A 56580-nucleotide genomic window follows, 5' to 3' on the forward strand; every position below is an offset into this window, starting at 1 on the left:
CCGCTGGTACTGCAGAGGGGACTTTGTGGGAGAGTAGGACGCCGCCGAACAATTTTTGAAGAAAGCCCCGCCGGGCAACCGGCGGGGCTTTCTTGCGTTCAGGGATCGGCGGAGTGCCGTTTACTCCACGACCGCCTCCACGATCGACAGCGTCGACGGGGTGGGATGGACACCCGTCACCTTCAGCCCGGCCGTGGCGACCAGTTCCCGGAAGTCGGCCTCGGTGCGTTCCCGTCCGTTGAGGGACGTCATCATCAGCACGTCCAGCAGCTTGCCGGTGTGCGGTGTGTTGCCCGGCGGAATGACGGCGTCGATGACCAGGAGCCGGCTGTTCTCCGTCATTCCGGAGCGGCAGTTCTTGAGGATGCGTACGGATTCCTCGTCGCTCCAGTCGTGCAGGATGCGCTTGACCAGATAGATGTCCGCGCCGGCCGGTACGGAGGCGAAGAAGTCGCCCGGCTGGAGTTCCCACCGCCCGGCCAGCTCCGGCCGGTCGAGAACGTGACCGGGGAGAACCCCCTCCTGGTCGTACAGGATTCCGGAGAGTCCCGGATTGCGGAGCAGCACCTGACACAGGAGCCCGCCGTGACCGCCGCCGACATCGACGACCGTCCCGGCGTCGGGAAACGCGTACGCACCGGCGATGGCGTCGTTCTCGGTGCGCGAATAGCTGGCCATACCGGTGTCGAAGGCTTCGCCGGCCTCCGGGTTACGCGCCAGGTAGTCGAAGAAGGGCATGCCGTGGATCTCGTCGAAGACGGTGGCTCCGGCACGAACGGTGTCCCCCATCCGCAAGGCGGGCGTCCAGAACAGGTCGCTCTGCAGCATGAGGACACCGTCCCGCAGGGAGTCGGGGGAGTCCGTGCGCAGGAGATCGGCGGCCGGCGTGAGGTGAAAAGCGCCCTCGTCGTCCTCGCGGAACACGCCGCGGGTGGCGAGCAGGCGCAGCACGCGGCCCAGGTGGTCGGCGCTGACCTTCAGCGTCGCGGCGAGCTGCTCGGGCGTGCGCGGTCCGTCGGCCAGGTGGTCGGCCACGTCGAGACGGGCGACCGTCGCCAGCGCGGCGGACTGGAGGAAACCCAGGGACAGTTCGGTGATGCGGACCGCGGGGTCGTCCGCGGCGGGGTTGCCCGGATCGTGTCCGGAGGACGGTGACGGGGTCGTGCCCATAGGGCGGCTCCTCGGGATCGGAGGTGTCAGAGGACTCGCAGGTATCGGAGGCAAGGTCACTTTCCTGCCGTCCACGATGGACGGTCGGGCGACAGGACACCAGAGGGGGTCAAGACAGCGGCCGGGCAGGAGGGTTGGAGCGTGTGCGGGGTGGCTGGAAACGAGTCGCGTGGTTCAACTGCCGCCGGGTTTCCGGCGTCTTCTCGTGACGGTCGGTACGACCGATGACCGAGGAGAGGGAGCATCACATGACGCAGGAGACTCGACGCACCGTCCTTCGGAGCGCCGCCGCGGCCGGCGCGCTGGTGGCAGGCGGTGTGATGGCCGCCCCGATGGCCCAGGCCGCCGCCCCGCGTCCTCGTAAGCGGCCCCCGACCTTCGTCTTCGTCCACGGCGCCAACGGCTCGTCCTACGGCTGGACGCCCCTCATGCGGGACCTGACGCTGCTCGGGCACCGGGCGCTCGCCGTGGACCTCCCCGGGCACGGGCCGGGAGCGTACTTCCCGGAGGCCTACCAGACCCCGCAGGACACGGAGGCGCTGCGCACCGAGCCGTCGCCCCTGAAGGACGTCACGCTCGACGACTACGTGGAGCACGTGACCGATGTCGTCCGGCAGGCCCACCGCAACGGCCCGGTGATCCTGCTCGGCGGCAGCATGGGCGGCGCCACGATCACCCGCGTCGGCAACGTGGTGCCGGACCTCATCGATCACCTCGTCTACCTGTCGGCCTTCTGCTGCACGAAGCTGCGCAGCCTGTGGGACTACATGCAGACCGACGAGGCCGAGGGCACGCTGATGGGGACCATCCAGGGCGTGCCCACCGCGCCCGAACTCGGCGTCATGCGCACCAACTGGCGCCAGGCGTCCCCCGACTTCCTGGCGAAGACCAAGGCGGCGGTGGCCGCGGAGTACTCCGACGCCGAGTGGCGGGCGCAGCTGAACCTCTTCGAGCCCGACGAGACGGCCGCCATCGGCGTTTCCGACGCCCGTGGCGACGCCAGGACCTGGGGCCGCATCCCCCGCACCTACGTGCGATACAGCGAGGACCGCATGATCCCCCCGGCCCTCCAGGACCTGATGATCCGCCACGCGGACGAACTCACCCCGCACAACCGCTTCACCGTCCACACGGTGAAGGCCCCGCACCTGGGACCCCGGGACGCGCGGGCGCTGGTGCGGGTGCTGGATGAGGTGGCGGGGGGCTGAGGCATGTGCCTGTCCCCGCGTCGGTGAACGGCCGCTGCGATCGTGCGAGGAGCGAAGCGCCGTCGGTACGGTCCGCGGTATGAGCCTCGAACGCGTCACGATCACGATTTCCCGCGAGACGTTGAAGGCCGCCGAAGAGGCGGCCGAACGTGAGGGGCTGAGTGCGTCAGCTTGGCTCTCGCGGGCTGCCGGGCGGGCGGCGAAGGTCGCGGCAGGTGTCGCCGGTGCCGAAGCGGTGCTCGCGGAGCTGGGACCGCCCACGATGGCGGAGCGAGAGTGGGTGGGTGCCTTTATGAACGCGGTGACGCGACCGCTGTAGGGCGGCGCGCCGGGACGGGGCGGTGGGGCGGGGCGCGCTGTGGCCCTGGCACCGCGCATCCTGCCGGTGGCTCGTCCCGATCAGTTGGGTACGAGCCACCGGCCCACGGCGCACGCCAGCAAGACGACCGGTGTGGCAAGCCACCACCTGCTCCGCAGCCACCTGGTGGCCAACACCACTGCCGTCAGAACGCCTGCCACCACGGCGAGCGCCCCGCCCACAGCGGCGAGCATCCGGACCCTGGCCGCTGCCTCGGCAACGTCCCAGGGGCCGTCTGGGGTGACGGCGAAAGCGAGGAAGACCATATAGATGGGGAACAGGTTGAGGACCGTGATCAAGAGAATGCTTAGCGCCGTGCCGATGAGTTCGCCTTTGCGGTAACGACCACGACCGGCTGAAACAGAGGTAGGGGGAGGAGTCATTGGAGGGCTTCCTTCGCCTTGCCGAGATGCTTCATGAAGCCTCGGCCGTAGGCCTGGGCCTGATCAGACTCCCAGTAAGGGCCACCGTTGTAGCGTGCGGCGAGCTCCCGGTACTGCGTCGGCGTCATCTCATCGGACGGTACATCGGCGAAGGAACTCTCTGCCTTGAGTTGCGCCAAGTAGGAAGAAGTAATGAACGCGTTTTGAGCCGGGTCTTTGACGGCGTTCTTGACTTGTTCCCTTTGCAGGTCCGTCATGTTGATCGGATCGTAGCCGAGCACCTCAGCAGCCCGCCGGATCTGAATGGACAAGGGGCCCATGGAAGTTTCGTCTGCTGTGCCACCAATTCCAAGTTGGCGTACGGTGTGAGCGATATCGTCCACAACCGCGGGGTCGCCTTCCACCTCCTTCCAGGCGATACCGGCGACCATGTCCGGCGGTAAGCCGTTCTCGGTGGCTGCGGCCTTGAGAATCTCGCGGTTGGCTGTGATCCACTCTTGGCGTTTCTCATCCGAATCGGAAGGAAGCCAGTAGTTGATGCCCTTCCCGTCTGGCAAACCAGTACAAAGTTCCTGAATGCGGAGCAAGGCTGGTGAGACGACTGTTTCGGGGCCGACTCCGGGGAAAAAGTCCGTCTTCCTGCCGCTGCCAGGGAGATGCGTACGAGGATCCCGGCCGGCTTGTACCAGTTCTTCCTGCAAAGCGCTTACGCGCGCCATGAGGCTGACCGCACCTTTGAAGCTTGTACGGAACTCCGGAATCAGAGATCGGGCCGATCGGAGGTTTGTGACGCAGTCGCGCCTCGCTGCTTGCTCGGTCTCCAAGGCGCTCCCGTAGGCATCAGAAGCCAGCATGTGCCACCTGTCGGCCTCTTCGCGGACTGCGTCTACGTCGAGTGTCAGTTCGGCGAGCCAGTCCAGGAAGCCGGTTGTGCTGCGCAGATCTTCCCACTGACGCATGGGTTCCGCGCTCCTGGCCTGAGACGTAATGGGAGTGGCGACGCCAGCGATAATGTCGGCGAGTGCGGATTCGCATTCCCGGCCGTTCTTGAGGTAACGCTTCGCATTCTCGGTGGCGTCTGCGTACGCGAGGAGTGCTTTCCATGCTTTTTGGTAGCCTGCCGCCAACCCAGTGGCGAGCCCATCGACATCGCGTAGACGGGCGTCATAATGGGTCCGTGACGCGCTGGTCCAGTCGAGGTCCTCGGCTCTGCGGACGGAGGGCATCACGGAATTTAGTAGGTCATGCATTCGTTTGTATTCGCCGGCGTTGCGCTCGATCAGTGCGGGGTCGCAGTCTTGAAGGAACTTGACATCAGCGTAGTAAGTCACGCCTCGACACCCTTCGGTGCTTCATACCGGGACGATTCAAGGAACGACTTAAATTCGGCACGTGTTTTTTCGTCGACCTTGGTGTAATTCTGGCCTGTGGTTTTCAATGCCGTCGAAAGTGCGGTAAGCAGCATTACCAAATCTTGCTGTTGGTCTGCGGCGAATCGAGCGAACCCTGCGACTTCAGCGGCCACCTCTGGATGAGAGCGGGGGGCGCGTGCCAGGGTGCCGAGGTCCTTGTCCAGGCGTCCTTCCTGGAGTAAGCCTGCGATCTCCACTAATAAATGTGCGCTTCCATCGATGGACGAGGGATCTGCACTGTAGCCGTCACTCAAACTTTCCCCCCATGTTTCGTGCCCGGTGATAGCTGCATGTTACTGCCTGGTCGTGTGGGGGCAGGGAACTGTTTCTGGCCTATTGGAAGGCTTTGCGGCGGGCTTCTGTGGGGCATGAGGAAGTGCCCTTGCGTTATCGGGGGGGGGCGACCCTGCTGGATCGTTTACCTGCACCTGGGTGACTCGCTTGGTCGGCCCCTCGGCCGGTCCGCCGACCCGTCGGCAGGTGGCGACGAGCTCCGCGTGGCCCGTGACCGCGATGAGAGCAAGTGGACGCGGGTGCTGCGGCATACGGGGGATTCCGCTGTCCCTGCGCGCGGGGCCAGGTTGAAGAAGGGCGACCTTTGACCCTCTTTGCGGTGTTATGTCTTGGTGCGGCGCACCACTGTCGGTGTGCCGTTGTTCCGGACCGATCGAGGGAGGCCCGTGCGTGCGAAGGCAGGGAGCCGCGCGGTGGGGCGTGATGGCCGTCCTCGTCGGACTCGCGGTGCTTGGTGCTGGGTGTGGGGGTGGGCCCGGTGGGGCGGGTGGTGACGGGGTGATCGGGGCTTCGTGGGGGGAGCCGCAGAATCCGTTGGAGCCGGCGAATACGAACGAGGTGCAGGGCGGGAAGGTCCTGGAGATGGTGTTCCGGGGGCTGAGGCATTACGACCCGAGGACCGGGGCCGCGAAGAACGCGGTGGCGGAGCGGATCACGTCGTCGGACGGGCGGAATTTCACCGTCAGGCTGAAGGACGGGTGGCGCTTTCACGACGGGGAGAAGGTGACGGCGGGCTCGTTCGTGGACGCGTGGAATTACGGAGCGCTGTTGGACAACCGGCAGAAGAACGCGCCGTTCTTCCAGTACATCGAGGGGTACGAGAAGGTCCACCCGGAGCGGGGGACGCCGACCGCCAGGACGTTGTCGGGGCTGAAGGTCGTCAACGAGCGGGAGTTCCGGGTGCGGCTGCGGCAGAAGTTCTCCAGTTGGCCGGACACTTTGGGGTACGCGGCCTTCGTGCCGTTGCCGCGGGCGTTTTACGAGGACCATGCCGGGTGGCTGAAGAAGCCGGTCGGGAACGGGCCGTACCGGGTGGAGAAGTACGCCCGGGGATGGCAGATGCGGCTGCGGAAATGGGCGGGGTATCCGGGGCCGGACAAGGCCCGGAACGAGGGGGTCGATCTGCGGGTCTACACGGACAACAACTCCGCCTACATGGACCTTCAGGCCGACAACCTCGATGTGGTGGACGACGTGCCGGCCGCGCAGTTGAAGAATGTGAAAGGGGATCTGGGCGGGCGGTATGTCAATCAACCGGCGGGCATCCTCCAGACGTTGACCTTTCCCCTGTATGACAAGGGGTGGGGCGCGGAAGGCCGGGAGAAAGTGCGGCGCGGGGTGTCGATGGCGATCGACCGGGAGCGCATCACCCGGCAGATCTTCCGGGGGACGCGGACGCCCGCCGGCGACTGGACCTCGCCCGTCCTGGGGAAGGGCGGGGGCTACCGGGGCGATCTGTGCGGTGACGCCTGTGCGTACGATCCCGCGCGGGCCAGGCGGCTGATCGCGGAGGGCGGTGGGCTGCCGGGCGGGCGGATCAAGCTTGCGTACAACGCGGACACGGGGTCGCACAAGGACTGGATCGATGCCGTGTGCAATAGCGTCAACAAGGCGCTGGGGAAAGACAATGCGTGTGTCGGGGATCCGGTGGGGACGTTCGCGGATTACCGGAACCGGATCACGGACCGGAAGATGACGGGGCCGTTCCGGGCGGGGTGGCAGATGGACTATCCGCTGATTCAGAACTTCCTCCAGCCGATGTACTACACGGGAGCGCCGTCCAACGACGGGGAGTTCAGCGATCGGAAGTTCGATCGGCTGGTGGACGCGGCGAACCGGGAGCCGGAGAAGAAGGCGTCCGTCCGGCTCTTCCAGGAGGCGGAGACGGTGTTGCGGGACCGGATGCCGGTGATTCCGCTGTGGTACCAGAACGGGAGCGGGGGATATTCCACGCGGGTGCGCCACGTGGCCCTGAATCCGTTCAGTGTTCCCGTGTACGGCGAGATCACGGTCGGATAGGGGACGCGGGCGGAATGGGAGGCTACGTGGTCCGGCGGGTGGTGCAGATGGTGCCCGTCTTCGTCGGCAGTACCTTCCTGATTTTCTTCCTGGTCTACGCGCTGGGGGACCCGGTGGCCGCGATGTTCGGGGACCGGGCTCCCGATCCGGCGACCGCCGAGCGCATTCGCCGGGAACTCCTCCTCGACGAGCCGCTGTGGCGCCAGTACGCGCATTACATGGCGCAGATCTTCAGCGGGCGATTCGGTACGGCGTTCACGGGGGAGCCGGTGCTCGACCTCATGGCGTCGGCGTTTCCCGTCACCCTGCGGCTGACCCTGGTGGCCGTGGTGATCGAACTGGTCGCGGGCGTCGTCCTGGGCGTGCTTGCCGGGCTGCGGCGCGGGCGCGGGGTGGACACGGTGGTGCTGGTCGGCACGCTCGTGGTGGTCGCCGTGCCGACCTTCGTCAGCGGGTCGGTGCTGCAGTACCTGTTCGGGGTGCGGTGGGGGTGGGTGAAGCCGACGGCCTCGGCGGCGGCGCCGCTGGACGAGCTCCTGCTGCCCGGGCTGGTCCTGGCGCTGACCTCGCTCGCGGTCGTGACGCGGCTGACCCGTACCTCGATCGCCGAGAACGCGCGCGCGGACTACGTGCGGACCGCCGTGGCGAAGGGCCTGCCCAGGCGGCGGATCATCGTCCGGCACCTGCTGCGCAATTCCCTGATCCCCGTGGTCACCTTCATCGGGACGGACATCGGCGCCCTGATGGGCGGCGCCATCGTCACCGAGCGGATCTTCAACGTGCACGGCGTCGGCTACCAGATCTACCAGGGCGTGCTGCGGCAGAACTCGCCGACGGTGGTGGGGTTCGTGACGGTGCTGGTGCTCGTCTTCCTGGTGGCGAACCTCGTGGTGGACCTGTTGTACGCGGTGCTGGACCCGAGGATTCGCCGTGCCTGAGCGGGCCGGGGGAGAGGGGCGGCCGGGGGACGACGGATCTCTGTCGCACGCTGCTGTCGGTCCTGGGGCGCCGTCAGGGGACCCGCCGCCCGTGGAGGCCGGGGTTTCCGGTCCGCCGCCGCGCAGTCTGTGGCGCGATGCGTGGTACGACCTGCGGCGCAATCCGCTCTTCGTCGGCTCCGCGTTGGTTATTTTCTTTCTGGTCCTGATCGCGGTCTGGCCGGGGTTGATCGCGCATGGCAATCCGTACGCGGCCAACCTGGTCGACACGCAGGAAGGTGCGCGGGCCGGGCACCCCTTCGGTTTCGACGTCCAGGGGCGGGACGTATACACGCGGGTGGTGTACGGGGCCCGCGCCTCCGTCACCGTCGGCGTCTGCGCGGCGGTCGGGACCGCCGTGCTGGGGAGCGTGCTGGGCGGGGTGGCCGGGTTCCTCGGCGGGTGGTGGGACGCGCTGCTCTCCCGGCTCGGGGACGTCTTCTTCGGCATCCCCGTACTGCTGGGCGGGCTGGTCTTCCTGTCCGTGGTGACCGGTTCGACGGTGTGGCCGGTGATCGGGTTCATCGTGCTGCTGGACTGGCCGCAGATCGCCCGAATCGCGCGGGGCGCGGTGGTGGGCGCCAAGGAGCAGGACTACATCCGGGCGGCGCGGGCGCTGGGCGCGGGCAACGTCCGGCTGCTGCTGCGGCACATCGCGCCGAACGCCGTGGCGCCGGTGATCGTCGTGGCGACCCTCGCGCTCGGCCGGTACATCGCCCTGGAGGCGACGCTGTCCTTCCTCGGGGTGGGGCTGAAGCCGCCGACGATCTCCTGGGGCATCGACATCTCCACGGCGTCCACCTACCTGCGCAACGCCCCGCACGTCCTGCTGTGGCCCGCTGGGGCGCTGAGCCTGACGGTGCTGGCGTTCATCGTGCTCGGGGACGCGGTGCGGGATGCTCTCGATCCGACATTGCGGTGAGGGGGCGGTGCATATTGCTCTGTTGCTGCCCTGCCCTTATTGCTCTCCCCCTGTTGCTCCCTTGATTGCTCTCAGCGCACGGGCTGATTGCTCCGATTGCTCGCCGATGCTTCGGCTGATTGCTCACCAATGAGTCGGCTGATTGCTCGTCAATGCGCCGGCTGATTGCTTGAGCGGATTGCTCGCGTTGATTGCTCGCCGCCCACGAACCCGACCGAGGAGAACCGAGGAAAGGAGCGCCATGACCGCCACGCCCCCGCCCGCCGCCGGGGAAGCGCCGCTGCTCGACGTCCGGGACCTGTCGGTGGAGTTTCGTACGCGCGACGGGGTGGCGCACGCGGTCAATGGCGTCGGCTACCGCGTGGCGGCGGGCGAGACGCTGGCCGTGCTGGGGGAGTCCGGCTCGGGGAAGTCGGTCGCGGCGCAGGCGGTGATGGGCATCCTGGACTGTCCGCCGGCCCGCGTCACCGGTGGGCGCGTCATCTTCAAGGGCCGCGACCTGCTCACCGCCACCCGAGAGGAGCGGCGCCGGGTGCGCGGCGCCCACCTCGCGATGATCTTCCAGGACGCGCTGTCCGCGCTGAACCCGGTGGTCAGCGTGGGCGCGCAGCTCGCCGAGATGTACCAGGTGCACGCGGGCCTGTCCCGCAAACGGGCGCGTGGGCGGGCGGCCGAGCTGATGGAGCGGGTGCGCATCCCGGCGGCCGGGGAGCGGCTGGGGGACTACCCGCACCAGTTCAGCGGCGGCATGCGGCAGCGCGTCATGATCGCGATGGCGCTCGCGCTGGAACCCGAGCTGATCATCGCGGACGAGCCCACCACCGCGCTCGACGTCACCGTGCAGGCCCAGGTGATGGACCTGCTCGCTGAGTTGCAGAGCGCGTACGGAATGGGACTGATCCTGATCACGCACGATCTCGGCGTGGTCGCGGACGTGGCCGACCGGATCGCGGTCATGTACGCGGGCCGGATCGTCGAGCACGCCCCCGTCCGCGAGCTGTACAAGAACCCGGCTCACCCCTACACGCGCGGCTTGCTGGACTCCGTCCCCCGCCTGGACCGCAAGGGCCGCGGCCTGTCCGCCATCAAGGGCACGCCGCCCGACCTCACGGCGATCCCGCCCGGCTGCGCCTTCCACCCGCGCTGCCCCCTGGCCCGCGCGGTCTGCCGTACGGACCGGCCGCCGCTGTACGACGTGGCGCCCGGCCGGACGAGCGCCTGCCACTTCTGGAGGGAGACGATGGATGGCGCACGCTGAACGGCCGGATCGCGGGGAGGGGGACCGGCCGGATCATCAAGCAGCCGGGTCCGCCCCGGAGCCGGCCCCCGAATCCGGTCGGGCGGCCTCCGGTCGGGTGGCCTCCGGTCGGGCTGCCTCCGATCCGGTGGCCTCCGGTCGGGCTGCCTCCGCGCCTCGCCGCCGATGGCTTCCCCGACGCGCCGACCACTGGGGCCGTAAGGAAGCCCGTGCCGAAGGCGGCGCGGCCGACCGCCTGTTGGCGAAGGCGCGGGCCGAGAACGCGTACGCCGAGACCGGGAACGGTGACGAACCCGTCCTCCAAGTACGGCACTTGATCAAGCACTACCCGGTGACGGAAGGCTTCCGCAGGGGCGCGGCGGTCAAGGCGGTAGACGGTGTCTCCTTCGATCTCGCCCGGGGAGGCACGCTCGGCGTCGTCGGCGAGTCGGGCTGCGGCAAGTCGACGCTGGCCCGGCTGCTCGTGGGGCTGGAGCGGCCGACCAGCGGTGCGATCCTCTACCGCGGCGAGGACGTCACCCGGCTGACGGGCCGCGCCCTGAAGGCCGTCCGCCGCAACATTCAGATGGTCTTCCAGGACCCGTACACCTCCCTCAACCCCCGGATGACGGTCGGCGACATCATCGGCGAGCCGTACGCGATCCACCCCGAGGTGGCGCCCAAGGGCGACCGGCGCCGACGGGTGCGGGAGCTGCTGGACGTGGTCGGGCTCGATCCGGCGTACGCGAACCGGTACCCGCACCAGTTCAGCGGCGGGCAGCGGCAGCGCGTCGGCATCGCCCGGAGCCTGGCGCTGCGGCCGGAGATCGTCATCGCGGACGAGCCGGTCTCGGCGCTCGACGTGTCCGTGCAGGCGCAGGTCGTCAACCTGCTGGAACGGCTGCGGGACGCGTTCGACCTCTCGTATCTCTTCATCGCGCACGACCTGTCGGTGGTCCGGCACGTTTCGGATCGGGTGGCGGTGATGTACCTCGGGCGCGTCGTGGAGATCGGCACGGACGAGGAGATCTACGAGCATCCGACGCACCCCTATACGCAGGCGCTGCTGTCCGCCGTTCCCGTCCCGGATCCGGAGGCGCCCGGCCGACGCGGGCGCCTCGTCCTGCACGGGGATGTGCCCTCGCCCGCGCACCCGCCGTCCGGGTGCCGCTTCCGTACGCGGTGCTGGAAGGCGCGCGAACGGTGCGCGGAGGAGACGCCGGCGCTCGCGGTGCCGGCCGCGTTCCGGGAGGTGGGCGGCCCGGCCGCCCATGCGTCGGCGTGTCATTACGCGGCGGAGTGGGGGGAGCGGGCGGGGCGGGGGGATCGGGCGGATGGCGGGTGATTTTTGGGTGCCGGTGAACGCCGGGGGCGTTGTCCTCAATCGCCGGACGGGCTTGATATTGCGGGGCCGCCGCCCACCAGCTGGGCCGGACGGGCTGGATTTTGCGGGGCCGCCGCCCACCAGTCGGCCCGGGCGGGCTGGGGTTTGGCGGGCCTTCGCTTGTCGGCCGGGCTGGGTGGGGTGGGTTTGCGAGCGGGCCGGTGAACGCCGGGGGCGTTGTCCTCAATCGCCGGACGGGCTTGATATTGCGGGGCCGCCGCCCACCAGCTGGGCCAGACGGGCTGGATTTTGCGGGGGCCGCCGCCCATCAGTCGGCCCGGACGGGCTTGGTATTGCGGGGCCATGCCCCGGATTTCGGTGTGCCGGACGCGCCCGAAAGCGGGCCTGGGCGCCGGGGGCCTATCGCACTCCCTCCACCGATCGCCGGTACGTCGTCCGCCGGTCCTCGATCGCGCCCCAGCGGTCGCCGTAGACGTTCTCCAGGATGGCGGGCTCGCGCAGGAAGTCGTGCGGGAAGCCCAGTGGGATCGCGCTCACCTCGTCCAGTCGCCGTACGGCGTCGGGGTCGAGGCGGACGTCGATGGCGGCGAGGTTGTCGGCGAGCTGGGATTCCTTGGTGGCGCCGACGATGGGGACGAGGTTGCCGGGGCGGGTGCGCAGCCAGGCCAGGGCGACCTGGGCCGGGGTCCAGCCGCCCTGCTCGGCGATCTCCAGCACCGCCGTGATGATCTCGTCCTCTCCGGGCGCGGCCCCGGCCTCCCCGGTGACGTCCAGCCGACCGGACTCGCCGCGCCGGTACTTGCCGGTGAGCTTGCCGGCCGCGAGCGGGGACCACACCATGACGGTCTGGTCGAAGGCGCGGGCCTGGGGGAGCAGTTCGCGTTCGGGGGTGCGCTCCAGGAGGTTGTACAAAAGTTGCGACCCGGCGAAGGAGGTCCAGCCGCGCAGCTCCGCGAGCGTGCCGGCCTGCGCGATCTCCCAGGCCGCCCAGTCGGAGACGCCGAGGTAGAGCACCTTGCCGCCGCGCACCAGGTCGTCCAGGGCGCGCATGACCTCCTCGACGGGGGTGAAGTGGTCGCGGGCGTGCACCCACAGGACGTCGAGGCGGTCGGTGCGCAGGCGGCGGAGGCTGTCCTCCACGGAGCGGACGAGGTTCTTGCGGTGGTTCCCGGCGGCGTTCACGTCGCCCTTGTGTGTGGCGCAGGTGTACTTGCTCGCCAGGACGAAGGCGTCCCGGCGCCCGGCCAGCAGCTCGCCGACGATCGACTCCGCGTTGCCGCCCGCGTAGTTGTTGGCGGTGTCGACGAAGTTGCCGCCGGCGTCCGCGTAGGCGTCCAGGATGCGCCCGCTCGTCTCCTTGTCCGAGCCCGAGCCGGAGGTGTCGCCCATGGTCATGGTGCCGAGGGCGAGCTCGCTCACCCGGAGGCCGGTTTTGCCGAACAGTGTGTACCGCACGGGGGTTCCTTTCGGTCGTCGTGCGGTGAACGGTACGAGTTGGAGTGGGCTTCAGGGGAAGGGTGGGGCGGAGTGGGGTGGGATTCCAGTCGGTTGGGCCCGTGTGGTGGGCGGGTGGTGGGTGATTTGTGGGTGCCGGTGAACGCCGGGGGCGTTGTCCTCAATCGCCGGACGGGCTTGATATTGCGGGGCCGCCGCCCATCAGCTGACCCGGGCGGGATGGGTTTTGCGGGGCCGCCGACCATCAGCTGACCCGGACGGGCTGGAGTTTGCCGGTCCGCCGACCATCAGCTGACCCGGACGGGCTTGATTGGGCGAGCCCGTCACTTTCCAGCCCGTCCGGCGTTTGAGGACACCCCGATGAGCGCGGGTACGGGCTCTTGGGCGGGCGGTGGGTGATTCTTTGGTGCCGGTGAACGCCGGGGGCGTTGTCCTCAATCGCCGGACGGGCTTGATATCGCGGGGCCGCCGCCCATCAGCTGACCCGGGCGGGCTTGATATTGCGGGGCCGCCCACCGGTCGACCCGGACGGGCTGGGTTTTGCCGGTCCGCCGCCCATCAGTCGCCGGACGGGCCGGATGTCGGTGGCCGCCGCCCATCAGTCGCCCGGCGGGCTGGTCTTTGCCGGCCCCGGCGCATCGGCCGTCGCCTCCTCGATCGCGGCCAGTGCGGGGTCCAGGACGATGTCCTCGTCCCGGGCCGTGATCGTCGGTTCTTCGGGGAAGTGGCAGGCCGTGAGGTGGCCGGACAGGTTTCCCTGGATTTGGACGAGGGGGGGTTCCTCGGTGGCGCACTTGTCCTGGGCCTTCCAGCAGCGGGTGCGGAAGCGGCAGCCGGAGGGTGGGTTGATGGGGGAGGGGACGTCGCCGGCGAGGCGGATGCGTTCGCGGGCGTCTTCCTCGTCGGTGGTGAGGTTGGCCTCGGGGACGGCGGAGAGCAGGGCGTGGGTGTAGGGGTGGCGGGGGCGGTTGTAGATGGAGTCGCGGTCGCCGACCTCGACGATCTTGCCGAGGTACATCACGGCGACCCGCTGGCTGAAGTGCCGGACCACCGCCAGGTCGTGGGCGATGAACAGGAACGCGATGCCCAGTTCGCGCTGGAGTTCCTGGAGGAGGTTGATGACCTGCGCCTGGATGGAGACGTCGAGGGCGGAGACCGGCTCGTCGGCGACGATCAGTTTCGGTTCCAGGGCGAGGGCGCGGGCCACGCCGATGCGCTGCCGCTGGCCGCCGGAGAACTCGTGCGGGAAGCGGTTGTAGTGCTCGGGGTTGAGGCCGACGGTCTCCAGCAGTTCGCGGACCCGCTTCTCGTGGCCGCCCTCGGGGTTGATCCCGTTGATCTCCATCGGGCCGCGGATGATGCTGCCCACCGTCTGGCGGGGGTTCAGCGAGGAGTACGGATCCTGGAAGATCATCTGGATGTCGGAGCGGACCGGCGCCAGTTCCTTGCGGGTGGCGCGGGTGATGTCCCGGCCCTGGAAGGAGATGGTGCCGGCGGTGGGCTCCAGCAGGCGGGTGAGCAGCCGGCCGGTGGTGGACTTGCCGCAGCCGGACTCGCCGACCAGGCCGAACGTCTCCGCCTCGTGGACGGTCAGGTCGATGCCGTCCACCGCCTGCACGGCCCCGATCGTCCGTTTGAACGGGAAGCCCGCTTTGATCGGGAAGTGCTTGGTCAGCTTCTCGGCGATCAGGAGCGGTTCGCCCGGGGTGCGGGCGGCGGGGCGCGGCGCGGGGACGATGACGTCTTCGGGTGCATTCATGGTGTGGCGTCGCTCCCTAGCCCAGGCGGGGCTTGATCTGCTCGGTGAAGAACGTGTGCTTCTGCTCGGGGGTCAGGTGGCAGGCGGCGCCGCGACCCGGCGGCAACTGGGGCCGCTCGTCGCGGCAGCGGGTCCCGCCGACCTCGTCGGTGAAGCCGCAGCGGGGGTGGAACGGGCAGCCGGACGGCGGGTCGAGCAGGCTCGGCGGGGTGCCGGGGATGGGCAGCAGCGGCTCGTCCACGCTGGCGGACAGCCGCGGCATCGAGCCCAGCAGGCCCCACGTGTAGGGGTGCTGGGGCTCGGTGAGGATCTCCTTGACGGTGCCGCGTTCGACGGCTCGTCCGGCGTACATCACCAGGAGTTCGTCGGCCATGTTCGCCACCACGCCCAGGTCGTGGGTGATCAGGATGATGGCGGAGCCGAATTCCTGCTGGAGGTCCTTGAGCAGGTCCAGGATCTGGGCCTGCACGGTGACGTCGAGGGCGGTGGTGGGCTCGTCCGCGATCAGCAGCGCGGGGTTGCAGACCAGCGACATGGCGATCATGGCCCGCTGCCGCATGCCGCCGGAGAACTGGTGCGGGTAGTCGTCCACCCGCAGCGCGGGCTGCGGGATGCCGACCTTGCCCAGCATCTCGATGGCCCGCTGCCGGCCTTCCCGCCGGCTCGCGCCGGTGTGCTTGACGAACGGTTCCGCGATCTGGCGGCCGACCGTGTAGTACGGGGACAGCGCGGTCAGCGGGTCCTGGAAGATCATCGCCATTTTGTTGCCGCGCAGCTTCTCCAGCGTCCTTTCCCTGGCGCCGGTCAGTTCCTGGCCGTCCAGGACGATTTCGCCGGAGATATCGGTGGAGGCGGGATTGTGCAGCCCCAGAATGGCGAGGTTGGTCACCGATTTCCCGGAGCCGGATTCGCCGACGATGCCGAGCGTCTTTCCGCGTTCGAGGTCGAAGGAGAGGTTGTCCACCGCTTTGACGATGCCGTCCTCGGTGGAGAACCGCACGTACAGGTCGCGTACGGACAGGAAGGGCTGCGTTTGGGCCGGGTCCGGGGCGCCGTCCGGCTTGGTGAGGGTGGTCACGGGAATGTCTCTCCTAGGACAGGCGCACACGCGGGTCGATGAACGCGTAGCAGGCGTCCACGATGATGTTGAAAAGGACGATGAACGTCGCCGCGAACAGCATCACGCCCATCACCATCGGAAGGTCGGTGTTGACCACCGAATTCACCGCGAGTGTCCCCAGGCCGGGCAGGGCGAAGGTCTTCTCGGTGATCATCGCGCCGCCGAAGAGGCTGCCCAGGTCGATGCCGAAGATCGTGATGATCGGAATGAGCGAACCGCGCCAGGCGTAACGGAAGAAGACCGTCCGGGAGGACATGCCTTTCGCGCGGGCGGTGCGGACGTGTTCCTCCTGGAGTTGCTCGATCATCGAGGACCGCGACATACGGGTGTACTGCGCGGTGAAAATGATCGACAGTACGCACCAGGGAATGATCAGCCCCAGGAACCAGCCCCCCGGATCCTCGGTGATCGGCACGTATTTCGGCTGGCCGAACCACCCCAGGTTGTAGACGAGCAGGGCCAGCACGATCGGGCCGACGAAGTAGATCTGCATCGAGCTGAGGACCAGCGACGCGGAGCTGAAGACCTTGTCGATGGCCTTGCCCTGCTTGCGGGCGGCGAGCATGCCGGTGCCGAGCCCGACGAACAGGAAGACCGCGGCGCCGCCGACGGCCAGGGAGATGGTGGTCGGGAAGCGGTCGACGATGGTGTCCCAGACGGGGTCGCCGGTGGCGAAGGAGTAGCCGAAGCAGGGCGCCGGGCACGGGCCCTGCGCGAAGTCGCGTCCGGTGACGATCCCGGACATGAACTCCCAGTACTGGACGGGGATCGGCTTGTCCAGGCCCAGGTTCTTGTGGATGATCGCCAGCGCGTCCGGCGTGCAGTTCTTTCCGCAGGACAGCAGCGCGGGGTCCCGGGGGGCGGCGAAGAAGAGGAAGAACGTGACCGCGCTGATGACCAGCAGGATCACGAGGGCGCCGAGGAACCGGCGGATGAGGAATCGAAGCATGGCGGATCGCGGCTCTCGTGGGGCGGCGGACGTGGTGGTCGGTCACCGGCGCCGATGTGCCCGCCCGGGTGGGGCGGGCACACCGGCGCCCGGCCGGGTGGCGCGCGGGAGGGCTACTTCTTGACGAACAGCTTCGTCGGGTCGACGCCGCTGATGATGTCGTTGTTGACCACGCCGCCGACCTTCGAGCCGTGCAGCTGGATCTGCTTGTAGTAGAAGGTCGGGATCTGCGGGAGGTCCTCCTTCAGGATCCGCTCACCGAGCGCGAACCACTCCTGGGAGGCCTTCTTCTGGTCCGTGATCAGGGCGATGCGGTCCATTTCCTTGTTGACCGCGGGGTTGTTGTAGTGCGAGTAGTTCGGCGAGCCGTCCTGGATCTGGCGGCCGTCGTAGACCGGCGGCAGCACCGTCGAGGCGCTGGGCCAGTCGGCACCCCACGCGGAGGGGTAGATGTCGAACTTGTTGTCCTTCTTGCCGATCACGTCGTAGTACGTGTCCGCCGGCAGGTCCTTGGGCTGGACGTTGAACCCGGCCTTGCGCAGGTTGTCGGTGACGGCGACGGAGTACTTCTGCGGCTCGGCGGCGGTGTTGAAGGCGAAGGTGAGCTTCATGCCGACCTTGCCGGCCTCCTTCAGGAGCTGCTTGGCCTTCTCCACGTCGCCCATCGGCTTCTTGAGCTTGCCGTAGGGGTCGATGTCCTTGTAGCCGGTCAGGGTGGGGCTGATGTAGCTGCCGGCCAGCTCGCCGCCGCCCGGGGTGCCGTACGTGTCGAGGATGGCCTGCGTCGGCAGGGCGTAGGCGATGGCCTCGCGGACCTTCTTGTCCTTGAGCCGGAACATGTTGAGGTTCATGACGCCGACGTACGGCTGGTAGCCGGAGGTGGAGCGCTTCTTGATCGCCGGGTCGTTGGACACCTGCGGCATGCTGGCCGCGTCGACCTGGTTGTTGAAGCTGATCGCGTTCTGGTTGTCGGTGTTGTCGGCCATCAGCCGCTGGGTGGAGTCGGCGTAGGAGACACCGAACTGGATGTCGAACCTGTCGACGTACTGGTGGCGCGCGACGTCCGTCTTGGGGTCCCAGTTGGTGTTCTTGACCAGCGACATGCTCTTGCCGGACTTGAACGACTCGATCTTGTACGGGCCGGAGGCCACCGGCGCCCTGTCGTACTTCTCCTTCGTGTCGCCCTTCTCCTGGACGATGCCGTACCCGGCCATCGCCAGCGCGTACGGGAGGTCCGGCACGGGCTTCTTGAAGTGGAAGACGATCGTCTTGTCGTCCGGCGTGTCCAGGATGTCGTCCGGGATGTGCTTGCCCTTGTACGGGCCGTCCGGCAGCAGCTTGCGGTAGTCGGTGCTGTTGGCCAGCCACTGCTGGACGTAGTACGGGCCGTCCGTGATGAACGTCGCGAACTGCCGCTCGAAGGTGTGCCGGACGTCCTTGGCAGTGATCGGCGAGCCGTCCTGCCACTTGATGCCGTCCTTGAGCTTGAACGTCCACGTCTTCTGGCCGTCCGAGGGCTCGCCGCTGTCGGTGGCCAGGTCGCCGACGACGGTGTACTTGCCCTTGTTGTCCAGGTGGTACGTGGTGAGGCGGCGGAAGAGGAGGGTGGAGACGGCACCCTCGTCACTCACGTAGATCTGCGCGGGGTCCAGGTGCGAGTAGGAGTCGCGCTGGTAGACCTTGATCGTGCCGCCGGGGGTGGCGCCGGGCACCGCCTCGGCCGGGCCGGTGGACGCCTTCTCGTCGCCGAAGGTGATCTGCGCGCGCTGCTGCTCGGCGTGCTTGCGGCCCTGGTCGTCCTTCGCCTCCGGGCTCGCCCCGCTGCTGCACGCGGTGAGGACCAGCGCCCCGGCGGACAGCGCCACGAGGGCGGCGCGTGCTCTGCGCATACGGACATTGCTCATGGTGGTGGATGCACCTGCCTGTCGTTGTTCCGTTGCCGCTGCCTGACTCGTGCGGTGCCGGGGTGGCAGCACCCCCCGCGGAACGAACGTCATCGAGCCCGTTTCGGGTCGAAGGCGTCCCGGACCGAGTCCCCGAGGAGGTTGAACGCGACGATGAAGATCACCATCGCGACGCCGGGGAAGAACAAGTACGTGATGTCGTTGCGGTAGTACTCCGCCGCGTTGGCGAACATCCGGCCCCAGTCGGGCGTGGGTTCCACCAGGCCGACACCGAGGAACGAGAGGCCCGCGATGCTGGTGACGAAGCCGGGCAGCATGTACGTCGTCTGCACCAGGATCGGCGTCATCACGTTCGGCAGCAGCTCGCGGCGGATGATGCGGGCCGGCGACGCCCCGCTGACCTTGGCGGCCTCGACGAACTCGCGCTCCCGCAGGGACAGCACCGCGCCGCGCAGCAGCCGCGCCAGCGCCATCCAGCCCAGCACCCACATGACGAGGATGATGATCAGCGCCCGCAACCAGGTGGGCATCGCGTCCTCCGGCGCGACGAAGATCGCGCTGACCACCGGCACGAACGCCACGAAGAAGAGCTGGTTGGGGAACGCCATCAGCAGGTCGATCAGACGGCCGATGAAGTAGTCCGTCCGGCCGCCGAAATACCCGGCCGCCACGCCCAGGATGATCGCGGTGAGCACGGAAACGACCGTGATCGCGAGCGCGAGGAACAGCGTATTCCGAATTCCGAAGATCAACTGCGTGAACACGTCGCGGCCCAGCGTCGGCTCGATACCGAACCAGAACTCACTGGAAATCCCGCCGTTCGGCTGCGCCGGATAGCCGTTGACCAACAGGCCGGGCGTGATTTGCCCGTAACGGGTGTAGGGGTCCTTGCCGTAGAGCTTGGAAATGACCGGGGCGAGCAGTCCGATGAGGAAGAAGGCGATCACGACGCAGGCACTGATCACGCCCGTGCGGTCGCGCCGGAATCGCATCCACATCAACTGGCCGGGAGACCGGCCCACGAGGGCGCCGCTCTTTCGGTCCTTTTCCTTGATCAAACCGTCCGGGCCGAGTTCCGGGGTTCCGGAGTTGGCCATGGCGGTCGGGGATGGGCTGGTCATCGCGAAATGCCCCCGCGCCGAGTTCTCTGCGAACAGGAAGCGGCACAGAGTCGCACCGCTGGTTGAGCGGACTTTCGCAAGTGATTTATGACGCAGTCAAGGGGCTGACAAGCGCGGACTCGCACTGTTCGAGCTTCTTGAGCGAAGATTGCGCAGATTGACGCCACCACGTGCTTGACAGTGGCCCGCCGTGCACGGCATGTGCGACATGTCATGCTCAACTGCCGTCGCGAGCGGGCCAGTTGACTCCTGTCACGCCGATATACGGACGCGTCGTGCTCGACAGCGTACGGCCGCGCGGGCGCCGCGGGCCGGCCGGGGCGCTCGGGTGGCGCCCCGGCCGGAAGGAGTTGCGCCGGACGGAGGAGGGGCGGCTGGACGGCGCGGGCGCCGGGGGCGCCGCCGGTGCGGGCGCCATGAGCAGCGCGAACGCCAACTGCCGCGCGGGGGCGGCGAGTTGAAACGGAACCGGGCGGGGCGTGCCGCCGCCCGGCCCGTCGTCAGGGCCGGGAAACGCCCAGCGACCGCTTCAGGAAGTCCACTTGGAGCAGGAGCAGGTTTTCGGCCACCTGCTCCTGTGGCGTCATGTGGGTCACTCCGGACAGCGGCAGCACCTCGTGCGGACGCCCGTCCGCCAGCAGCGCGGAGGACAGCCGCAGGCTGTGCGCCACCACCACGTTGTCGTCCGCCAGACCGTGCACGATCATCAGCGGCCGGTGCGGCATCGCCGCGTCCACCAGGCCGTCGTCCCAGACCAGCGAGTTGGCCCGGTAGACCTCGGGGTCCTCGTCCGGGTGGCCCTGGTAGCGCTCCGTGTAGTGGGTGTCGTACAGGCGATGGTCGGTGACCGGCGCGCCCACCACGCCCGCGCGGAAGACGTCGGGCCGCCGCAGCACCGCCAGCCCGGCCAGATAGCCGCCGAAGGACCAGCCGCGGATGCCGACCCGGGACAGGTCCAGGGGGAAGGTCTCGGCCAGCGCGTGCAGCGCGTCCACCTGGTCCTGGAGGACGACGGCCGCCACGTCGCGGTGGATGGCCTTCTCCCAGGCCGGGGAGCGGCCCGGCGTGCCGCGGCCGTCCGCGACGATCACCGCGAACCCCTGGTCGGCGAACCACTGCGAGGTCAGGTGCGCGTTGTGCGCCGCGACCACCCGCTGTCCGTGGGGCCCGCCGTACGGGTCCATCAGCACCGGGAGCGGCCCGTCGGCCTCCGTGTACCCGGTGGGCAGCAGCACCGCGCAGGGGATGCGCCGGTCGCCCGCGAGAACGAATTCCGGCCGCGTGGTGAGCACCGGCACCTCGGCGTGCGAACCGATCGCCGCCAGGTGCGTCTCCCCGCCGTCCGCGTCCAGCCGCACCACCTCCACCTGCGCCCCGGGCCGCTCCACCGACACGTGCGAGAGCACGGCCACCGCGCCCTCGCGCACCGCCGAGGACACCGACGGGTACGGGCGGGCGCCGACCCGCTCCCAGCCGCCCTGGTCACCGCTGCCGCGGTACCAGGCCCGGTAGACGCCGATGTCGTGGTTGTCCTCGCCGCTCGCCGAGAACAGGACGTCGTCCTCGCCCACGTCCAGCACCGCGCGGACGTGCAGCGGGGCCGCCGTCAGCGGCCGGTCGCCGACGAACAGCCGGCGCGCGCCGCCCTCGTCCGCGATCCGCACCAGCCGCCCGTCCGGCGTCCAGGCCGGCGCCCCGGGGAACAGTTCCAGCCACCGGTCGTCCCCCTCGGCGTGCACGGTGGCGGTGGCGCCGGTCGCGGTGTCCACCGTCAGATAGCGCTGCGCGCGCTGGTCCCGGGTCTGCACCAGGAGGAGCGGCGGCCCGGCGGCCGACCAGTGCACCCGCGCCAGGTACGGGTACCGCTCGCGGTCCCACGTCACGTCCGTGCGGGAGCCGTCCAGGCCGAGCAGGGCGAGGGAGACCACGGCGTTCGGGGTGCCGGCCGCCGGGTAGGCGACCTCGGCCGGGCGGCGGTCGGGCTGCGCGGGGTCGGCGATCCACCAGCGGCGCACGGGCGCCTCGTCCACCCGCGCCGCCAGCACGCGGTCGCTGTCGGGCGACCACCAGTAGCCCCGGAAACGGTCCATCTCCTCCGCCGCCACGAACTCGGCCAGCCCCCACGTCACGGCGGGGGCGTCCGGCTCGGCGAGGGCGCGGTCGCCCTGCGGCGCGGGATCGCCGTCCTTGGCGGCGGCGTCCGCCGGGACGACGCGGAGCGCGCCCTGCGACACGTACGCGACGTGCCGGCCGTCCGGGGACGGGCGGGGGTCCACCACCGGCCCCGGCACGGAGAGTTCGCGGGCGGTCCCGGCGCGCAGCTCGGAGACGAACAAGCGCCCGGAGAGGGTGAAGGCGGCCAACTCCGCCGCGGCGTCCACGGCGTAGCCGATCACCCCGGCGGAGCCCTCGCGGGTGCGCTCGCGGCGCGCCCGCTCCTCGGGGGACAACTCCTCCGCCGCGCCGGCGAGCAGCGTCTCGGGGTCGGCGGCGGCGAACTCCCGCCCTTCGTCGAGGTCCAGGACCCACAGCAGGTTCGCGCGGTCGGTCCCCGACCGGGAGCGCAGGAAGACGACCCGCCGGCCGTCCGGCGCGATGGTGAAACCGCGGGGCGCGCCCAGGGAGAAACGCTGGGTGCGGGCGTGTTGTCGGGGAAAGGAAGGCTGTCCGGTCATGCGCAGAGCCTAGGGGGTGCGGGGCGGATCGCGGGGGTGCCGCGGGCGTGCGGAGGGGCGGGGGTGCGGGAGCCGTGGTGGGGCCGTGCGCGGGGGTGCCGGGCGGGCGTTTCGGGTGGCGCTCGGTGGGGGCGGGGGCGTGTGTGCGGGGATGGCGGTGGTGTCCGCGCCGGACGTTCCGGGCCGGTGGGTGCGCCGCGTGGGGGCTTGCGCGCGGACCGGTGGCCCGCGTGCGCGCGGGGGCGTGCACCTCGGGTGGAAGTGGATCACACGCGCCCCCATCGAGCTTCCGTGCCCCTCCGTATGCGCGGATACGGAAAGTTATGATCCCTTGCGCACAGTGGGTACGGAGGGAAGGGGTCGCGGCATCGCCATGCCCGCGGCCTTCCGGCGCGGTCCGCCGCGCCCGCCCAACGCTGTCCCGACCGCGCGTACTTGGAGGTGAACCGCCGTGGCACTCTCGATTTCGGCGGTGGTGCTGCTGGCGATCGTCGTCTTCCTGCTGATCAGGAAGTCCGGGCTGAAAGCGGGGCACGCGGCCGTCTGCATGCTGCTGGGCTTCTACCTGGCGACCTCGTCCATCGGACCCACCATCAAGCAGCTGACGACGAACGTGGCCGGGATGCTCGGGGGGATCAAGTTCTGACCCGGCGGGGCGGGGCCGGACGCGGCGGCCGATCCGGAGGGCGCCGTTCGGGCGGCGGGCGTTGCGGAGGGCGGCCGTCGGGCGGGGGGCGTCGCGGAGGGCGGCCGTCCCGGTCGTGGGCCGCGCCGCCCGGCTCGTACGCTGTTGGACATGTCCGACCTTCCCGCCCGCCGTCTGCTCTTGGTGCACGCACACCCGGACGACGAGTCGATCAATAACGGCGCCACCATGGCCAAATACGCGCACGAAGGTGCCCTGGTCACGCTGGTGACCTGTACGCAGGGTGAGGAGGGCGAGGTCATCCCGCCCTCCCTCGCGCACCTCGCGCCCGACCGCGACGACACCCTGGGCCCCTACCGGGCCGGGGAACTGTCCGCCGCCATGCGCGAGCTGGGCGTGCGCGACCACCGCTTCCTCGGCGGGGCGGGCCGCTACCGCGACTCCGGGATGATGGGCGCGCCCCAGAACGACCGCCCCGGCGCCTTCTGGCGGGCCGACCTGGACGAGGCCGCCGGCCACCTGGTCGCGGTGATCCGCGAGACCCGGCCGCAGGTCCTGATCACGTACGACGAGAACGGGGGCTACGGCCACCCGGACCACATCCAGGCCCACCGCGTCGCCATGCGCGCCGCCGACCTCGCCGCCGACCCCGCCTTCCGCCCGGAACTGGGCGCGGCGCACGCCGTCACGAAGATCTACTGGAACTGCAACGCCCGCTCCGACGTCGAATCGGGGTTCACCCGCCTCCGCGAGGCGGGGCTGTCCTTCCCGGGCATCGCGTCGGTCGACGACGTGCCGGGGGTGGTGCCGGACGCCGCCGTCACCGCCTCGATCGTCGGCGGCGAGACGTACGGGAACGCCAAGAAGGCGGCGATGCGGGCGCACGCCACGCAGATCGCCGTGGACGGCCCCTTCTTCGCGCTCTCCAACGACCTGGGACAGCCGCTGTTCGCCACCGAGCACTACCGCCTCGTACGGGGTGTCGCGGGCGGTCCGGACGGCGGGCGCGAGGACGATCTCTTCGCGGGGATCGACGCGGGGGCCGACGAGAAGGGCGCGACGGCATGAGCGCGGAGAAGGGCAAGGGGCCGAAGAACGCGGGCTCCAAGGGGAAGGGCGCGGGAGGCGCCGGGGCCGGTGGTGGCTCGGGCGCCGGGCCGGGCGTCGGTGCGGGCAAGTCCGCTGCCGGTGGCTCGTCCGGTGGTGCCGGCAAGCGGGCGCGGGCCGGGAGCGGCGCGGGAGGTGCCGGGGCGGCTGCCCGGGGCCAGGCCGGGGCCAAGAGCGGCGGCGGCGCTTCGGCCGGGACCGGTGCTCCCGGAGCCGGTGCGGCGCGGGCCGGTGCGGCGCGGGCCGGTGCGTCCGCGGCGGCAGGACAGGCCGTCGGGACGCCGGGCGCGCGCTGGGCCGGGTACGTCCTGCTGCTCGTCCTGGGCGCGGTCGTCGCGGTGGCGGGGACGCTCGTCCAGGCCGCGTGGTTCCCGGGCGGGCTGCTGCTGGCGCTGGCCGGCGCGGGCGGCCTCTTCTACGGGGGCGGGGCGGCCACGGGGACGACGGCGGGGGTGCTGGCGCCGGGCGCCGGGTGGCTGGGGACCGTCGTGTTCCTCAGCAACACGCGTCCGGAGGGCGACTTCGTCTTCGGTTCCGGGCTCGGATCGTACGGCTATCTGCTGGGCGGGATCGTCATCGCTGTGATCTGTGCCACCAGGATGCAGATGCGGACGGCGCGCGGGCAGGCGGCTGGATTTGGTGGTTGACGTCCTGACCGGTGTGATCTTGTCCGAGGGCGCCCGGACGCCCGTACGTGGGGCCTTCCCCCGCTGTCCGGGTACCGGTGTGCGGCGGACAGTATGGTGGTGCGCGCCGCCGAGCCGCCCAAGCACCTTACTGACGAGCGGCGGAGCCAACCGGGAGAACCTGCTTTGAGTCGTGTATCTGACAGTTCGTCCTCCGGCGCCCAGGGCCGCGGCGGTGCCGCCTACCCCTCGGGAACGCCCCCGTACGGAAAGCCTCGGGAGGACGCCGACGAGGCGATAGCGGCCGGGGCCGCGGCGCAGCCGGAGGAGCCGAAGACCGAGACCACCGTGACGACGCGGATCAAGATCAACATTCCGGGATCGCGCCCCATTCCGCCGGTCGTCGTGCGCAAGTCGGTCGGTGAGGAGTCCGGGATGAGTGGATCGTCGGGAGCGGCCGGTTCCGCGGGCCCCGCCGGAGCCGCGGGCGGTGGCGAACGCGGCCCCGAGCGTCCGGGGCTGCCCACGCGTCCGGCCGGTGCGGCCCGCACGGGTGGCGGCGCGCGGCCCGCCGCGGCGGCCGAGTCGTCCCAGGGGCGGGCGGCCGAGAAGGAGAAGACGAGCGACTGGTTCGCGCCCCGGAAGCCCACGCCCACGCAGGCGCGGCCGTCCGCGCCCGCCGGAGCCCCGGGTGGCGCCCCGGCCTCCGCGGGGAACCCCGGCGGCGCGCCCGCCCCGGCCCCGGGCCGCCAGCAGCGCCCCGACCTGCCGTACTTCTCGGACAGCCCGGGCGCGCCCAGCGGCGGCGCGGGCACGGCCTCCCCGTTCGACGCCCCGGTGGGCGCTCCGCAGGAACGCAGCCCGTTCGACGGCCCGATGGGCCCGGGCCCGGCGGGTCCCGCCGGACCGGGCGCGGGACAGGACCGTGGTGCCGGTCAGGGCCCCGGCGCTTCCGGTGCCGGTCAGGCTCCCGGCGCTCCCGGCGCGGGTGGGCGGAAGGCCCCGGCCGGGCCCGGTGCGTCCAACGGGCGGACCGGTCAGGCCGGTTCGAAGCCCCCCGCCGCGCCGAGCGGGCCGACGACCGGGCCGGTCGGCGGCACCATGCCGCTCGACGCCCCGGGCGGCTTCGGCGCGCCCGCGGGCGGGCCGCCCCGGATGAGCGACGACACCGCCGTCCTGACGCCGCAGGCCCCGGCGCCCGCGCCGAAGGGCGGCCCGGGCGGGCGCGCCGGTGGCGCGGCCGGTGCGCCGGGCGTGCCGGGTGCCCCGGGCACGGCCGCCCCCGGTGGTCAGCGGGCCGGCGGCTCCAAGGGCGGCAACCCGAAGGGCGGTGCGCCCAAGGCCAAGGGCCCCAAGGGCGGCAACGCCAACAACGGCGGCAACCCGAACAACGGCGGTGCCGCGGCCAAGGGCGGCAAGCAGGGCAAGCAGGGCAAGGGCGGCGGCAACCGCGGTCCCCAGGGCGGCCCGGGCATGCCCGGGGGCGCCGTGTCCGGTGCGCCCGCCGGTTCCCGTCCCGGTGCGCCGATGGGCTCCGGGCCTGGTGCGCCCGGCGGTCCCCGTCCCGGTGCCGGGCAGGTCGGCGACACGCTCGTCGGCGGTATCCCGGCGGTCCCGGGCGGCGGCGGCCCGGCGGGGCCGACGCCGTTCCCCACGGGCCCGTCCGCGGCGGCGAACGGCGCTCCCGCGGCGCCCCGGCCCCCGCTGCCCAAGATCCCCGAGATGATCAATCCGCCCAAGAAGAAGGGCCGGGGTTCCAAGGGGCCCAAGGGCGGCAGCGGTCCCAAGGGCGGCGGCGCCCCCAAGAAGAAGGGCCGCAGCAAGATCGTGCTGCTGGGTGTCGGCATCGTCTTCGTCGCGGGCGTCGCGTACGGCGCGGGCCTGCTGCTCGACCACGCCGACGTGCCCAACGGCACCACCGCGCTCGGCGTGGACATCGGCGGGCTCTCGAAGGACGAGGCGGTCAAGCGGCTCGACTCGGCCCTCAAGGACCGCCTCACCCAGCCGTTGAAGATCACGGTCGACGGGCAGCAGCGGACCCTCCAGCCGGAGAGGGCCGGTCTGGGCGTCGACACCCAGACGACCGTCCGCAACGCCGCGGGCCGGGACTACAACCCGGTCTCGGTCGTCGGCGCGCTGTTCGGCGGCAGCCGCCCGGCCAAGCCCGCCATGACCGTGGACGACGAGAAGCTGACCATCGCCCTCCAGCAACTGGCCGGGCCGGAGGGTCAGGCCAAGGAGGGCGGGATCACCTTCGAGGACGGCAAGGCCGTGCCGCACTACGGGACGCCGTACAAGAGCGTGGACGTCAAGGCCTCGAAGGAGCAGGTCGCCGACGCCTACCGGCAGCGCGTCGAGACCGGCAAGGACACCCCGCTGGTGCTGGCCGCCACCGAACAGCAGCCGAAGGTCAGCAAGGAGGAGGTGGACCGCGCGATGAAGGAGTTCGCCGAGCCCGCGATGTCGGGCATGGTCACCATCCAGGCGGACCCCGCGCACCGGATCCCCTTCAGCCCGCAGCGGTCGATCCCCAAGTTCCTGTCGATGACGGTCGTCGAGGGCGGGAAGCTCATGGAGCATTACGACCTCCAGAAGCTGGAGCAGCTCTACGGCAACGCCTTCGCGGGCGTCACGGTGAACGCGGCCGAGGGCCCGCGACCGGTCCAGCCGAAGGACGTGGCCAACGCGCTGAGCAAGGCGCTGCGCGGCACGACCCCGGCCGAGCGGATCGGCACCATAGTGACGAACGGGAGCTGAGCGACGCCGGTGACATCACACCGGCGGCCGGGGCCCGGGGGCGGAAGCCTCCGGGCCCCGGTTGTTTCCGTTTCGGCGGGGGCGCCAGAGCCCACCGGACGCCGACCGACCTGGCCGACCCGGCAAAACCGATGCCCCGCCACCCCCGCCACCCCCCGAACCCACCCCCTGACCTGCCACTTTTCAGCCACCCTGTAGAGCCACCCCCATGACCCCGTAAGGGTTCCCACCCATGACATCTGTCATCCCGGGCTCACGACGCCCGACACTGCACGGGGCACCCCCGTCTCCGTGAAGCTGGGTGACATGACGAGCACAGCCACCACCACGGCCGGGAACCCGGCCCCGCACCGCGCCGGAGGGGAGCCCGTCGTCAGCTTCCGGCGCGTCAGCAAGAGCTACGGCAGCGTACGGGCGGTCGCCGATCTGGACCTGGAGCTGTACCCGGGGGAGACGGTCGCGCTCCTCGGGCCCAACGGCGCCGGCAAGTCCTCGACCCTGGACCTCCTCCTCGGCCTGCGCAACCCCGACGCGGGAACGGTGTCCCTCTTCGGCACCACCCCGCAGCGCGCCATCGAGCAGGGCAAGGTCGGCGCGATGCTCCAGAGCGGCGGCCTCATGGGGGCCGTGAAGGTCAGGGAACTCGTCAAGCTGGCCTGCGACCTGCACCCCCGCGCGTACCCCGTCGACCAGGTGCTCGCCACCGCCGGGATCACCCAGATAGCCGACCGCATGGTCGACAAGCTCTCCGGCGGCCAGGAGCAGCGGGTCCGCTTCGCGCTCGCCACCGCGGGCGAGAACAGCCTGATCGTCCTGGACGAGCCGACCACCGGCATGGACGTGACCTCCCGGCAGACCTTCTGGGGCACCATGCGGGACCAGGCGCGGCAGGGCCGCACGGTCCTGTTCGCCACGCACTACCTGGAGGAGGCGGACGAGATCGCCGACCGGGTGATCGTGCTGCACCGCGGCCGGGTGCTGGCCGACGGCACCGCCGCCGAGATCAAGTCCCGGGCCGGGGCCCGCCGGATCTCCTTCGACCTGGACGCCCCGGCGGACGGCGACGTGCTGCGCACGCTGCCGCACCTGACGACCATCGAGGTGTCCGGCCGCACGGTCCGGATGCAGTCGCGGGACGCCGACGCGACGGTGCACGCGCTGTACGGGCTCGGCCTGTACCCGCGCAACCTGGAGGTGTCCGGGCTGGGGCTGGAGCAGGCGTTCATCGCGATCACCACCGCCTCCGACGGCCCGGCCCCCGCCGCCGCCGAGGAGACCGCACGCACCACCGGGAAGGCCGCACGATGACCACCCTGATCAAGCTGGAGATCACCCGCGCGCTGCGCAACAAGAAGTTCCTGTTCTTCTCGGTGATCTACCCGGCGCTCCTGTACGTGCTCATCGCGGGCGCCGCGGACGACACGCCGATTCCGGGCACCCACCTCAGCATGGGCCTGTACTACATGGTGTCCATGGCCGCCTTCGGCGCGATGACCGCCGTCCTGATCGGCAACAGCGAGCAGATCGCCAAGGAGCGCGAGAAGGGCTGGGTGCGCCAGCTCCGGCTGACCGCGCTGCCCGGACGCGGCTACGTCGCCGCCAAGGTCGCCTCCGCGGCCACCGTCAGCCTCCCGTCGATCGTGCTGGTGCTGGTCGCCGGGGCGGTGGTCAAGCACGTCCGGCTGGACGCGTGGCAGTGGGCCGCCATCGCGCTGGGCACCTGGCTCGGCAGCCTGGTCTTCGCCGCGCTCGGCGTGGCCATCGGCTACCTCGCGTCCGGCGACGCGGTCCGCCCGATCACGATGCTGATCTACTTCGCCCTGGCCTTCATGGGCGGACTGTGGATGCCGATGACGCTGCTGCCGCGGTGGGTGCAGAACATCGCGGAGTGGCTGCCGACGCACGCCTACGCGGCGCTCGGCCGGGCCGTCGAGGGCGGCGCCGCCCCGCACGCCAAGGACATGGGCATCCTCCTCGGCTACCTGGTGCTGTTCGCGGGGGCCGCGGCCTGGCTGTACCGCAAGGACACCCGGAAGGCGTGACGCCGTGACGACGAGGAACGGGCCCCGCGACGGCGAGCCCCGCGACGCCGGGGCCGACGAGCTGCCCGACGACCGCAACCCGATCATGATGGGCCAGGCGCCGCGCAACCGGCGCCAGGCGCTCGTGAAGATGTCGTGGATCGCGATCTGGCTGCTGTACCTCGCGGGACCGGTCGCGGAACTCCTGGGCGCGCCGCTGTCCGGCCCCGTCCGCGCGTTCGGCTGGGCGGGGCTCGTCCTCTTCGTCGGCACCTACTTCCTGCTGATCTTCCGGCACATGATCCGGCTGCTGACCCCGCCGGTGCGGTACACGGCGCTGGGGGTGCTGGCCGTGCTGTCCGTCACGCTGAGCCTGGTGCTGGGCGCGCCCTGGCTGACGCTGTTCATCTTCACGTCGGTGGCGTGCGCCATGGTCCTGCCCTGGCAGCGCTCCCGGATGGCGATCCCGGTGCTCACGGCCGTCCTGGGAGCGGTGGGCCTGGCGATCCCGGAAGCGCGGGACTACTACCTGTTCGCGTACATGCTCCCGACGCTCGGTGTCGGCTACATGATGATCGGCGTCCAGTACCTGATCCGTACGACGCAGGAACTGCGCGCCGCCCGGCAGGAGGTCGCCCGGCTGGCCGCCAACGAGGAGCGGCTGCGCCTCGCCCGCGACCTGCACGACCTCCTCGGCCACTCGCTCTCCCTGATCACGCTCAAGAGCGAACTGGCCGGGCGGATGCTGCCCGGCTCCCCGGAGGCCGCCGCGCAGCAGGTCGCGGACATCGAACGGGTGAGCCGGCAGGCGCTGGTGGACGTCCGCGAGGCGGTCACCGGCTACCGGCGGCCCCGGCTCGCCGTGGAGCTGGCGGGCGCCCGCGCCGCGCTGCGCAGCGCGGGCGTCGAGGCCGTCGTCGACCCGGCCCTTGAACACCCGTACGAGGGCCTGGCGGCCGAGAAGGAGGGCGCGCTCGCCTGGGCGCTGCGCGAGGCGGTCACCAACGTCGTCCGGCACAGCGGCGCGGACCGCTGCGAGCTGCTGCTCACCGAGGAGTGGGAGGCCGACGAGCGCCGCACGCTGTGCCTGTCCGTCATCGACGACGGCAAGGGCCCCGCGCGCGGGCAGCACGACGGCAACGGCCTCGCGGGGCTGCGCGAGCGGCTGGCCCTGGCGGACGGCCGGCTGGACACCGGGCCCGCCCCGCGCGGCCGGGGCTTCGCGCTGCGCGCCCGCGTCCCGCTGGGCACCGTACCGGCGGTGCGGGAGACGGAGGCCGACTCCTGCCCGGACGACGCGTCCCTGTCCGGCGGGAAGGGCGTCGCCCCAGGTCAGACGGGGTGACGAGGGGCAAGGCGCGGCTGCGGGCCGCCGACCGGGCGGCGTCCACCGCGTTCTACGCTGGCCCGTATGACAGCGAACGACGGGGCGCCGCCCGCACCACCCATCAGGCTCCTCCTCGCCGAGGACCAGTCGATGGTCCGGGAGGCGCTCGCCGCGCTGCTCGGGCTGGAACCGGACCTCGAAGTCGTGGCGCAGGCCGCCCGCGGTGACGAGGTGCTGCCGGCGGTCCGGGCGCAGCCGGTGGACGTGGCGCTGCTGGACATCGAGATGCCCGGGATGACCGGGCTGGACGCGGCCGGACTGCTGCGGGAGGAGTTCCCGGAGCTCAAGGTCGTCATCCTGACGACCTTCGGGCGCCCGGGCTACCTGCGCCGGGCGATGGAGTCCGGCGCGCACGCGTTCCTGGTCAAGGACGCGCCGGCCGCCCAGCTCGCCGACGCGGTGCGCCGGGTGCTGCGCGGCGAGCGGGTCATCGACCCCGTACTGGCCGCGGCGGCGCTGGTGGACGGCGCGAGCCCGCTGACCGGCCGCGAGCAGGACGTGCTCCGCGCGGCGGCCGACGGCTCCACCAACGCCGAGATCGCCGGGCGGCTGCACCTCTCCCAGGGCACGGTCCGCAACTACCTCTCCCTCGCCATACAGAAGACGGGCGCCCGCAACCGGGCGGAGGCGGTGCGCACGGCCGAGGAGAAGGGCTGGTTGTAGCGCGGGCGACGAGGAGGAAGGCCGGCTGTCGGCGCGACCGAGCCGGTGTAAGGGACACACGGCGGGGCGCGGGGAGGACCGGCGTAACGCGGACACACGGTGGGGTGTCATGACATGCCCCTTACGCCCCCGTCCCGCACGCTGGAAGGGCCATGCCTGATCACCGCGTGCCCACGCCCGTCCGCCGCGTGCTGGAGAGCCGCCGCGCGTTCCCGATGCTGCTGATCGCCGTCGTCGTCGGGGCGACGGCTGTCGACGCCTCGGCGGGGCCCGGACTGCACATCGCCATGTTCACCGGCATCGTCCCGATGATCGCCGCCCTGTGGTGCTCGTACCGCTGGACGGTCGCGGTCGCCGGTGTCTACCTCGTGTGCCTGCTGTTCGTGCAGGTCTTCACGGTGCCGCTGTGGTCGACGGCGAGCAAGGCGGTCGGGATCTTCAGCGCGGTGCTGGTGTCGGTGTTCGCGGTGGCGCTGTGCCGGGTGCGCGGCGAGCGGGAACGGCTGCTGGCCCGGACGAGCATGGTCGCCGACGTGGTCCAGCGGGCCATGATGCGCGAGCTGCCGCTGACGGTCGGCGGCGTCCGCGTCGCCGGTTTCTACGTGTCCGCCCAGGAGGGCGCCCGCATCGGGGGCGACATCTACGAGGCGGTGCGGACCCCGTACGGGCTGCGGTTCATGATCGGCGACGTGCAGGGCAAGGGGATGCCCGCGATCGGCGCCGGACACGAGGTGCTGGCGTCCTTCCGGGAGGCCGCCCACCACAAGCCGTCGCTGGAGATGATCGCGCAGCGCATGGAAGAGGCGCTGGCCCGCTACAACACCCAGTCGGCCGAACGCGGCATCCAGGAACGGTTCGTCACCGCCCTGCTGCTGGAGACCCCGGCACCCGGCCGGGCCCGGGCGCTGTCGTGCGGCCACATCCCGTACTACCTGGTGCGCGGCGACGAGGTCGTCGAGTGCCACGACGGCGAGGGCGGCCTGCCGCTGGGGCTGGGCGTGCTGACGGGGGAGCCGCGGCGCGGCGCGCCCGCCGACTGCGAGGCGGACGACTGGCTGGTGCTGTGCACGGACGGGGTGACCGAGGCCCGGGGCCGCGACGGCGAGTTCTACCCGCTGCGCGACCGCCTGACCGGCTGGACCCACCTGGGCCCCGCCGACCTGGCCCGCGCCCTCGAAGCCGACCTGACCCGCTTCACGGGCGGCCGTCTCAAGGACGACGCGACCCTGCTGGTCGTCCGCCGCCTGCCCTTGAGGCAGGAACCGTTCCCCGAGCCGGGGTGGGAGGCGCGGACCGACCGGGAGGCCGTCCCCGTGCCCGTCTCCGAACTCGCGGGCCCGTCCGCGCCCGAACCCGGCTCGGCGGAGGAGCCGCCGCTGCCGCCGCGGTGAGCGGTGCGGACGGGGGCCACGACGAGCGGGACGAATCAGGCCACCGCGCCGACGAGGCCGGGCGAGCCCACCGCACCGAACGCCCCCGGCGGGGCCCCGCAGCCGGTTCGCCGCCCCCTCAGTTCAGCATCGCCCGCGCTGCCATCGCCCGCTGCCGCACCGCCCGGGCGGTCGCCGGGTCCACCGGCTCCAGCACGTCCGCGTACTCCTCCAGCTCCGCCGCCCCGTGCGGGAAGTCGCCGCGCTGGACCAGCAGCTCGGCCCGCTCGTAGCGGAGCCGGGCGGGGTGGCTGGGCAGCAGGAGCGACAGGTCCAGGGCCCAGAGCTGGACGTCGCTGCGCTCGGGGCGGGCCGCGGCCCAGGCGCGGATGTTGTTCAGGACGCGCAGGACGATCTCCAGCGGGTCGGCGGGGGAGAGCATCTCGGCGGTCGGCGGCGCGCCGGTGGCCCCGGCGACCAGCGTCCGCGCGTCCTCGTCGGTCAGCGGGCGCCCGCCGTCGAACGGGTCGGCCAGGACGTGTTCCCCGTACGGGTCGCCGAACCCGACGACGAAGTGGCCGGGCAGCGCCACCCCGTACACGGGAGCGCCCGCCCGCCGGGCGACCTCCATCCACACCACCGACAGCAGGATCGGCAGCCCGCGGCGGCGCCGCAGCACCTCGTGCAGCAGGGAGGACTCCAGCCGCCGGTAGTCGGCGGGGGAGCCCCGGTAGCCGCAGCGGTCGCCGAGCAGGTCCGCGAGGTTGCGGGCCCAGCGCAGCGGCCCGGCGTCGAGCGGGCGCACCGCGCCGCCCTCGGGCGCGGCGGCCGGGCGGCGGGCGGGCACGTACGGGAGCAGGCCGGCCAGCCGGTCCAGTTCGATCTGGGCGGCGTCCACACCCGCCTCGCCGAGCGCGGGGTCGGCCTCGGCGGCGATCAGCAGGCACAGCAGCGCGAGGTCCGGCCGCTCCTCGCGCGCCGCCTCGGCGAAGAGGCGGCGCCGGGCGTCCGGGCTGCCGTACGGGTCGGGGTCGGGGGACATGTCTGGTGGGTACCCGCTCAGCGGGGGCCTCCTTGTGGGGCACGCCAATGGTGGTACGTGTGGTGGGTCGCGAAGCCCATGCCGTCGTACAGCGCGCGGGCTCCCTCGTTGTCCGTCTCCACCTGGAGGTAGGCGGCCGAGGCGCCCTCCTCCAGGGCGCGGCGGGCGAGCGCCGCCATCACCGCCGTGGCCAGCCCCCGCCGCCGGTGGGCCGGGCCGACCTCGACGGCCGTGAACCCGGCCCAGCGCCCGTCCACCACGCACCGGCCGATCGCCGCGGGCGCGTCGTCCTCACCGTCTCCGGGGACGGTGGCGAACCACACGGACGGCCCGCCGCACAGCACCTGGCGCACCTCGGGCGCGGGCCGGACGAACCGCTGGTAGGCGGCCAGCCAGCGATCGTCGATCTCCCGGGTCAGCGCCACCCGGGAGACGTCGGCGGGCAGGTCGCCGACGGGGGCGAGGCCCGCGATCCGCACCTCGGCGGAGACCTCGCGGGTCCAGCCGCGGGTGGCCAGCTCGGCGGCCAGCTCCTCGTGCGTGCCGGCCGCGCCCGTGCTGACCTGCAGGTACGTGGGCAGCGCGCGGGCGTCGTACCAGGCGCGGGCGCGCGCCAGCGCCTCGTCCAGCGGCACCCCCGGGTCCTCCAGGGGCAGCACCGAGTTCGCCCGCCGGGTGAACCCGCCCGCGGCGCGCAGCTGCCAGCCGCCGATCCGGGCGCTCTCCACGGGCGGCCAGGCGCGGGCGGCCACGCCGTCCAGTTCGCGGGCGCTGGTGGCCGGGCCCCGGCGGCGGGCCGGGGCGGCGGGCACCACTTTGCCCGCTACCAGGTCGGATTCGTTGATCCGTACCATTTCGCCGTCCCGGCGTGTGATCATCAACACATCCTCGGTCCATGACGTGAGCACGCCGACGGTGTCGGTGAACCGCCGACCACTGTCGGTGGCGCCGGCCAAGCGCCGGACAGATACCCTTTTGCCCACGTCATCACGGGTGATGCGGACCTCAAGCCGTCCGCCCGCAGTGAATTCCACGGCTACATCCGCCCCTCTTGTTCGTCTCCTGCCCGCGACCGGAGATACTAGGTGCGGGCATCGACGACGCCGCGCTCCCGCGCGCCCCGCGGCGGAACTGACAAGGGGTCCGCCGGCCCTACCGAGGAGGAACGACAGCGTGACCTACGTCATCGCGCAGCCTTGTGTCGACGTCAAGGACAAGGCATGCATCGAGGAGTGCCCCGTCGACTGCATCTACGAGGGCTCCCGGTCCTTGTACATCCACCCGGACGAATGTGTCGACTGCGGCGCCTGTGAGCCGGTCTGTCCGGTCGAGGCGATCTTCTACGAGGACGACACCCCGGACGAGTGGAAGGACTACTACAAGGCGAACGTCGAGTTCTTCGACGAGCTCGGCTCGCCCGGTGGTGCCAGCAAGCTCGGCCTGATCGAGCGGGACCACCCCTTCATCGCAGCGCTGCCGCCGCAGAACCAGTAAGCGGTCGCCCGGCGCCGCCCCGGTCCCGCACGGCCCCGCCTCCGCCGCTTCGGCACGGAGGTACGGGTGCCGTGCGGGACCGGGGCGTTCGCGCCGCCGGACCGCCGTCGGGCGGCGCGGCCCCACCGGCCGCCCGCGGCACCGGTCAACGCGACACCGGACCGACGAAAGAGAGCACCGTGGGCGCCGTCTCCTCCCGCCTTCCCGTCTTCCCCTGGGACCGGCTGGAACCGTACAAAACCGCCGCCGCCGCGCACCCGGACGGCATCGTGGACCTGTCCGTGGGGACGCCGGTCGACCCGGTGCCCGCGGTGATCCGACGCGCCCTGACGGACGCCGCCGACAGCCCGGGCTACCCCACGGTCTGGGGCACCCCCGCGCTGCGCGACGCGCTCACCGGCTGGTCGGAGCGCCGCCTGGGCGCCACCGGCCTCACCCACCACCACGTCCTCCCGGTGGTCGGCTCCAAGGAACTGGTGGCCTGGCTGCCCACCCAGCTCGGCCTGGGCCCCGGCGACAAGGTGGCCTACCCCCGCCTGGCCTACCCCACCTACGAGGTCGGCGCGCGGCTGGCCGGCGCCGAGCCGGTCGCCTACGACGAGCCCTGGGAGCTGGACCCCGCCGGCCTGCGCCTGCTGTGGCTGAACTCGCCGTCCAACCCCACCGGCCGCGTGCTGAGCGCCGACGAGCTGCGCCGCACCGTCACCTGGGCCCGCGAGCACGGAATCCTCCTCGTCAGTGACGAGTGCTACCTGGAGCTGGGCTGGGAGGCGGATCCCGTCTCGGTGCTGCACCCGGACGTCTGCCAGGGGTCGTACGAGGGCCTGATCGCCGTCCACTCCCTGTCCAAGCGCTCCAACCTGGCGGGCTACCGCGCCGCCTTCCTGGCCGGCGACCCGGCCGTCCTCGGCGAGCTGCTGCTGATCCGCAAGCACGGCGGCATGATGGTCGCGGCGCCCGTCCAGGCGGCGACGGTGGCCGCGCTGGCCGACGACGCGCACGTCGCCGAGCAGCGGGAGCGCTACGCCCGCCGCCGTACGGCGCTGCGCACCGCCCTGGAGGGCGCGGGCTTCCGCATCGAGCACAGCGAGGCGTCGCTGTACCTGTGGGCGACGCGGGACGAGCCGTGCTGGGACACCGTCGGCGACCTCGCCAAGCGCGGCATCCTCGTGGCGCCGGGCGAGTTCTACGGCGCGGCGGGGGAGCGGTTCGTCCGGGTCGCGTTCACGGCGACGGACGAGCGGGTGGAGGCGGCGGTCCGCCGCCTGGCGTAGCAGGCGTACGGTCCGAGGGCCGTCCCCCACGAGACGGGGAAGGGCCCGGGGGCCGTTCCCACGACATGGAAGGGCCCGGGGAGTGCGAAGCGCACTCCCCGGGCCCTCGTCCTCCCCGGGCCGCGGCCCGGACGGCGATCACTCGCTGAGCAGGTCCGACTGCGCGAGCTTGCCGTTCGGCAGCAGCTTCTCGGTGTCCACGCCGTCGTGGAGCAGTTCGCGGGTGGGCAGGGTGTCGCCGTCCATGCCGCTGGTCGGCAGCGCCTCCACCAGGCCGCTGTGGGTGGCGGTCTGCGTGGTCGAACCGAGGTACTGGCCCGTGTGGCGCGCCGTCTCGCCGGTGAGCTTCTGCACGGCCGGGGTGGCGCGCTTGATGGTGGTGCCGCCCGTCTTGCCCGCCGCCGGAACGGTGTCCCGCACCGTCTGGCTGCCGACCTCGCCCGCCAGGCCGGTGGTCTCCTGCGTGGCGCGGTCGGCGGTGTCGGCGAGGTTCCCCGGGTCCACAGCGGTCAGTCCGGCCAGGTCGGGGCCTTTGTGCAGTTCCACGGCGTGGGCGGAACCGGCAGCACCGACCAGCGGAGCCGCGCCCGCGGCGACCAGCAGCGCGGCTCGGGCGATCCGGCGCGAAAGGGGGAGGGACATGGCGCTCCTTTTACGGAGAGGGACTGGTTCTTCTGACAGACGTGCCGTGTCCGCCGGGCGGACGCTGTGACTACCGCGCCAGTCCCGGGAAGGTTGCGGTACGCCGAGGTAAAGAATCGGTAACGGGTCACATAATCGTCCCCGGAGAAATCCGGGCGAACTCGGCCGCGAACACCAGCGCGGAGAAACGTCACCGTCCCTTATGTCGCCTGGCGGCGTCGGCATGTCGCGGGGTCGGCGAGGCAAACACCTGGCAGTTGCGGCGACTTGACCCGCCTCCCCTGCAAGAGGGACCTGCCGGACTACTGTGCGGTCACGATTCTTACGTCAGTCGAGTCACGCCCCGGGGCGTCGCCGTCCGCCTTTTGCCAGCCCTCTTCGGCGTCGGCCGCGCTCCACCGCCGCCCGCCGTAGGTGATCTGCTCGATCCGCAGCTCCCCCGCGTGCGCGACCGCCCAGGACGCCAGCTCCCAGCCGCGCTGCTCCGGACCGCCCCCGCCCATGGCGGCGTCCCGCTGGACGGGCACCGTCAGGACGTTGCTCTTCTCCGTGTCCTTCTCCGCGCTCTTTCCCGCACCGCCCCCGGCGTCCGCGCGCTTGCCGGGCCGCTTGGCGTCGGCGGCGCCGTCCGCGGCCGTCCGCGGCAGCACGTCCGGCCCGAACTCGCGGACCAGCTTGTCGCGCACCGCCGCCGCCCCGCCCGTGCTCGCGTCCACCGGCCGGCTCTGCGAGCAGGACAGCGCGGCGGGGTCGCGGCCGGTGAGGGCGCCGGTCAGCAGCGCCGCGCGGGCCTCGTGCTTGGCGTACGCCTGCGGATAGCCGCTGCGCTGCACCTTCTGCGCCGCGACGGTCAGCGGCAGCCGCGAGTAGCCGGGGACCTCGGCCAGGTGCGTGTAGAACTCCCCGGCCGCGTACACCGGGTCCATGATCTGCTCGACGGTGCCCCAGTCCTGGGACGGCCGCTGCTGGAAGAGGCCCACCGAGTCGCGGTCGCCGAAGTCGATGTTGCGCAGCCCCGATTCCTGCATGGCGGTGGCCAGCGCGATCGTCACCGCCCGCTCCGGCAGCCCGCGCGCCGAGCCCACGGCCGCTATCGTCGCGGCGTTCGCGGCCTGTTCGGGCGACAGCTCGTACGGCTCGCCGTCGCCCTCGGCCCGGACGACGCACTTCGGCGCGCCCGGCCCGCCCGTCACGTACTGCACCAGGAGATAGACCGCCAGGCCGATCAGCACGGCGAAGGCCGCGGCGATGCGCAGGGGACGCTTGCGACGCACGGGGGCGGTGGGCTGGACAGACACGCTGCCAACCGTACTGGAGCACGGCCGATAGGGTCGGACCATGGACCACTCCCCGCAGCTCCCGCTCCTGGACCTGTCCCTCGACGCGGCCCAACTGACCGCCCGGCTGGTCGACATCCCCTCCGTCAGCCTGGACGAGAAGGACATCGCGGACGCCGTGGAGCACGCGCTGCGCGCCCTGCCCCACCTGACGGTGCACCGCGACGGCAACTGCGTGGTGGCCCGCACCGATCTGGGGCACGCCGAGCGCGTCGTGCTGGCCGGGCACCTGGACACCGTCCCGATCGCCGGCAACGTCCCCTCCCGGCTGGACGAGGACGGGGTCCTGTGGGGCTGCGGCACCTGCGACATGAAGTCCGGCATCGCCGTGATGCTGCGCCTCGCCGCCACCGTGCCCGCGCCGAACCGCGATCTGACCTTCATCTTCTACGACGCCGAGGAGATCGCCGCCGAGCACAACGGCCTCAAGCGGCTCGCCGAGCACCACCCCCAGTGGCTGGAGGGCGACTTCGCGATCCTGCTGGAGCCCACCGACCTCCAGGTGGAGGGCGGCTGCCAGGGCACCCTGCGGGTCCTGCTGCGCACCGAAGGGGAGCGCGCGCACTCGGCCCGCGCCTGGATGGGCAGCAACGCCGTGCACGCCGCCGCCCCCATCCTGGCCCGGCTGGCCGCCTACGAGCCGCGCCGGGTGCTCATCGACGGGCTCGAATACCGCGAGGGCCTCAACGCCGTACGGATCGAGGGCGGCGTCGCGAACAACGTCATCCCCGACGGCTGCACCGTCACCGTCAACTTCCGCTACGCCCCGGACCGCACCCAGGAAGAGGCGCTGGCGCACGTCCGCGAGGTGTTCGCGGACTGCCCGGTGGCCGAGCTGATCGTGGACGACCACTCGCCGGGCGCGCTGCCCGGCCTGTCCCACCCGGCGGCCCGCGCCTTCATCGAGGCGGTGGGCGGCGAGCCCCGGCCCAAGTTCGGCTGGACGGACGTGGCGCGCTTCAGTGCGCTCGGCGTCCCCGCCGTCAACTACGCTCCCGGCGACCCGCTGCTCGCGCACAAGAAGGACGAACGGGTCCTCGCCGCGCAGATCGTGGAGTGCGAGGAGCGGCTCCGGGCGTGGCTCACGGCCTGAGTGCCCTGCGATCAGGACGGCCGGGGTGGCCCCGGGAGGCATCGCGGGCACGGACGTGCCGCGTCACACGTCCTACCCTGAGCAGCAATGATCCGTTTGCGGAGGGAGCTCGACATGGCCAGTCCTGAGGGAGCGGGCAAGCGCGGGGAACAGCGGCTGGGGCGCGTGCTGCGCCGCCACGACCAGGTGCAGCCCGGGACGACCGACCAGCGCCTGCTGGACTCCGAGGGGCCGTCGGACTGGGTGCACACCGACCCGTGGCGCGTGCTGCGCATCCAGTCCGAGTTCGTGGAGGGCTTCGGCGCGCTCGCCGAACTCGGACCCGCCGTCAGCGTCTTCGGCTCGGCCCGCACCCCCAAGGGCACGCCCGAGTACCTGGCCGCCGAGCGGATCGGCCGGGCGCTGGTCGAGGCCGGATTCGCGGTGATCACCGGCGGCGGGCCCGGCGCCATGGAGGCCGCGAACAAGGGCGCCCACGAGGCCGACGGCGTCTCCGTGGGCCTGGGCATCGAGCTGCCCTTCGAACAGGGCCTGAACGAGTACGTGAACCTCGGCGTCGACTTCCGGTACTTCTTCGTCCGCAAGACCTGCTTCGTGAAGTACGCGCACGGCTTCGTGGTGCTGCCGGGCGGCCTGGGCACGCTGGACGAGCTGTTCGAGGCGCTCACGCTGGTGCAGACGCGGAAGGTGACCCGCTTCCCGATCGTCCTGTTCGGCACCGACTACTGGAGCGGCCTGGTCGGCTGGCTGCGGGACACCCTCGTCGCGCAGGGCAAGGCCGCGCCGCGCGACTTGGAGCTGTTCCACCTCAGCGACGACGTGGACGAGGCGGTCGAGCTGGTGACGAAGGAAGCCGGGGTGTAGTCCGGGCCGGAGCCCTCCGCGGGCGGCGGCCGTCATCCGGCCGCCGGGCCCCGCCCCCGGGTCAGGCCAGTCCGCGCCGCGCCACCGCCGGCGGCCGGTGGCCCGCGATCGACGCCACCATGTCGAGCACCTGCCGCGTCTCGGCGACCTCGTGGACGCGGTACACCTGGGCACCCAGCCACGCGGAGACCGCCGTGGTCGCGAGCGTGCCCAGCACCCGCTCCTTGACGGGCTTGTCCAGCGTCTCGCCCACGAAGTCCTTGTTGGACAGCGACACCAGCACCGGCCAGCCGGTCGCGGTCATCTCGCCCAGCCGCCGGGTGGCTTCGAGGCTGTGCCGGGTGTTCTTGCCGAAGTCGTGGCCCGGGTCGATGAGGATCGCGTCCCGCCGCACGCCCAGCTCCACGGCGCGCTCGGCCAGGCCCACGGTGACCCGCAGGATGTCCGCCATCACGTCCTCGTACCCGATCCGGTGCGGTCGGGTGCGCGGCTGGACGCCGCCCGCGTGCGTACACACCAGGCCCACGCCGTACCGGGCCGCGACCTCGGCCAGCTTCGGGTCCACCCCGCCCCAGGCGTCGTTGAGCAGGTCCGCGCCGGCCTCGCAGACCGCCTCGCCCACGTCGTGCCGCCAGGTGTCCACGCTGATCACCACGTCCGGGTGCCGGCGGCGCACCTCGGCCACGAACCCGACCGTGCGCCGCGCCTCCTCCTCGGCGGTGACCTCCTCGCCCGGTCCGGCCTTGACCCCGCCGATGTCGATGATGGCGGCGCCCTCGGCGACCGCCTGCTCGACGCGGGTCAGCGCCGGTTCGTCGCGGAAGGTCGCCCCCTGGTCGTAGAAGGAATCCGGGGTCCTGTTGACGATGGCCATGATCACCGGCTCGTGCGGGCCGAACTCGCGCTTTCCCAGCCGCAGCATTGCGTACTCCTTCTCCGTGGTCCGCCAGCGACCCTAACTGTCACCGGCGCATGGCACGATCGGTGCAGACGGACAGCATGGGGAGATGGTCGTGTTCTGGTTTCTGCTGATCGCGATGGTCGTGGTCGTGGCCGCGGTCACGCTGATCATGGTCGGCGGCCCGTCCGCCGACGGGGCGGGGGACGGCGGCGGCCTGCGGGACGCCGTGCCGGACCGGCCGCACGCCCCGCTGCCCGCCGACCGGCCCGCCGTGCGGGCCGACGTGGAGACGCTGCGGCTGCCCGTCACCGTACGCGGCTACCGCATGGCGGACGTGGACGACGTGCTGGACCGGCTCGGCGCCGAGCTGGCCGAGCGGGACGCCCGGATAGCGGAGCTGGAGGCCGCGCTCGCGGGCGCGCACGCCGCGGCGATGGGCGGGCCGGGGCTGGTCAAGGACGCGAAGGCGGACGCGAGGGCGGACGTGAAGGACACGCGGGACCTGAACGGGGACGCCCCCAAGGGCCAGGCGTCCGGCGGGCCGGAGGAGGGGGAGACGCCATGACGGGATCCCAAAAGAACACGGTCAGGAAAGACACGGTCAAGAAAGAGCGGGAAACCTCATGAAGGCAGTCGTCACGGCTCCCGACGGTCTGCCCCGCTGCCCCTGGGGCATGGAGGCCCCGGCGATGGCCGACTACCGGGCGTACCACGACACCGAGTGGGGCCGGCCGGTGCACGGCGACGACGCGCTGTTCGAGCGGATGAGCCTGGAGGCGTTCCAGTCCGGGCTGTCCTGGATCACGATCCTGCGCCGCCGGGAGGGCTTCCGCGCCGCGTTCGCGGACTTCCGGATCGCGGCGGTGGCCGCGTTCACCGACGAGGACGCCGCGCGGCTGCTCGCCGACCCCGGCATCATCCGCAACCGCGCCAAGATATCCGCGGTGCTCGCCAACGCCCGGGTCGCCGCCGAGCTGGCCCCCGGCGAGCTGGACAAGCTGATCTGGTCGTACGCGCCCGAGCGGGCCGGCCGCCCGGTGCCGCGCACGACCGCCGACGTGCCGCCGCTCACGCCCGAGTCCACGGCGCTGGCCAAGGACCTCAAGAAGCGCGGCTTCCGCTTCGTCGGCCCCACCACCGCGTACGCGCTGATGCAGGCGTGCGGCCTGGTGAACGACCACCTGGCCGACTGCCACGCGCGAGCGGGCGCGGAGGCGGCGGCGGGGGCCTGACGGGGACGGGTGGCCTGTCGGCGGCCGGTGGCCCGCGCTCCGGTGGGGCCGTGGGCCTGTCGGCGGCCGGTGGTCCCGTGGGCCGTGGGCCCGTGGGCCGTCGGTCCCATGGGCCGTGGGCCCGCCGCCGCCTCCGGTCGGCCTACCGCCCCTCGAAGCGCGGCTTCTCCTTCTTCACGAACGCCGCCACGGCGGTCCGGTGGTCTTCGGACAATCCTGCCCGGGTCTGGAGTTCGTCCTCCTTGGCCAGCGTTTCCGCCAGCGTGTGCCCGGCGCCGAAGGCCAGCGACTCCTTGATCGCGGCGTAGGCCACGGTCGGGCCCTGGGCCAGCCGCCGGGCCACGGACTTCGCCACCAGCGCCAACTCCTTGTCCGGGACGACCTTGTCGACCATCCCCAGTTCCCGCGCCTCGTAGGCGTTCACCGACCGGGGGAAGAGCAGCAGCTCGGCGGCGCGGCCGTGGCCGATCAGGCGCGGCAGCGTCCAGGACAGGCCGGAGTCGGCGGACAGCCCCACCCCCGCGAAGGCGGTGGTGAAGGACGCGCCGGCGGCGGCGATGCGGTGGTCGGCGGCCAGCGCGAAGCCCGCGCCGGCGCCCGCGGCCACCCCGTTGACCGCCGCCACCACGGGCTTGGGCATCCCGGCGATGGCCATGACGATCGGGTTGTAGTGCTCCCGCACGGTCCGCATCGGGTCGCTCCCGCCGGCCGCGCGGTCCGCGTCCAGCGAGGTGATGTGCTCCTTGAGGTCCTGCCCGACGCAGAAGGCGCGGCCGGTGGCGGTCAGCAGCACGGCCCGCACGGACGGGTCCGCGGCGGCCTCGCGCAGCGTGTCCCGCAGCGCGTTCTTCGCCTCCGTGTTCATGGCGTTCATGGCGTCGGGACGGTTGAGCGTGACGGTCCCGACGCCGTCGGTGACGTCGTAGAGCACGGTGTCGGCCATGGTGGGTCCCCTCCGTCGCGGATCGCCTGCCGGGCGGTGGCAGTGCGGCCCGATCAGGATGCCGGAGATCATCCGTGGGGGACATGTGACGAACGCCGACATGTGACGTACGTCAAACGACGATGGCGAACGCGGCATCGCGCGGTGGCGCAGTATTGCAGCCACCTTGCCGAAATGTGGGGTTTTGCGAGAGCGCGTTGCCGAAGGGATGCGGCCCGATGTTGGTCACCGGGTCGTGCGATGCGGGATAATGGCCTGGAAGCAATGTGTTCGATGCCGGTGACACGGCGCCTCTATAGGGCCGTCGGCTGACGATGAGCTGGTTTCAGGAAGGGGAACGAGCATGGCGGCCATGAAGCCGCGGACGGGCGATGGCCCGCTCGAGGTGACCAAGGAGGGGCGGGGCATCGTCATGCGCGTTCCGCTCGAAGGCGGCGGTCGGCTCGTCGTCGAGCTGACACCCGACGAAGCCAAGGCCCTGGGTGAGGCCCTGGAGAAGGTCACCGTCTGACGGGCGGTTCTGTCGCCGCGGTTCCCTCGGGCGCGTCCCGGGACCGTCGGCCGCAACACTCCGGATACCTGGCCCCGGCGGGCGGCGCGTACCTCGTGTACGTGCCGTGCGCCGGGGCTGTGTCGTGTCCGGGGCCGGTTCGGGGCGGGGGCGGTGGTCGCCCTCCGGGTGGGCCTCCGGACCGGCCGTAAGGATCTTGAACGGCCCTCCAGGCCCCGACGACGGCCTCACGGGCCCCGGTCGGGCTCCGTTACCGTCCCGCGCCCCGCCCCCGGCTCTCAGCCGCGTTTGACCGCGCACAGCAGGCCGTCGCCGACCGGGAGCAGGGACGGCACCAGGACCGTGCTCTCCCGTATGGCGCGCAGCAGCTCCCGCAGGCGCAGCACCTGTTCGGGCTGGGCCGCCGAGTCCACCGTCCGGCCGTCCGCGAAGACGCCCTCGAAGCACACCAGGCCCCCGGGACGCAGCAGCCGCAACGATTCAGCTAGGTACTCCAGGCTCTCCATGCGATCGCCGTCACAGAAGACGAGGTCGTACCCGCCGTCGGCGAGGCGGGGCAGCACGTCCAGCGCCCGGCCGGGGATGAAACGGGCGCGGTTGCCGGCGAACCCGGCCTCGCGGAAGGACTGCTTGGCGAACTGCTGCCGCTCCGGCTCCAGGTCCACCGTGGTCAGCACGCCGTCCGGACGCATTCCGAGCAGGAGGTAGATGCCCGACACGCCGGTGCCGGTGCCGATCTCGGCGACGGCCTTGGCGTCGGCCGTCGCGGCGAGCATGCGCAGCGCGGCGCCGGTGCCGCTGGACACCGCGCGGATGCCCGCCTCGTGGGCCCGGTCGCGTGCCCATTGCAGCGCGGCGTCGGCCGTCTCGTCGATGATCCCGGCGCCGTACGCCTCGGCGAACGCCAGGCTCGTCTGCCGGTTGCCGGTAATGGCCCTCTCCTGTCCCCGTAGTTGACGCACCCGTGACTGTATCCGCTGAGCGCGGGAACCCGCAGATGGGACCGTGCGTTGGAGGAAGGAGAGGGGGGATGCCGGGGTGATGAGCGGACGAGGTGCCGGGCAGGGGCGGCGGCAGTTTCAAATGCAGGTCAAATCTGCTTATCCGGAACTAACGGGCGAGGTGGATATGGTAGGGGCCCTACTGGACACCACCAGAGCCACCAGGGGAGGTGCGGCTGCGGCGGGTGACCGAAGAGCGCGCAGGCGCTTCCGCTGGTCGGCTGCCGAGCCGAAATCCGTGACAGACACCGCTGACCGTTCCCGCCGCCACGGCCCGCAGGGCGTGGGCGAGTCCGCCGCCGAGGGCTCCTCGACCACCGCGACGTTCGCCGCGGAAGCGGACGCGCAGGCGTGGGCGCCACCCAGCTGGGAGGAGATCGTCAGCACCCACAGCACACGGGTCTACCGCCTCGCCTACCGCCTGACGGGCAACCAGCACGACGCCGAGGACCTCACCCAGGAGGTGTTCGTCCGCGTCTTCCGCTCGCTGTCGACGTACACCCCGGGCACGTTCGAGGGCTGGCTGCACCGCATCACCACCAACCTCTTCCTCGACATGGTCCGCCGCCGCCAGCGCATCCGCTTCGACGCGCTCGGCGACGACGCGGCCGAGCGGCTCCCCAGCCGCGAACCCTCCCCGCAGCAGCACTTCAACGACACCCACTTCGACGCGGACGTCCAGCAGGCGCTGGACACCCTCGCCCCCGAGTTCCGGGCGGCCGTCGTGCTCTGCGACATCGAGGGCCTGTCGTACGAGGAGATCGCCGCGACGCTCGGCGTGAAGCTCGGCACCGTCCGCAGCCGCATCCACCGCGGCCGTTCCCACCTGCGCAAGGCGCTCAAGCACCGCGCCCCTGCGGCGCGCACCGAGGAGCGGGGCCGCCGGGCACTGGCCACGGTGGCCACAGGGGAGGTCGGAATCGCGTGAGCTTCACAGGCGGTCAGTCCCCCGCCGAGCACCACCTCGGCGACCGCCTCGCGGCCCTGGTCGACGGGGAATTGGGACACGATGCGCGGGAACGGGTGCTCGCGCACCTAGCAACCTGCGGCAAGTGCAAGGACGAGGCGGACGCCCAGCGGGAGCTGAAGAGCGTGTTCGCCGAGTCGGCGCCGCCCGGCCCCTCCGAAGGGCTGCTGGCGCGCCTGCAAGGGCTGCCGGGTGGTGGTGCCGACGGCCCCGGAAGCCGCCTGGGCGCCGGAGCGTTCGGCAGCGGCGGCCTGGGCGGCGGGGATGACGCCGGTCGCGGCGGCGCGGGCCGGGAGGGCTTCGGGCGCTCCGGCTTCGGCCGCGGCGGGTTCCGGGGCACCGGGTTCGGCACCGGCGGGCTGCGGCACACCGGGTTCGGTTCGGGCGCCGTCGGGTTCGCGGCCGAGGAGGACGCGTACGGGTTCCCCCCAGCCGGCGGGCCCGCCATGGACGGCGTGCCCCAGCAGCCCCGCACCCGGGGGTTCCGGATCCACGAGACGCGGCGGCCCGCGCCGCCGCGCCGCCGGTTCGCCTTCGCGGCGGCCGGGGCGGTGTCGCTGGCCGCGTTCGCGCTCGGCGGCGCCCTGCCCCTGGAGGCCGCCGTGGACTCGCCCGGCGGCCGGATCGAAGGCGCCGGCACCTCGGTCACCCCGCTCGGCGCCCGGTCCACGCCCAGCGCCGCCCGTGAGACGGCCGGCCGCGAGGCGCTGCTCGCCCTCGGCCTCCAGCGGGCCCGCGCGGCGACGCGCGGCGCCGGCCGGACGGTCACCCCCGCCCCGAGCGCGATGGGCCTGTACGGGCCGCCCGCGCCGGCCGTCCCGACGGCCTCGCCGGCCCCCTCGTCCCTCGTCCTGCCGGGCCGCGGCATCGGCCTCCTCCCGCTGACCGGCCCCACCGGCCCGTCGGCCGTGGACCGCGTCCGGCTCGCCGCCACGGACGCCCCGGCCCGCCTGACGGCGCCGCTGCCGCCCCTCCCGCACCCACCGCTGCCGCTGGTCCGCTCCACCGCGCCGGTCCCGGCCGGCGAACGGGCGGCCCTCGCTCCCCGCGACTGACCCCCGCCCCCGCCCGGCGCGGGCGGGCTCCTGCGCAGGTGTGTTCGGACCTGGTTGAATCGCACCTGGCGGCGTTCCCCTGCCGGGGCGCCCGCCATGAGGTGGCGGCCCGCGGGGGACCGCGGGTGAGATGTGGGGAGATCATGGACGAGGGGAAGGCCGCCGGGCCGAAGCTGAACTGGTGGAGCCGCCCGGCCCGGCCCCCGGCGGCACCCGCCGCCGCGGACGGGGAACCGGACACCGGCGCGGTCCCGGCACCGAGGACGGCGGGCGACGAGCAGACGCCTGCCGCGCGACCGGCGGAGGCCATCGGGGCCTCGGCGCCGGGCGAATCGTCGGACGACGGCGCGGTGAGGCCTTCCGGGGGGATCGGGCCCTCCTCCGGGGAGCCCGCCTCGACTTCGGATGAGTCCGCTTCGGGTGAGTCCGCTTCGGACGAGTCCGCGCCTTCCGGTGAGCCTGCCTCGACTTCGGGCGAGCCGATCTCGTCTTCTGGTGAGTCCGCGTCTACGGGCGAGCCGATCTCGTCCTCTGGTGAGTCCGCGTCTATGGGCGAGCCGATCTCGTCCTCCGACGAGGCTGTCCCGGCCGCTGGCGAGTCCGCTCCGCCCTCCGACGAGACGGGCGCGCCCGCCGGGCACGTTCGTCTCGACAAGCCCGGCCGGCCCGCCGACCCCGCGCGGGACGCGGCCACGCCTTCCGCTGGGCCCGCGTCTGCCTCGGGCGAGCCGACCCCGTCGCCGGAAGAGCCCGTCCCGCCCTCCGGCGAGCCGGTCGCGCCCGCCAACGACCCCACGCCCGCCCCACCGCCCCAACCCCGGCACCCCGAGGACCCCTACGGCACGCCCCCTTACGGCGGCCCCGGGCCGTGGGCGCCCGCGCCGCCCGTGCAGCGGCCGATGGCGGCGCCCGGCGTGCCCGTCCCGCCCGGCGCGGCGGCCCAGCCAGGCATCGGAACCCCGCCCGGCACCCCCGGCGACCAGCGCCTGTGGCAGCAGTACGACCCCTGGAGCTCGCCCCCGCAGCAGGGCGGGCCGCGGCACCCCGGCATGGGGCCCGCGCTCCCGGCGCCGGCCAAGCCGCCGCGCAACCGCCGCGGGCTGCTGGCCGTCGGCGCGGTGGTGCTGGCGCTGATCGCCGGTGGCGTGGGCGGCGGCGTCGGCGCGTACATCGAGCGCAACGGCGGCGTCGGCGACATCAGGCTTCCGCAGGCCATCGACGAGAAGGGCGCCGGGCGGGACCCGCACAGCGTCGCCGGCATCGCCCAGGCGGCGCTGCCCAGCGTCGTCACGCTGCACGTGCGGGGCGCCGACGAGCAGGGCACCGGCACCGGCTTCGTCCTGGACAAACAGGGGCACATCCTCACCAACAACCACGTCGTGGAGCCCGCCGGATCGGGCGGCGAGATATCGGTGACGTTCAGCGGCGGCGAGACCGCCCGCGCCAAGGTCATCGGCCGGGACGGCGGCTACGACCTGGCCGTGGTCAAGGTCGATCACGTCGCCGGGCTGCGCCCGCTGCCCCTGGGGGACTCCGACGCGGTACGGGTCGGCGATCCGGTCGTCGCCATCGGGGCCCCGTACGACCTGGCCAACACCGTGACCGCGGGGATCATCAGCGCCAAGCAGCGGCCGATCACCGCGGGCGGCCGGAAGGGCGACGGCAGCGACGTCTCGTACGTGGACGCCCTCCAGACCGACGCGCCGATCAACCCCGGCAACTCCGGCGGCCCACTGGTCGACGCGAGGGCCCGGGTCATCGGCATCAACAGCGCCATCCGCGCGGCCGACAGCGGCGGCATGGAGAACGGCGGCCAGGGCGGCAGCATCGGCCTGGGCTTCGCCATACCCATCAACCAGGGCAAGTGGGTGGCCGAGGAGCTGATCAACAAGGGCCGGGCGATGCACCCTGTGATAGGCGTCACGCTGGAGATGGAGTACGCCGGGGACGGCGCCCGGGTCAGCTCCGGGGGCAAGGGCGGCGGCGCGCCCGTCACGCCCGGCGGGCCGGGTGCCAAGGCGGGCATCAAGCCGCACGACGTCATCACCAAGGTCGACGGCAAGCCGGTGCACAGCGCCGAGGAGTTGATCGTCAAGATCCGCAGCCACCGGCCGGGCGACCGGCTGACCCTCACGGTGCGGCGCGGCGGCGACGAGCGGACGGTGGTGCTGACCCTGGGGGCCTCCAGCCAGGGATGATCGTTCGCGCGGTGTTGGCGCGGGCGACTCCCGTCCAGGGCCACGGGCCAGGTACCGTGATAGACGGCCTGGCCCACAGGTGCCCACAGGCCCCCGTAGGCCGCGGATATCCCTAGGAGCTGCAAGGTGTTCTTCGACATAGGACCCCTAGAGCTGGTCGCGCTCGTGATCCTTGCGGTGCTCATCTTCGGGCCGGACAAGCTGCCCAAGGTGATCCAGGACGTGGCGGGCTTCATCCGCAAGGTGCGCCAGTTCTCCGACAGTGCCAAGGAGGACATCCGCAGCGAGCTGGGCCCGGAGTTCAAGGACTTCGAGTTCGAGGACCTCAAGCCGCGCAACTTCGTCCGCAAGCACGTCCTGGAGAACGACGAGTACGGCCTCCAGGAGATCCGCAACGGCTTCGACCTGAAGAAGGAGATGGCCGACCTCACGGACGCGGTGCACGGCACGGACACCGCGGCGCCCGCCTCCTCCGGCCCCGATCTCACCAAGAGGTCCGCGCCCTCCGGCAGTCGGCTGAACCTCTCGAAGGAATCCCCGGCCGCCCCCCGGATCGACCTCTCCAAGGACGCCCCGGCGTCCGGCGCCGCCGACCCGCTGCGCAAGCCCGCCGCCGCCCCCGAGCGCCCGCCCTTCGACTACGACGCCACCTGACGCGCGTATGCCCGGCGGTATTGACCGGTGTGGCTATGCTCCCGGTGTCCGGGGTGAGGTCGCCTGAGGGAGCGGGCCGCCCACGACACGGGGCAACGAGGAGGCGCCGCGCAGATGGAGACGACGAGTCGAGCGGGAGTACGAGCGGTGTCCGCGGATGCCGGCCGGAAGGTCGACGGCTATCTGATGGCCGCCTTCCCGTGGTACGGGCTCGATGAGGCGTTCACGGGAGACCGCTGGCTACTGCAGGTCGGCACCGCCGCGGACGGCACGGTCGAGCACGGTGCGACGGGCCACGGCGAGCAGCCCACCATAAGGATGGAGCGCACGCCGGGCGCCGAGCGGTTCACCGTCGTCGTCACGATCGCGAATCACCCGGTGCGGCGCAGCGCCGACGGCACCGGCATCCTGGAGGCCACCTCCGTCTCCACCGCCGCGTGGCTGGCCGGTTCGGGCCTGCTCAGCCGCACCTGGCCCACCCACATGGAGCGGTCGCTGCGGCAGGACTGGCTGGAGCAGCAGACCATGATCGCGTGGGAGCTGGCGGACGACCTGGGCAGCGAGAGCTGGACCGAGCTGATGCTGCCGGTGGACGGGGTGCCGACGCCGTTCCGCTACCGCGAGTCGGAGTACGGCTGGGTGCTGGCCGGTTCCGCCGGCGACGGCCCGGCGGGGGTCCACCTGGGCGCGTACGGGCGCGGCATGAGCGCGTACGGCCTGGGGTTCGCGGTGGTGAAGGACATCACCAGCTACGCGGGCTGACGGCACGCCCGCGCACGTCCGCCGGGTAGACCCGCGCACGTCCGCCGGGTAGACCCGCGCACGTCCGCCGGGTGGAGGTGCCACCCCGCCACGGGGTGGGAACGCCCCGCTCCCACCCCTCACGTTTCGGCCGGAGAGCGACCCGGAACCGGTCACCCCGGCCCCCGTACGGCCTGCGGCGCGGGCCTCTCGCGGCCCCGTTCGGCCGGTGCGCGGAGGCTCCGGGGGCGCCCCGCACGACCGGGACCGGCCCCGTACGACTCCACTGGCGCGACGCGACCCCGGCACGCCCCCGTACCGCCCCGCGCACGCCCGCCGCGCGCGGCCCGCGGGCGACCCCGCCCCGGACCGCGTGTCCTGCCGCTCCCGGATCCGCCTTGGAACTTGTCGCGCGGCCGACGCGCCTCAGAACTTGTTGCGCGGCGTGATGCCCAGCGACATCCCCGCCAGACCGCGCTGCCGCCCGCCGAGCTTCCCGGCGATGGCCCGGATGGCCGAGCCGGCCGGCGAGTCGGGGTCGGAGAGCACGACCGGCTTGCCCTCGTCGCCGCCCTCCCGCAGCCGCACGTCGATCGGGATGGTGCCGAGCACCGGGACCTGCGCGCCGGTGGTCTTCGTCAGCCCCTCGGCGACGCGCTCGCCGCCGCCGGAGCCGAAGACCTCGACCAGGTCGCCGCAGTGCGGGCAGGGCAGCCCGGACATGTTCTCGACCACGCCGACGATCTTCTGGTGGGTCTGCACGGCGATCGAACCGGCCCGCTCGGCGACCTCGGCGGCGGCCTGCTGCGGGGTGGTGACGACCAGGATCTCGGCGTTCGGGACGAGCTGTGCCACCGAGATGGCGATGTCGCCGGTGCCGGGCGGCAGGTCCAGGAGGAGGACGTCCAGGTCGCCCCAGAAGACGTCGGCCAGGAACTGCTGGAGCGCGCGGTGCAGCATGGGACCGCGCCACACCACCGGGGCGTTGCCCGGGGTGAACATGCCGATGGAGATGACCTTCACGCCGTGCGCCGACGGCGGCATGATCATGTTCTCGACCTGGGTGGGACGGCCGTCCGCGCCCAGCATCCGGGGCACCGAGTGGCCGTAGATGTCCGCGTCCACCACGCCGACCTTGAGCCCGTCGGCGGCCATCGCGGCGGCCAGGTTGACCGTCACCGACGACTTGCCCACGCCGCCCTTGCCGGAGGCGACCGCGTAGACCCGGGTGAGCGAGCCCGGCTGGGCGAACGGGACCTCACGCTCGGCCTGCCCGCCGCGCAGCGAGGCCGCCAGCTCGCGCCGCTGCTCGTCGCTCATCACGTCCAGCTCGACGCTGACGCCGGTCACCCCGTCGACGCGGGAGACCGCCTCCTTGACGTTGGTGGTGATGGTCTCGCGCATCGGGCAGCCGGAGACCGTCAGGTACACCGCCACCGCGACGGCGCCGTCCGCCGCGACCGACACCGATTTGACCATGCCCAGGTCGGTGATGGGGCGGTGGATCTCGGGATCGTTCACCGTCGCGAGGGCGGCGCGGACCGCCTCTTCGGTCGGGACGGTCGCACTGGGCGCGGAGCCGTACGGGTCGGTAGCCATGCCCCGATGGTACGGCGCGGCCGGGCACCCCGGGAAAGGGCCGTCGGCGGTCGTGTTCGTCACGCTCAGGGGCGTCGACGGCGATCGGCGACGGCTGGGCCCGCGCCCCGACGGGCCGTCAGCGGCCGGAGGGACGCGGCCTCCCGCACCGTCAGCGGCCGGGGGACGCGGCACCCCGGACCGTCAGCAGCCGGGGGACGCGGCACCCCGCACCGACATCAGCCAGGGAAGCGCGGCGCCCCGCACCGTCAGCGCTCCCGCTCCCGCTCCTCGCGCCCGGGCTCCGGCAGCCGCCGCGACTCCAGCTCCTTGACCAGGTCCTGGAACTCCGAGCGGATCCAGTCCCGGGTGGCCACCTCGCCCAGCCCCAGCCGCAGCGCGGCGATCTCCCGGGTCAGGTACTCGGTGTCCGCGATGGACCGCTCGTTCTGCTTGCGGTCCTGCTCGCGGCTGACCCGGTCGCGGTCGTCCTGCCGGTTCTGCGCGAGCAGGATCAGCGGCGCGGCGTAGGACGCCTGGAGGGAGAGGGCGAGCGTCAGGAAGATGAAGGGGTACTCGTCGAAGCGCAGGGCCTCGGGCGCGGCGATGTTCCAGATGATCCAGACGATGATGATGACGGTCATCCAGACGATGAACCGGCCGGTCCCCAGGAACCGCGCGATCTTCTCCGACAGCCGCCCGAACGCCTCCGGGTCGTACTCGGGAAACAGGCTCCGCCGCGGCGCGCGCGGCTGGTCCAGCCGGACCCGCGGACGCGTCTGGGCCCGGGCCCGCTCCTTGACGCCCTCCCGTTCCTCAGCGCCCATGCCACACCCCCTTCACGGCGTGTCCCGCTTCCCCTTCCGTCCCCTCCTGGGCGTGCTCCGTCTCCGCGAGCCCGTCCAGCGCGGGATCGTGCATCTCGGCCTCCCGCCAGTCCTCGGGCAGCAGGTGGTCCAGCACGTCGTCGACCGTCACCGCGCCCAGCAGCGAGCCGCTCTCGTCCACGACCGGCGCCGCGACCATGTTGTACGTCGCCAGGTAGCTGGCCACCGTGGACAGCGGGGTGTCCGGCGGCAGCGGCGGCAGGTCGGTGACGGCGATCGAGCCGACGAGCGTGAACGGCGGGTCGCGCAGCAGCCGCTGGAAGTGCACCAGGCCCAGGTACTTGCCGGTCGGTGTCTCGTCGGGCGGGCGGCACACGTACACCTGGGCGGCCAGCGCGGGCGAGAGGTCGGGGTCGCGCACCCGGGCCAGCGCGTCCGCGACGGTGGCGTCCGGGCGCAGCACCACCGGTTCGGTGGTCATCAGGCCGCCCGCGGTGCGGTCCTCGTACGCCATCAGGCGCCGCACGTCGGCCGCGTCGTCCGGCTGCATCAGCGTCAGCAGCCGCTCCTTCTCCTCCTCGGGCAGTTCGGAGAGCAGGTCGGCGGCGTCGTCCGGGTCCATCGCCTCCAGGACGTCGGCGGCCCGCTCGTCCTGGAGCTTGCCGAGGATCTCCACCTGGTCGTCCTCCGGCAGCTCCTCCAGCACGTCCGCGAGCCGGTCGTCGTCCAGCGCGGCGGCGACCTCGGCGCGGCGCTTGGGGGAGAGGTGGTGCAGGACGCTCGCGAGGTCGGCGGGGCGGAGCTGGTCGAAGGTGGCGAGCAGGTTCTCCGCGCCCTGGCCGTGCTCCTCCCGGGAGAAGCCGGTGACCGCCGACCACTCCACGGTGACGGTGTCGCCCTTGCGCCGGAGGGCCCCGCCCTTCCCCTTCCGGACGAAGACCTTGTCGATCTCCCAGTCGCGGCGCGCCGGGAGGCGGCTGATCCCGACGTCCAGGACGGTGGCCTCCTCGCCGGTCTCCACCAGGTGCACGCGGCGGTCCAGCAGTTCGCCGAAGACCAGCGTCTCGCTGGCCCGCTGCTCGAAGCGCCGCATGTTGACCACGCCGGTGGTGATGACCTGGCCGGACTCCACCCCCGTCACCCGCGTCATCGGCAGGAAGATCCGCCGTCGGCTGATCACCTCCACCACCAGCCCCAGCAGGCGCGGCGGACGGTTCCCCACCCGCAGCATCGCCACCAGGTCGCGCACCCGCCCCACCTGGTCCCCGTTGGGGTCGAAGACGGCGACGCCGGACAGGTGCGAGACGAACACCCGGGGGGTTGCCACCGCCATGCCGAGTGCCTCCGCTCTCTTCGTGCCGTTCTTCGCGGGTCGTTCTTGTTCGGGCTGTTCTTTTCGGGCCCGTTTCTTTTCGGGCCTGACCTTTTGGGCCTGACCATTCGGGCCTGGCCCGCCCCCGTCCGGGGTACGCGAACGGCGGAACACGGCCGCGGCCTCACGGGTGCGGCGCCGCGTTCCCGCTCCGTCCTTCCTGGTGCGCGTGTGCCCGGGGACCTGGCTTGTATGCATTTACGGAGGTAATTCGGGTTCCGTCCGGCGCGCTCGACCGCCGGCCCGGGCGGGTCGGACCCGCCGTCTCTCTCCCGGCATCCGGGTCCGTACGATGTCCGCCCCGCACTCCGCCGAACGGCGTGCCGCCCCCGGGTACGCTGCCGTACTGCCGTCGAGGTCGTCCGCATCAGGAGGCACAGCCGCCGTGACCGCAACCCCCTCCGCATCCCCCACAGGGACGGCCGCCCGTCCCGCCCCGCGCCGCGGGCGCCGCACCGCGCTGACCGGAGCGCTGGGTGTGGCGCTGGCCGTGGCGCTGGCGGGGTGCGGCGGCGGTACGGAGGACCCGGACGCGGGCACCAACGGCGTCGGGAAGCTGTCCGCGGCGAAGATCGAGGCCAAGGCGCGGGCCGCGGCCGACAGCGCCGGCACCGTGCGCCTGCTGGGCAGCGTCGTGAGCCAGGGCCGCACCTACAAGCTCGACATGCGGCTGGCCGCGGACGGCGGCCGGGGCGAGGTGTCCTCCGAGGCGGCCACCTTCCAGCTCCTGCGGGTCGGCCAGGCGCTGTACCTGAAGGCGGACGCCGGTTTCTGGGCGCGCGAGAAGGACGACCGGCCCACCGCGGGCGGCACCGCCGCGCCCTCAGGCCGGGCCACCGGCACCAGCACGGCCGCCTCCAAACTCGACGGCAAGTACGTCAAGGTCCCCGCCTCCGACCCCGTCTACAAACGGTTCCGCGGCTTCACGGACAAGGACGTGCTGCTCTCCAGCCTCCTCGGCCTGCGCGGCGAACTGACCACCGGCGACCGCGGCACCTTCGACGGCACCCGCACCATCCGTCTCTCCGCGGGCCGGGGCGCGGGCGGCACCCTGGACGTCTCCCTGGAGGGCAAGCCCTACCCGCTCCGGCTCCAGCGCGCCGGCGGCGGGGGCGTGGTCCAGCTCACCGACTGGGGCGGGTCGGTGGACCTGCGGGTGCCGGACGCGGCCCAGGTCGTGGACTACGGGCAGCAGGTGGGGACGGGGTCCGGGACGGGTACGGGGCCGGGCGGGGATTCGTCGCCCGGCGGGGCTTCGTCGCCCGGCGGGAGCTGATTCACTTCCGGCCCTTGCTCCCCGTCCTCCCCTTCCGTCCCTTGCGGAGCAGCTTGGGCAGGGCGGCGGGGATCGGGTGACGGGTGGTGGCCGGAGTCTCCAGCGGCGGGGCCGCCAGCGACCCCTGCGGCATGGCGCCGGGGCGCTCGGGGACCGGCCCGGCCGGCTCCAGCCGCAGCACCCGGCAGTCGCGGGCCCAGCGGCCCGGCATCTCCTCGGCGTCCGGGGCGTTGAGCCGCTTGCCCTTCAGGTCGTCGACGGCCGCCCGCCAGGCCTCGCTCTCCGGCGCCAGTTCCCTGACCCACGCCTGCCAGACGACCAGCCGGGCGCCCTTGTCCTTGCTGCGCACGGTGACGGTCGCGGTGCCGCCGTCGGTCAGCCCGAGGTCGTGCAGCGGCTGCTCGCGGACGGGATCGACGGGACGGACGGTTCGCGCGCCCGCGTCGTCAGGCTCCCCGGCCCCCGCGTCACCGACCACACACGCGGCCCCGTCGTGCCAGACGTGCCACAGCGCCCGCACCGGACCACGGGTGCCCCGCACCCAGATGAGGCCGGACTTCTTGGTGGCCTCCTCGATGAGCGCCCGATCCAGCAGCGCCTGCGACACGGTCTCCGTCATGGGCCTCAGCTTAATGGGCGGGCAGGGGGACGGCCGGGGAGCGCGGGATGGCCGGGGCCCTCACGGTAGGGGGA

Annotated in this window: 52 protein-coding genes; 30 read left to right on the forward strand and 22 right to left on the reverse strand. The window is 72.2% G+C overall.

Annotated features, from left to right (window positions below; all coding sequences use genetic code 11):
• Window positions 1-120 precede the first annotated feature (120 nt).
• Window positions 121-1170: a methyltransferase gene (locus ABZX96_RS26330; RefSeq protein WP_355549137.1), complete on the reverse strand. Its 1050-nt coding sequence runs from the start codon at window positions 1168-1170 to the stop codon at window positions 121-123.
• Between the two features lie 248 nt (window positions 1171-1418).
• Here ABZX96_RS26330 and ABZX96_RS26335 point away from each other — a divergent pair, with 248 nt between their 5' ends.
• Together ABZX96_RS26335 and ABZX96_RS26340 are read left to right on the forward strand one after the other, a co-directional pair.
• Window positions 1419-2378 carry an alpha/beta fold hydrolase gene (locus ABZX96_RS26335; protein WP_355549139.1) on the forward strand — a complete coding sequence of 320 codons (960 nt, stop codon included), beginning with the start codon at window positions 1419-1421 and terminating at the stop codon, window positions 2376-2378.
• Window positions 2379-2457: 79 nt separating this feature from the next.
• Window positions 2458-2697, forward strand: coding sequence for a hypothetical protein (locus tag ABZX96_RS26340; protein WP_355549141.1), 240 nt, complete (start codon window positions 2458-2460; stop codon window positions 2695-2697).
• An 80-nt stretch (window positions 2698-2777) separates the two neighbouring features.
• Here ABZX96_RS26340 and ABZX96_RS26345 read toward each other — a convergent pair whose 3' ends face one another.
• Genes ABZX96_RS26345 through ABZX96_RS26355 form a run of 3 tightly spaced genes read right to left on the reverse strand, consistent with a single transcriptional unit; the run spans window position 2778 to window position 4785 of the window.
• Complete coding sequence (locus ABZX96_RS26345) at window positions 2778-3119, reverse strand: hypothetical protein (RefSeq protein WP_355549142.1); 342 nt, start codon at window positions 3117-3119, stop codon at window positions 2778-2780.
• A complete protein-coding gene (locus ABZX96_RS26350) occupies window positions 3116-4450 on the reverse strand; it encodes a hypothetical protein (protein WP_355549144.1) in 1335 nt (444 codons plus the stop codon). Before ABZX96_RS26350 ends, ABZX96_RS26345 begins: the two co-directional genes overlap by 4 nt.
• Window positions 4447-4785, reverse strand: a complete 339-nt coding sequence (locus ABZX96_RS26355; protein ID WP_355549146.1) for a hypothetical protein — start codon at window positions 4783-4785, stop codon at window positions 4447-4449. The genes ABZX96_RS26350 and ABZX96_RS26355 overlap by 4 nt, the downstream gene beginning before the upstream one ends.
• Before the next feature lie 463 nt (window positions 4786-5248).
• On the opposite strand from ABZX96_RS26355, the gene ABZX96_RS26360 reads away from it, so the two are divergent.
• From ABZX96_RS26360 to ABZX96_RS26380, 5 genes are all read left to right on the forward strand, one after another.
• Window positions 5249-6844 carry an ABC transporter substrate-binding protein gene (locus tag ABZX96_RS26360; protein ID WP_355549247.1) on the forward strand — a complete coding sequence of 532 codons (1596 nt, stop codon included), beginning with the start codon at window positions 5249-5251 and terminating at the stop codon, window positions 6842-6844.
• Between the two features lie 14 nt (window positions 6845-6858).
• Window positions 6859-7782, forward strand: a complete 924-nt coding sequence (locus ABZX96_RS26365) for an ABC transporter permease (RefSeq protein ID WP_355549147.1) — start codon at window positions 6859-6861, stop codon at window positions 7780-7782.
• Window positions 7783-7873: 91 nt separating this feature from the next.
• Window positions 7874-8743, forward strand: coding sequence for an ABC transporter permease (locus ABZX96_RS26370; RefSeq protein ID WP_355549149.1), 870 nt, complete (start codon window positions 7874-7876; stop codon window positions 8741-8743).
• A 241-nt stretch (window positions 8744-8984) separates the two neighbouring features.
• Entirely contained in the window at window positions 8985-10001 is a 1017-nt protein-coding gene (locus tag ABZX96_RS26375; RefSeq protein WP_355549151.1) for an ABC transporter ATP-binding protein, read from the forward strand.
• A 238-nt stretch (window positions 10002-10239) separates the two neighbouring features.
• A complete protein-coding gene (locus tag ABZX96_RS26380; RefSeq protein WP_355549153.1) occupies window positions 10240-11325 on the forward strand; it encodes a dipeptide ABC transporter ATP-binding protein in 1086 nt (361 codons plus the stop codon).
• 399 nt (window positions 11326-11724) lie between these two features.
• On the opposite strand, the gene ABZX96_RS26385 is transcribed toward ABZX96_RS26380, so the two are convergent.
• The 6 genes from ABZX96_RS26385 to ABZX96_RS26410 form a co-directional block, all read right to left on the reverse strand.
• On the reverse strand, window positions 11725-12780 hold the full coding sequence (locus tag ABZX96_RS26385; RefSeq protein ID WP_355549155.1) for an aldo/keto reductase: 1056 nt from the start codon (window positions 12778-12780) through the stop codon (window positions 11725-11727).
• 598 nt (window positions 12781-13378) lie between these two features.
• Window positions 13379-14539, reverse strand: coding sequence for a dipeptide ABC transporter ATP-binding protein (locus tag ABZX96_RS26390; RefSeq protein ID WP_355549156.1), 1161 nt, complete (start codon window positions 14537-14539; stop codon window positions 13379-13381).
• Between the two features lie 16 nt (window positions 14540-14555).
• Window positions 14556-15617, reverse strand: a complete 1062-nt coding sequence (locus ABZX96_RS26395; protein WP_355549157.1) for an ABC transporter ATP-binding protein — start codon at window positions 15615-15617, stop codon at window positions 14556-14558.
• A gap of 13 nt (window positions 15618-15630) precedes the next feature.
• Window positions 15631-16608: an ABC transporter permease gene (locus ABZX96_RS26400; RefSeq protein WP_355549159.1), complete on the reverse strand. Its 978-nt coding sequence runs from the start codon at window positions 16606-16608 to the stop codon at window positions 15631-15633.
• Window positions 16609-16721: 113 nt separating this feature from the next.
• Window positions 16722-18512, reverse strand: coding sequence for an ABC transporter substrate-binding protein (locus ABZX96_RS26405; RefSeq protein ID WP_355549160.1), 1791 nt, complete (start codon window positions 18510-18512; stop codon window positions 16722-16724).
• Between the two features lie 89 nt (window positions 18513-18601).
• The gene (locus ABZX96_RS26410; protein ID WP_355549249.1) at window positions 18602-19609 is read right to left on the reverse strand and encodes an ABC transporter permease; all 1008 of its coding nucleotides are present in this window, start codon (window positions 19607-19609) and stop codon (window positions 18602-18604) included.
• Between the two features lie 299 nt (window positions 19610-19908).
• On the opposite strand from ABZX96_RS26410, the gene ABZX96_RS26415 reads away from it, so the two are divergent.
• The gene (locus ABZX96_RS26415; protein WP_355549162.1) at window positions 19909-20094 is read left to right on the forward strand and encodes a hypothetical protein; all 186 of its coding nucleotides are present in this window, start codon (window positions 19909-19911) and stop codon (window positions 20092-20094) included.
• A gap of 39 nt (window positions 20095-20133) precedes the next feature.
• On the opposite strand, the gene ABZX96_RS26420 is transcribed toward ABZX96_RS26415, so the two are convergent.
• Entirely contained in the window at window positions 20134-22308 is a 2175-nt protein-coding gene (locus tag ABZX96_RS26420) for a prolyl oligopeptidase family serine peptidase (protein ID WP_355549164.1), read from the reverse strand.
• A 451-nt stretch (window positions 22309-22759) separates the two neighbouring features.
• Here ABZX96_RS26420 and ABZX96_RS26425 point away from each other — a divergent pair, with 451 nt between their 5' ends.
• The 9 genes from ABZX96_RS26425 (at window position 22760) to ABZX96_RS26465 (ending at window position 32906) form a co-directional block, all read left to right on the forward strand.
• Window positions 22760-22954 carry a hypothetical protein gene (locus ABZX96_RS26425; RefSeq protein WP_355549165.1) on the forward strand — a complete coding sequence of 65 codons (195 nt, stop codon included), beginning with the start codon at window positions 22760-22762 and terminating at the stop codon, window positions 22952-22954.
• A gap of 150 nt (window positions 22955-23104) precedes the next feature.
• Window positions 23105-24022 (forward strand): N-acetyl-1-D-myo-inositol-2-amino-2-deoxy-alpha-D-glucopyranoside deacetylase, encoded by a 918-nt coding sequence (gene mshB, locus ABZX96_RS26430; RefSeq protein WP_355549167.1) that lies wholly within the window; start codon window positions 23105-23107, stop codon window positions 24020-24022.
• Window positions 24019-24708 carry a DUF6113 family protein gene (locus ABZX96_RS26435; protein WP_355549169.1) on the forward strand — a complete coding sequence of 230 codons (690 nt, stop codon included), beginning with the start codon at window positions 24019-24021 and terminating at the stop codon, window positions 24706-24708. Before mshB ends, ABZX96_RS26435 begins: the two co-directional genes overlap by 4 nt.
• A 165-nt stretch (window positions 24709-24873) precedes the next feature.
• Window positions 24874-27444, forward strand: coding sequence for a hypothetical protein (locus tag ABZX96_RS26440; RefSeq protein WP_355549170.1), 2571 nt, complete (start codon window positions 24874-24876; stop codon window positions 27442-27444).
• 306 nt (window positions 27445-27750) lie between these two features.
• Window positions 27751-28752, forward strand: a complete 1002-nt coding sequence (locus ABZX96_RS26445) for an ABC transporter ATP-binding protein (protein WP_355549172.1) — start codon at window positions 27751-27753, stop codon at window positions 28750-28752.
• Window positions 28749-29486, forward strand: coding sequence for an ABC transporter permease (locus ABZX96_RS26450; protein WP_355549174.1), 738 nt, complete (start codon window positions 28749-28751; stop codon window positions 29484-29486). The genes ABZX96_RS26445 and ABZX96_RS26450 overlap by 4 nt, the downstream gene beginning before the upstream one ends.
• Window positions 29487-29571: 85 nt before the next feature.
• Window positions 29572-30810: a sensor histidine kinase gene (locus ABZX96_RS26455; RefSeq protein WP_355549251.1), complete on the forward strand. Its 1239-nt coding sequence runs from the start codon at window positions 29572-29574 to the stop codon at window positions 30808-30810.
• 66 nt (window positions 30811-30876) lie between these two features.
• Window positions 30877-31515 (forward strand): response regulator transcription factor, encoded by a 639-nt coding sequence (locus ABZX96_RS26460; protein WP_355549175.1) that lies wholly within the window; start codon window positions 30877-30879, stop codon window positions 31513-31515.
• Between the two features lie 152 nt (window positions 31516-31667).
• A complete protein-coding gene (locus ABZX96_RS26465) occupies window positions 31668-32906 on the forward strand; it encodes a PP2C family protein-serine/threonine phosphatase (protein WP_355549177.1) in 1239 nt (412 codons plus the stop codon).
• Window positions 32907-33024: 118 nt separating this feature from the next.
• Here ABZX96_RS26465 and ABZX96_RS26470 read toward each other — a convergent pair whose 3' ends face one another.
• Both ABZX96_RS26470 and ABZX96_RS26475 read right to left on the reverse strand, forming a co-directional pair.
• Window positions 33025-33927 (reverse strand): transglutaminase-like domain-containing protein, encoded by a 903-nt coding sequence (locus ABZX96_RS26470; RefSeq protein ID WP_355549179.1) that lies wholly within the window; start codon window positions 33925-33927, stop codon window positions 33025-33027.
• Between the two features lie 17 nt (window positions 33928-33944).
• Window positions 33945-34961, reverse strand: coding sequence for a GNAT family N-acetyltransferase (locus tag ABZX96_RS26475; protein ID WP_355549181.1), 1017 nt, complete (start codon window positions 34959-34961; stop codon window positions 33945-33947).
• Window positions 34962-35100: 139 nt separating this feature from the next.
• Between ABZX96_RS26475 and fdxA the strand changes: the two genes are divergently transcribed.
• Together fdxA and dapC are read left to right on the forward strand one after the other, a co-directional pair.
• Window positions 35101-35421, forward strand: coding sequence for a ferredoxin (gene fdxA, locus ABZX96_RS26480; RefSeq protein ID WP_004950253.1), 321 nt, complete (start codon window positions 35101-35103; stop codon window positions 35419-35421).
• A 179-nt stretch (window positions 35422-35600) separates the two neighbouring features.
• Complete coding sequence (gene dapC, locus ABZX96_RS26485) at window positions 35601-36695, forward strand: succinyldiaminopimelate transaminase (RefSeq protein ID WP_355549183.1); 1095 nt, start codon at window positions 35601-35603, stop codon at window positions 36693-36695.
• A 138-nt stretch (window positions 36696-36833) separates the two neighbouring features.
• Here the strand turns inward: dapC and ABZX96_RS26490 are convergent, their stop codons facing one another.
• Window positions 36834-37337: an ATP-binding protein gene (locus ABZX96_RS26490; protein WP_355549185.1), complete on the reverse strand. Its 504-nt coding sequence runs from the start codon at window positions 37335-37337 to the stop codon at window positions 36834-36836.
• Window positions 37338-37639: 302 nt separating this feature from the next.
• Window positions 37640-38635, reverse strand: a complete 996-nt coding sequence (locus ABZX96_RS26495; RefSeq protein ID WP_355549187.1) for a heavy metal transporter — start codon at window positions 38633-38635, stop codon at window positions 37640-37642.
• 40 nt (window positions 38636-38675) lie between these two features.
• Here ABZX96_RS26495 and dapE point away from each other — a divergent pair, with 40 nt between their 5' ends.
• Both dapE and ABZX96_RS26505 read left to right on the forward strand, forming a co-directional pair.
• On the forward strand, window positions 38676-39767 hold the full coding sequence (gene dapE / locus ABZX96_RS26500; RefSeq protein WP_355549189.1) for a succinyl-diaminopimelate desuccinylase: 1092 nt from the start codon (window positions 38676-38678) through the stop codon (window positions 39765-39767).
• Window positions 39768-39881: 114 nt separating this feature from the next.
• Window positions 39882-40631: a TIGR00730 family Rossman fold protein gene (locus ABZX96_RS26505; RefSeq protein ID WP_355549191.1), complete on the forward strand. Its 750-nt coding sequence runs from the start codon at window positions 39882-39884 to the stop codon at window positions 40629-40631.
• Between the two features lie 61 nt (window positions 40632-40692).
• Here ABZX96_RS26505 and folP read toward each other — a convergent pair whose 3' ends face one another.
• On the reverse strand, window positions 40693-41553 hold the full coding sequence (folP, locus tag ABZX96_RS26510; RefSeq protein WP_355549193.1) for a dihydropteroate synthase: 861 nt from the start codon (window positions 41551-41553) through the stop codon (window positions 40693-40695).
• Between the two features lie 91 nt (window positions 41554-41644).
• Between folP and ABZX96_RS26515 the strand changes: the two genes are divergently transcribed.
• Window positions 41645-42097, forward strand: a complete 453-nt coding sequence (locus ABZX96_RS26515; RefSeq protein ID WP_355549195.1) for a DivIVA domain-containing protein — start codon at window positions 41645-41647, stop codon at window positions 42095-42097.
• A gap of 58 nt (window positions 42098-42155) precedes the next feature.
• On the forward strand, window positions 42156-42764 hold the full coding sequence (locus ABZX96_RS26520) for a DNA-3-methyladenine glycosylase I (RefSeq protein ID WP_355549197.1): 609 nt from the start codon (window positions 42156-42158) through the stop codon (window positions 42762-42764).
• A gap of 142 nt (window positions 42765-42906) precedes the next feature.
• Here the strand turns inward: ABZX96_RS26520 and ABZX96_RS26525 are convergent, their stop codons facing one another.
• Complete coding sequence (locus ABZX96_RS26525) at window positions 42907-43707, reverse strand: enoyl-CoA hydratase-related protein (RefSeq protein ID WP_355549199.1); 801 nt, start codon at window positions 43705-43707, stop codon at window positions 42907-42909.
• Between the two features lie 343 nt (window positions 43708-44050).
• Here ABZX96_RS26525 and ABZX96_RS26530 point away from each other — a divergent pair, with 343 nt between their 5' ends.
• The gene (locus ABZX96_RS26530; RefSeq protein ID WP_003985072.1) at window positions 44051-44218 is read left to right on the forward strand and encodes a DUF3117 domain-containing protein; all 168 of its coding nucleotides are present in this window, start codon (window positions 44051-44053) and stop codon (window positions 44216-44218) included.
• Between the two features lie 278 nt (window positions 44219-44496).
• Here ABZX96_RS26530 and ABZX96_RS26535 read toward each other — a convergent pair whose 3' ends face one another.
• Window positions 44497-45180, reverse strand: coding sequence for an O-methyltransferase (locus ABZX96_RS26535; protein ID WP_355549201.1), 684 nt, complete (start codon window positions 45178-45180; stop codon window positions 44497-44499).
• 166 nt (window positions 45181-45346) lie between these two features.
• Here ABZX96_RS26535 and sigE point away from each other — a divergent pair, with 166 nt between their 5' ends.
• The 5 genes from sigE (at window position 45347) to ABZX96_RS26560 (ending at window position 50855) form a co-directional block, all read left to right on the forward strand.
• Window positions 45347-46147, forward strand: a complete 801-nt coding sequence (gene sigE, locus ABZX96_RS26540; RefSeq protein WP_355549202.1) for an RNA polymerase sigma factor SigE — start codon at window positions 45347-45349, stop codon at window positions 46145-46147.
• Window positions 46144-47241, forward strand: coding sequence for a zf-HC2 domain-containing protein (locus ABZX96_RS26545; protein ID WP_355549203.1), 1098 nt, complete (start codon window positions 46144-46146; stop codon window positions 47239-47241). Before sigE ends, ABZX96_RS26545 begins: the two co-directional genes overlap by 4 nt.
• 143 nt (window positions 47242-47384) lie before the next feature.
• Complete coding sequence (locus ABZX96_RS26550; RefSeq protein WP_355549204.1) at window positions 47385-49439, forward strand: trypsin-like peptidase domain-containing protein; 2055 nt, start codon at window positions 47385-47387, stop codon at window positions 49437-49439.
• 126 nt (window positions 49440-49565) lie between these two features.
• Complete coding sequence (locus ABZX96_RS26555; protein ID WP_355549205.1) at window positions 49566-50093, forward strand: sec-independent translocase; 528 nt, start codon at window positions 49566-49568, stop codon at window positions 50091-50093.
• Between the two features lie 114 nt (window positions 50094-50207).
• A complete protein-coding gene (locus ABZX96_RS26560) occupies window positions 50208-50855 on the forward strand; it encodes a hypothetical protein (protein ID WP_355549207.1) in 648 nt (215 codons plus the stop codon).
• A gap of 405 nt (window positions 50856-51260) precedes the next feature.
• Here ABZX96_RS26560 and ABZX96_RS26565 read toward each other — a convergent pair whose 3' ends face one another.
• The 3 genes from ABZX96_RS26565 to ABZX96_RS26575 form a co-directional block, all read right to left on the reverse strand.
• Window positions 51261-52433, reverse strand: coding sequence for a P-loop NTPase (locus ABZX96_RS26565; protein ID WP_355549209.1), 1173 nt, complete (start codon window positions 52431-52433; stop codon window positions 51261-51263).
• Between the two features lie 248 nt (window positions 52434-52681).
• Window positions 52682-53239 (reverse strand): DUF1003 domain-containing protein, encoded by a 558-nt coding sequence (locus ABZX96_RS26570; RefSeq protein ID WP_355549211.1) that lies wholly within the window; start codon window positions 53237-53239, stop codon window positions 52682-52684.
• Complete coding sequence (locus tag ABZX96_RS26575) at window positions 53229-54572, reverse strand: CBS domain-containing protein (RefSeq protein WP_355549213.1); 1344 nt, start codon at window positions 54570-54572, stop codon at window positions 53229-53231. The genes ABZX96_RS26570 and ABZX96_RS26575 overlap by 11 nt, the downstream gene beginning before the upstream one ends.
• 499 nt (window positions 54573-55071) lie before the next feature.
• Here ABZX96_RS26575 and ABZX96_RS26580 point away from each other — a divergent pair, with 499 nt between their 5' ends.
• The gene (locus ABZX96_RS26580) at window positions 55072-55887 is read left to right on the forward strand and encodes a hypothetical protein (protein ID WP_355549253.1); all 816 of its coding nucleotides are present in this window, start codon (window positions 55072-55074) and stop codon (window positions 55885-55887) included.
• Between the two features lies 1 nt (window position 55888).
• On the opposite strand, the gene ABZX96_RS26585 is transcribed toward ABZX96_RS26580, so the two are convergent.
• Window positions 55889-56506: a hypothetical protein gene (locus tag ABZX96_RS26585; protein ID WP_355549215.1), complete on the reverse strand. Its 618-nt coding sequence runs from the start codon at window positions 56504-56506 to the stop codon at window positions 55889-55891.
• Between the last annotated feature and the right edge of the window lie 74 nt (window positions 56507-56580).

The sequence above is a fragment of the Streptomyces sp. NPDC003077 genome, from assembly GCF_040611095.1.
GTDB lineage: Bacteria > Actinomycetota > Actinomycetes > Streptomycetales > Streptomycetaceae > Streptomyces.

Bases quoted from the DNA above. Each gene is read 5' to 3' on its own strand.
- ABZX96_RS26330 (WP_355549137.1), bottom strand. From the start codon at position 1,170: ATGGGCACGACCCCGTCACCGTCCTCCGGACACGATCCGGGCAACCCC.
- ABZX96_RS26335 (WP_355549139.1), top strand. From the start codon at position 1,419: ATGACGCAGGAGACTCGACGCACCGTCCTTCGGAGCGCCGCCGCGGCC.
- ABZX96_RS26340 (WP_355549141.1), top strand. From the start codon at position 2,458: ATGAGCCTCGAACGCGTCACGATCACGATTTCCCGCGAGACGTTGAAG.
- ABZX96_RS26345 (WP_355549142.1), bottom strand. From the start codon at position 3,119: ATGACTCCTCCCCCTACCTCTGTTTCAGCCGGTCGTGGTCGTTACCGC.
- ABZX96_RS26360 (WP_355549247.1), top strand. From the start codon at position 5,249: ATGGCCGTCCTCGTCGGACTCGCGGTGCTTGGTGCTGGGTGTGGGGGT.
- ABZX96_RS26365 (WP_355549147.1), top strand. From the start codon at position 6,859: ATGGGAGGCTACGTGGTCCGGCGGGTGGTGCAGATGGTGCCCGTCTTC.
- ABZX96_RS26375 (WP_355549151.1), top strand. From the start codon at position 8,985: ATGACCGCCACGCCCCCGCCCGCCGCCGGGGAAGCGCCGCTGCTCGAC.
- ABZX96_RS26390 (WP_355549156.1), bottom strand. From the start codon at position 14,539: ATGAATGCACCCGAAGACGTCATCGTCCCCGCGCCGCGCCCCGCCGCC.
- ABZX96_RS26400 (WP_355549159.1), bottom strand. From the start codon at position 16,608: ATGCTTCGATTCCTCATCCGCCGGTTCCTCGGCGCCCTCGTGATCCTG.
- ABZX96_RS26405 (WP_355549160.1), bottom strand. From the start codon at position 18,512: ATGAGCAATGTCCGTATGCGCAGAGCACGCGCCGCCCTCGTGGCGCTG.
- ABZX96_RS26410 (WP_355549249.1), bottom strand. From the start codon at position 19,609: ATGGCCAACTCCGGAACCCCGGAACTCGGCCCGGACGGTTTGATCAAG.
- ABZX96_RS26420 (WP_355549164.1), bottom strand. From the start codon at position 22,308: ATGACCGGACAGCCTTCCTTTCCCCGACAACACGCCCGCACCCAGCGT.
- mshB (WP_355549167.1), top strand. From the start codon at position 23,105: ATGTCCGACCTTCCCGCCCGCCGTCTGCTCTTGGTGCACGCACACCCG.
- ABZX96_RS26435 (WP_355549169.1), top strand. From the start codon at position 24,019: ATGAGCGCGGAGAAGGGCAAGGGGCCGAAGAACGCGGGCTCCAAGGGG.
- ABZX96_RS26445 (WP_355549172.1), top strand. From the start codon at position 27,751: ATGACGAGCACAGCCACCACCACGGCCGGGAACCCGGCCCCGCACCGC.
- ABZX96_RS26450 (WP_355549174.1), top strand. From the start codon at position 28,749: ATGACCACCCTGATCAAGCTGGAGATCACCCGCGCGCTGCGCAACAAG.
- ABZX96_RS26455 (WP_355549251.1), top strand. From the start codon at position 29,572: ATGATGGGCCAGGCGCCGCGCAACCGGCGCCAGGCGCTCGTGAAGATG.
- ABZX96_RS26460 (WP_355549175.1), top strand. From the start codon at position 30,877: ATGACAGCGAACGACGGGGCGCCGCCCGCACCACCCATCAGGCTCCTC.
- ABZX96_RS26465 (WP_355549177.1), top strand. From the start codon at position 31,668: ATGCCTGATCACCGCGTGCCCACGCCCGTCCGCCGCGTGCTGGAGAGC.
- ABZX96_RS26470 (WP_355549179.1), bottom strand. From the start codon at position 33,927: ATGTCCCCCGACCCCGACCCGTACGGCAGCCCGGACGCCCGGCGCCGC.
- ABZX96_RS26490 (WP_355549185.1), bottom strand. From the start codon at position 37,337: ATGTCCCTCCCCCTTTCGCGCCGGATCGCCCGAGCCGCGCTGCTGGTC.
- dapE (WP_355549189.1), top strand. From the start codon at position 38,676: ATGGACCACTCCCCGCAGCTCCCGCTCCTGGACCTGTCCCTCGACGCG.
- ABZX96_RS26505 (WP_355549191.1), top strand. From the start codon at position 39,882: ATGGCCAGTCCTGAGGGAGCGGGCAAGCGCGGGGAACAGCGGCTGGGG.
- folP (WP_355549193.1), bottom strand. From the start codon at position 41,553: ATGCTGCGGCTGGGAAAGCGCGAGTTCGGCCCGCACGAGCCGGTGATC.
- ABZX96_RS26520 (WP_355549197.1), top strand. From the start codon at position 42,156: ATGAAGGCAGTCGTCACGGCTCCCGACGGTCTGCCCCGCTGCCCCTGG.
- ABZX96_RS26525 (WP_355549199.1), bottom strand. From the start codon at position 43,707: ATGGCCGACACCGTGCTCTACGACGTCACCGACGGCGTCGGGACCGTC.
- ABZX96_RS26530 (WP_003985072.1), top strand. From the start codon at position 44,051: ATGGCGGCCATGAAGCCGCGGACGGGCGATGGCCCGCTCGAGGTGACC.
- sigE (WP_355549202.1), top strand. From the start codon at position 45,347: ATGGTAGGGGCCCTACTGGACACCACCAGAGCCACCAGGGGAGGTGCG.
- ABZX96_RS26550 (WP_355549204.1), top strand. From the start codon at position 47,385: ATGGACGAGGGGAAGGCCGCCGGGCCGAAGCTGAACTGGTGGAGCCGC.
- ABZX96_RS26560 (WP_355549207.1), top strand. From the start codon at position 50,208: ATGGAGACGACGAGTCGAGCGGGAGTACGAGCGGTGTCCGCGGATGCC.
- ABZX96_RS26565 (WP_355549209.1), bottom strand. From the start codon at position 52,433: ATGGCTACCGACCCGTACGGCTCCGCGCCCAGTGCGACCGTCCCGACC.
- ABZX96_RS26570 (WP_355549211.1), bottom strand. From the start codon at position 53,239: ATGGGCGCTGAGGAACGGGAGGGCGTCAAGGAGCGGGCCCGGGCCCAG.
- ABZX96_RS26575 (WP_355549213.1), bottom strand. From the start codon at position 54,572: ATGGCGGTGGCAACCCCCCGGGTGTTCGTCTCGCACCTGTCCGGCGTC.
- ABZX96_RS26585 (WP_355549215.1), bottom strand. From the start codon at position 56,506: ATGACGGAGACCGTGTCGCAGGCGCTGCTGGATCGGGCGCTCATCGAG.